Origin of the sequence: Nocardioides albus, assembly GCF_014648255.1 — a bacterium.
Taxonomy (GTDB): domain Bacteria; phylum Actinomycetota; class Actinomycetes; order Propionibacteriales; family Nocardioidaceae; genus Nocardioides; species Nocardioides albus.
The window spans coordinates 224,210-281,880 of the sequence record NZ_BMQT01000009.1; the positions used below are offsets into that span (position 1 = coordinate 224,210).

Genomic DNA, 57,671 nt, shown 5'->3' on the forward strand with positions numbered 1-57,671 from the left:
CAGCGAGCCCAGCCCGAGCGCGAGCGCCAGCGACTCCGAAACCCCACCAAGAGCCTGGTCGGCGTTGGTGTGGGCGGTCAGCAGGGCACAGCGCGCGGAGACCAGCGTCGAGAGCGTACGTCCCTTCGGGGTCGTCGCCGCGAACCCATGGACCCCTTTGAGGAACAGCGGGTGATGGACCACGACCAGGTCCGCTCCCCACGCGGCCGCCTCCTCGGCGACCGGGAGCGTCGGGTCGACGGCGAGCAGCACTTTCGAGACCGGCTGCGAGGGATCGCCCCAGACCAGCCCGACCGCATCCCAGTCGTCGGCGGTGGCGGGCGGGTACCAGTCGTCCAGCAGCGAGGTGACGGCGGACAGCGTTGGCGGGGTCGGCATGATGACAACCCTAGATCCTCCGTGACGGCCGGGCCCAGCGACGCCGCCGAGCACGGAATCGAGTTCGTAACCGTTCCTTTACAACCGATTCCGTACTTTTCTCCGGATCTTGTGGTGGAATGCAGCGCTAAGTGAACAATCGACTGGAGCAGCGATGACCACGACAGCTACCCCGGACCCACCCTCCGGCTCGGTGACCATCAGCGGCCTGACCAAGACCTATGGCCAGGCCACGGCGGTCGACGGCCTGGACCTGGAGATCCGGGCCGGCGAGTTCATCTCGCTGCTCGGCCCGTCGGGCTGCGGCAAGACGACGACGCTGCGGATGATCGCGGGTTTCGAGAAGCCCGACTCCGGCAGCATCCTGATCGGCGGGAAGGACGTGGTCCGGCTCGCGCCGTATCAGCGCGACGTGAACACGGTCTTCCAGGCGTATGCCCTGTTTCCGCACAAGTCCGTCGCGGAAAACGTCGCCTACGGCCTGCAGCAGCGCAAGACGCCCAGGGCCGAGATCCGCGAACGGGTCGTCGAGGCGCTGCGGATGGTGCGGATGCTCGACTTCGCCGATCGTTCCCCCACCCAGCTCTCCGGCGGTCAGCAGCAACGGGTCGCGCTCGCCCGCGCGCTCGTGAACCGCCCCGGCGTACTCCTTCTCGACGAGCCGCTCGGCGCCCTGGACCGGCAGCTGCGCGAGGAGATGCAGGTCGAGCTCAAGCTCCTCCAGTCCCGCCTCGGGATCACCTTCGTCTTCGTCACCCACGACCAGCACGAGGCGCTCGCGATGAGCGATCGGATCGCGATCATGCGCGCCGGCAGGATCGAGCAGCTCGCCGACGCCGACACCGTCTACAACCAGCCCGCCAGCGCGTACGTCGCCGGCTTCGTCGGCCAGCAGAACTTCCTGCACGGCGAGGTCAGCGCCGACGGCACCACCGTCGAGACCCCGATCGCGGTGGTCGAAGGCCCTGCGAAGCCCGACGGCAAGCCCGGCGAGCCCCACCAGGCCGCCATCCGCCCCGAGCTGATCTCGATCGAGCCCCGAGCCGAGTCCGGGACGGTGACGGGTGGCCTCAACTCAGTCTCCGGCGAGGTCCTGCAGGTCTCTCCGCTGGGCGAGGTGATCCAGTACCTCGTCAGGGTCACCGACGAGATCAGTCTGCTGATCCGCCGCCCAGCCCACGGCGCCACCCGGCTCTCCCCCGGCGACCCGGTCCTGTGCGGCTGGGCCGCCGAGGACGTACGCCTCTTCCCCCTCGATACCCCGATCGACCCGACCACCGCTAGGAGCCCACAGTGAGCAAGCCTGCAAGCAAGAACGGGAACGTACGCATCCTGGCCAGCCATGCCGGCGCGCGAGCGATCCGTCAGGAGCTCTCCCGGCGTCATTTCCTGAGCCTGGCGGCGATCGCTGGCGCCGGGGCGGCGCTCAGCGCCTGCGGCGCGGGCGGCGGGGGCGAGTCCAGCGCGGTCGAGCCCGGCGCCGGCGCTACCGGCGGGCCGATGGAGAAGTCGCTGTCGATCTACACCTGGGGCGACTACGACGCCCCCGAGGTGATCGACGCCTTCGGCAAGACCGGCCCGAAGGTGACCCTCGACTCCTACGGCTCCAACGAGGAGCTGATCTCCAAGCTGGTCGCAGCCAAGGGCACCAGCGGCTACGACATCGTCGTGCCGACCGGCGTCTACATCCCCCAGCTGATCGAGAACGAGATCATCGTCCCGTTCAACAAGGACCTGATCCCCAATCTCGCCAAGGTCGACCCGCAGTTCCTCGGTCAGGACTGGGACCCGGAGAACGAATACTCGGTGTGCAAGTGCTGGGGCACCACCGGGTTCGTCTACGACACCACCGTCATCAAGCGCGACCTGAAGACGTGGAACGACTTCATCGACGCGATGCAGAACGAGGCCTCGGGCAAGACCTCCCTGCTCGATGACCCGCAGGGCATCGCCGGCATCTACTTCTGGGCCAACGGCATCGACTGGAACACCGAGGACATGGCCGACTACGACGCCTTCGAGGCCGAGGCGGTCGAGAAGTGGGCGCCGCACATCGCCGGCTTCGACTCCTACCCGGCCACCGGCGCGATGCAGCAGAACACCTTCGCGCTGATGCAGAACTGGAACGGCGACTCCCGGCTCGGCATCCTCGAGCACAAGCAGCCCGACCGTTGGAAGTGGGTCCTGGCCGGCCCGACGACCGAGCTGTGGATGGACAACTGGTGCATCCCGACGGGAGCACCCCACCCCGAGGCGGCACACGCGTTCCTGGACTACGTGCTGGAGCCGGAGAACTCCTTCCTGGAGATGGACTACATCGGCTACAACACCGGCACGCTGGGTATCGAGGAGATGGCCAAGGAGCGCAAGGTCGAGCTGCCCGAGATGATCTTCTTCACCGAGGAGCAGCTCGCCACCATGAAGAACGGCGCCGTCAACAAGGCTCAGGACCGGCGTACGGAGGTCTACGACAAGCTGAAGGCCGCCGCCAGTGCCTAGGAACGGGTCCAGCAGGCTTCCCGGGTTCGTCCTCGCCGTTCCCGCGTGGCTGTGGCTGACGGCATTCTTCGTCGTGCCGTTCCTGCAGATCGCCTGGTTCAGCCTCGGCGAGAAGCCCGGGATGTTCGGCAGCCACAGCAACGCCGTGATGTCGCTGGACCGCTACGCCGAGGCGTTCAGCCCGACCTTCTTCACGATCTTCCGGGCGACGTTGTGGATGAGCGTGCTCGGCACGGTCGCGTGCCTGCTGATCGCTCTGCCCGCGGCGTACTTCATGGCCTTGAAGGTCCCCGCGCACCGGCGCGGGTTGCTGGTCGCGCTGGTGATGGTGCCCTACTGGACCTCGTTCCTGATCCGGACGATCGGCTGGAAGGTGATCCTGTCCTCGGAGGGCGCCCTGGCCGGGTTCCTGACCGACGTCGGTCTGGTCGCCGACCCGCACGACCTGCTCAACACCCGCGGCGCGGTGCTGCTGGGGCTGATCTACAACTATCTGCCGCTGATGATCCTGCCGTTGTACGTCGCCTTCGACCGCGTCGACAGCGCGCTCGGCGAGGCCTCCAAGGACCTCGGTGCGGGCCGGATACGCACGTTCTTCCAGGTCACGCTGCCGCTGGCACGGCCGGGAATGATCGCCGGCATCATCCTCGTCTTCATCCCGATGATGGGCGACTACGTCACCCCGGCGGTCCTCGGTGGCACGAAGGGCACGATGGTCGGCTCGCTGATCGCCAGCCAGTTCCTGACCGCCCAGAACTGGGCCCTGGGCTCGGCCATGGCGGTCGTCCTCATCCTGCTCACCATGCTCATCGTGATCCTCGCCATCTCGCTGATGTGGGCCGTGGGATGGCTCCTGCACAGGCGCAGCAGGCTGGTCATCGGAACCGTCCGCACCAAGGAGGTGACCGCATGAGCAGGCCCTCCGGCACCAACATCGCGCTCGGCGCGTGGACCACGCTGGTCTTCCTCTTCCTGTTCGCCCCGATCATCGTGATCGGCATCTACTCCTTCAACGGCGGTCGCCTGCTCACCGCCTGGGACGGCTTCAGCCTGGAGCCGTTCACGGCGATCATCGATCGGCCGACCGTACGCCACACCGTCGCCGTCTCGCTGCAGACCGCGGTGGTCGCCGCCCTCCTGGCGACCGTGCTCGGCACCTTGGCCGGGATGGCGATGGCCCGCTTCCCGGGCCACTGGACCGGACCGTTCACGCTGTTGTTGCTGCTGGTCTCGGTGACTCCGGAGATCGTCGACGGCATCGCACTGCTCCCCTGGTTCGTGACGCTCGGACAGGACTGGTCGCTGCTGCCGTTCAACAACGGCTACGTACGCCTCGTGATCGGTCACTCGCTCTTCGCGACCGCCGTGGTCACCTATATCGTCCGGGCCCGCCTGGTCGGACTGGACGCGTCCTTGGAAGAGGCTTCGGCAGACCTCTACGCGAAACCGGTCGCGACGTTCTTCAAGGTCACGATCCCGTTGGTCGGTCCGGCGGTGCTCGCCGGCGGGCTGCTGGCCTTCACGCTGAGCCTCGACAACACGGTGATCTCCTCGTTCATCAACGTCTCCGGCACGACCTCGTGGCCGGTCTACGTGCTCTCCTCGGTCCGCTCCGGTCTCAAGCCCGAGATCGCCGCCGTCTCCACCATCCTGCTCGTCTTCACGCTGCTCGTCCTGGGCCTGGTTGCATGGGTGCTCAAGCGGTCGGGTTCGTCTGTCACCGACACCATGGCCGTGAACTGATGAGCGGCCGGGCGAGGCCCGTGGACCTGCTGCTGCGCGGCGGCCGCGTGCTGCGTGCGGGTCGCTGGGAGCATGCTGCCCTTGCCGTCCAGGACGGGCGGATCACGGCCATCGGCGCAGATCTCGACGCTCTGGCCGGTCTGGACACCGTGGTCGAGGAGCTCGACGGCCGGTGGGTTCTGCCCGCCTTCCACGACTCCCACGTGCACCCGATCCAGGCCGGGCTGGAGATGAACCAGTGCGACCTGACCGGGCTGTCGACGCTCGAGGGCTACCTGGACGCCATCGGGACCTACGCGGCGGCTCACCCGGACCGGGCGTGGGTGAGCGGCGGCGGCTGGTCGATGGACTCCTTCCCCGGCGGAGTACCCACCGCTACGCCGCTCGACCAGATCCTCCCCGACCGGCCGGTCTTCCTGCCCAACCGCGACCACCACTCGGCCTGGGTGAACAGTCGGGCGCTCGAGCTCGCCGGCATCGACGCACGCACGCCTGATCCCGCCGACGGGCGGATCGAGCGTGACGCGTCCGGCCACCCCACGGGTGCGCTGCACGAGGGCGCGATGGCACTGGTCGGCTCGCTGGTCCCTGCCCCGACCCCGCGCGACCTGACCGAGGCGTTGCTGACCGCGCAACGCCACCTCCACTCCGTCGGCATCGTTGGCTGGCAGGATGCACTGGTCGGCGACGGTCTCGGCATGCCGGACTCGCTGCCGACCTACCTCGCCGCTCAGGACGCCGGCCTGCTCACCGCGAAGGTCGTCCTCGCCCAGTGGTGGGACCGCGACCGCGGCCTGGAGCAGCTTCCGGAGCTGATCGAACGCCGCGCCCTTGCGGCGCGCTCCGGGCTCGACGCCGCGAGCGTCAAGATCATGCAGGACGGCGTCTGCGAGACCCACACCGCGGCGATGCTCTCCCCCTACCTCGACGCCCACGGTCGGCTGACCGACAACCGCGGGCTCAGCTTCATCCCGGCCGATGCGCTGGCTGCGTACGTCGCGGCGTTGGGCGTCAACGGGTTCCAGGCACACATCCACGCCCTCGGGGATCGCGCGGTCCGGGACAGTCTGGACGCGATCGAGCACGCGCGGGCGGTCAACGGAGCCGGCGGGCGGCGACACCATCTGGCCCACGTACAGGTCGTCGACCCGTCCGACGTCCCCCGATTCGCCGACCTGGAGGTCACCGCCAACATCCAGCCGCTGTGGGCCTGCCTGGACGAGGCGGTGGAGGTGCTGACCCTGCCGTTCCTGGCGCCGGAGGCGCGCGAGCAGCAGTACGTGTTCGGGTCGCTGCTGCGTACGGGTGCCCGGATCGCGTGTGGGAGCGACTGGCCCGTCTCCGACCCTGCGCCGCTGCTCGGCATGCACGTCGCGATCAACCGGCGTGCCCCCGACCAGCCGTCCGACGCGCCCCCGCTGCTGCCCGGCGAGGCGCTCACGGTCCTCCAAGCACTGGCCGGCTACACCACCGGAACCGCGTACCTGAACCGTCTGGAGGGCTCGACGGGCCGGGTCGAGACCGGGTACGCCGCCGACCTGGTCGTGGTCGACAACGACATTCTCGACGGCGACACCGTCCTCGCCGGCACCCAGGTCACCCACACCTATGTCGATGGCCGCGAGGTCCACCGAAAGTCCTAAGCGACCGGCTCCGGCTCCGGCTCCGGGTGGGTGGGCACCCAACGCGTCGCGGTCAGGACCGCACCGAGGACGAGCAGCCCTGCGGTCAGCCAGAACGGGTAGGTGCGGTCGATCCCGGAGAGCCATCCCGAGATCCAGCCGAACGGGGCGGCGGCCAGCATGACCGACATCCGCTGCAGCGCCATCACCCGGGAACGTTCGGCCTCGTCGACGTGCAGAGCCACCAGGGACTCCGAGAGCATGAACAGCATCCCCGCTCCGAAGCTGTCGAGAAGCAGGCAGACCCCCAGAAGTGCGTACGTGGCGAGGTCGGCGTCACCGTGCGACGCCGGGATCAGGACCAGGAGGAGCTGGCCGGCGAGGTAGGTCCCGAAACCCCACAGCGTGGCCCTCTTGAGGTCCATCCCGCCGGTCAGCCGGGAGATGAGGGTGAAGAGGAAGAGCACTGACATCACCGAGCGCACCATCGGGAAGAACGGCAGCAACGGGTCCGGGACGTGCAGGTGCTGGCTGACCACGACCTGCCAGAACGTCGCGTTGATCAGCGTGACCGCGGCGAACAGCGCTGCGATCGCAAGCGCCAGGACGGAGCCGCGGGAGCGCACCAGCAGCGCCAGCGCCCCGCGATATCCGGCCAGGAGCCGCCAGAGGCTGTGCCCGTCGGTCTCCGCCATCCGGATCCGTCCCTGCCGGGTCTCGGATGACCACAGGTAGAGCCAGATGATCTTCACCGTCATCACCACTGCGGCGTTGACGAAGAGCACCCGGACCGCCGGTTCCAGCCCGAACCGGGCCACCAGGATCGCGGCGATGGGCGCGAAGAGAGCCGAACAGTCCGCGGCCACCCGCACCAGCGAGTAGATCCTGGTGATCTGGCCGCGTTCGGCATCCTCGACCATCAGGCAGTCCCAGGAGTTCTGGGTCACCTGCAGCGCGCCGTTGACCATCGACGCCGCGAGGAAGCCCCAGAAGCTCTGCGTGAACGCCCAGATCAGGCACGGGATCACCCAGGCGACCACGTCGAACAGAGCCGTCGTCGCACGTCGCCCGAGCCGGTCGGTGATGATCCCGCCGGCGAGGCCGAAGAAGACCTGGGAGACCATGCCCGCGCTCGCGATCAGACCGATCTGCTCGTCGTGCACGCCCATCGTCAGCATGAACACCGAGAGGTACGGCAGCACCAGCGCCATCGACAGACCCCACATCGGCTCGGTCCAGACGCACGCACGCGGGTTGCCGCGGAGATGGGTGAGGGTGTGCCAGAGGGGGTTGGGGGTGCGAACCACCGCGCAATTCAATCAGCCTGCGCCGTGGGAGACTCTCGAGCATGATCATCTTCGGGATCAAGTCGTACACCCGACTGCTCGCGACCCTCTCCCTCGTGTGCCCCAGCTGTCACCAGCAGGCGGCGCACCGGCTCTTCGAGATCGTCCGCAAGTTCACCCTCTTCTTCGTCCCGCTCATCCCGGTCGGTACGTCGCGGCGCATGGACTGCGTCAACTGTGGTTATGCGTCCAAGGTGTCCAAGGAGCAGGCCCAGCAGCTCATGTCCGGGCCGCGGCCCGCCGTCGGCTGACCACGCGACGGCATCGGTCATGCTGCGCAGATGTCAGCACAGGAGATGATGGAGCGGCTCTCTCAGACCATCGACGCGCATCGTTGGGATGAGCTCCCTGCGCTGCTCCATCCCGAGTTCTCGTGTCTCTACGTCCACACCGGCGAGACGTTCGACCGGGAATCCTGGGTGCAGGTCAACGCCGAGTATCCCGGCTTCCAGAACTTCCGGCTTCTGGACTGCATCGCCGACCACGAGCGGGCCGCGGGCCGGGCTCACGTCACCGGGACGACCGACGGCGAGCTCCAGCACTTCGAGGTGGCGACGTTCATCACCTTGCGCGACGAGCTCATCGTGGACATGACCGAGGTGTGGACGGACGTCGACCTCGCCCCGCCCGTGGGCACCAGGCCTCAGTAGCTCATCGCGACACACGCGGATCCTTCCCACGGTCGCCCCGAGAGACTCGCGCCCCGGTGGTCGAGCTCAACCACCGGTGGTCGAGCTTGTCGAGACCACCCCGTGCGCCACGGTCGGCTGAAAACATTGATCCCGTTCATGGTCGACCCGTCTCGAGACCTCGCTGCTGCGGTCGACCGAGCGACTTGGGTGCCTGACCGGGGGCCGTAGGGCGGGTGGGGCCGATACCGGGCCTGGGCTGGGAGATTTCAAACCAGGGTGCCTGGGAACTGTGCCATTTACCTGTCTTGCGGACTTCCAGCCTTGCCTTCGGGTTTCGTCGGGATACCTGTCCCTGACTGGGTTTTCCAGGCGTACGCGGCGGGGCCATCGGGCGTCGAAGGCGGGTCGGGGTCTCGGCGAGTGTGCAGTTTTGGGGATCGAATGGACACTTGTGGAGATCGAGATGTCATCGCCTGGCATCATCCGGACCACGGCAGCAATATGCGGTCTGATCTGCGGAAACAAGGCTTGATCGATCTGGTGTATAACATGCGTTCTTGGTAGAATACGGGCATGGAAACCGTCCTCGAACCCGAGACCTCACCCGGCCTGCTGGCCGCGGTCAGGGTCTCGCGTGCGGACGAGGACCAAGCAGCCCGCGAGACCCTGATCCTTGCGGCGGAGTACGCGGCCGCGAACGTCGTCACGACCATCGGCGAGGCAGCGGTCCTGGAGGTCGACTCGTATGGGGACCGGGCAGTCCCGTTGACCGGGCCTGGTGCGCCATTGGTCTCCGAGGCCGCGATGGTCGAGTTCGCCGCCGTGCTGGGCTATTCGACCTACACCGGCCGCAAATACCTCGCCGACGCCGTCGAGCTCGCCTGGCGACTGCCCCGGACCTGGGCCCGGATCCTGGACGGCACCCTGGCGGCGTGGCGGGCGCGCCGGGTCGCTGACGTCACCCGTCACCTCGACCCCGAGGTCGCCGCCTGGGTCGATGGCCAGGTCGCTGCGCATGCTCACAAGATCGGGGTCACTCAGCTGGAACGGACCGCGAAAGAAGCAGCGGCCCTGTTCGAGCCCGACCTGACCGCGGCGATCGCCGAAGAGGCCGTCGACTACCGCCGCTGCGACATCGACACCAACCCCAGCCTGTTCCTGCCCCCGGTCGGTGCCGAACAAGGCCAAGCCGCCGGCGCCACCGCCGAGATCACCGCCACCCTCGACACCGCGGATGCTCTCGACCTCGAGGCCGCGGTCGCTTCGATCGCCCACGGTCTGCTCGACTACGAGGCCACCGCCGACTTGTCCCTCGACGCCCGCCGCGCCGCCGCCCTGGGAGTCCTGGCCCGGGCCTACAACACCGGCACCCTCGGCGCCGAGCGTGCGGGCGACCTGCCGGGCAAGGGCCGGGTGATCGACCTCAAGATCCACACCGACACCCGAAACCTGGCCACCACCGGCCTGATCAGGATCGGCAACACCCGTGGCCTGGCCACCATCGAACAGCTCGACCGATGGGCCACCCTGCCCGGCGTCGTGATCAGACCGATGACGGTGATCGACCTCAACGAGGAGATCACCACGACCGCTTACATCCCGACCGAGCGGCTACGGACCCAGGTCCAGCTCATCGACCAGACCTGCGCCTTCCCCGGCTGCCACGTCAAAGCCGAGAACTGCGACCTCGACCACCGCATCCCGTACGACCAAGGCGGCAAGACCACCACCTCCAACCTGACCTGCCTGTGCCGACGACACCACCGCGCGAAAACTCATCTCGGCTGGACCTACCAACGCCTCGCACCCGGGCGTTACCGATGGCGATCCCCACACGGCTATGAGTTCCTCACCAGCCCCGAGGGCACAACCGACATCACAGACGTGACCGCCCCTGAAGCGGTGAACGACCTCGGCCACGACCACGCGGCCTGACGCCGCAAACACACTCGCGACCGGCGTACGCACTCATCTCTCAAACCCGGTCAGGGACAGATATCCCGACGCATACCGGAGACCAGGGCTGGAAGCCCGCAAGACAGGTAAATGGCACCCGGGCCGGACACCCTGGTTTGAAATCTCCCAACCCAGGCCCGGTATCGGCCCCACCCGCCCTACGGCCGCCGGTCAGGCACCCAAGTCGCTCGGTCGACCGCAGCAGCGAGGTCTCATACAGGTCGACCACGAACGGGATCAATCCTTTCGGCCGACCACGCAAATACGGGTGGTCTCGACAGGCTCGACCACCGGTGACAAGAAGGCCTCGATCTGAAACAGCCCGCCGTTCGTAACGTCTTCTCACATCGCGCCGGGCGGTCGGCGGCTGAGCGCGCTTCCGCTGTGGATGCCTTCACCGGTGGTAGCGGAGAGCGCCGTGTGCCAGACGAGGTCCTTGTGGAACCCGAAGCGTGCGACCAGGTCGATCCACGGCAGGAACTCGTCGACGCTCAACCGGATGTCGTGGTGTCCGGTTACGTCATCGATCACCTTCTTGACGACGTCCCACACACGACAGGTGTCGCATCGCAGCGGCGTGTGCCTCTCCTTGGCCCTGCGGCCGATGAGCCCTCTGCGCTCCATGTGCTCCACGTGCTTGCGACGCACTCCGTCGATGACCTCGGCGATCGGCGTCCCCCGCTCAGCCACTCGGCCGGCGAGCAGGACCTCTTCGGACAGGCTCGGGATGCCGACGACGAGACCTAGCAGCCCACCGATGGGCATGTACATGCTCGGGTCTCTCGCGATGTCCCGCGAGGCCGCGAAGATCTGATGGATGCGGATCGTCTGGAAGAGATTGATCAGGCGCTTCGCGGAGCGGGGGTTCGAGAAGTAGCGAGCGATGCTGTTCAGATAGCGCGCGACGTCCTCCGAGACGGTCAGTGCTTCTGCCGGCAGCTCCGGGGTTCTCCTGGGTTGCGGCAGACCCTGGAGCGATCCGCTCGCGGCTTTCGCCTCTGCCGGGGACTCGGACGGCGCCTGACCGGTCTTGGACAGGTCCTTCTCGTTTCGGAGCATCACATCGTCAGGCGTCAGCACGGTCGGCGAAGGCCTTGATCTGGGCTGCCTGGCTCGCGCGGCATCGGCCAGCTCGATGAGATAGTTCCCGCCTCGATCCTGGGGCAGCGCGAACGGGATCTGAAAGATCTTCGTCAGGAAGTCGAGCGGGTCTCCGACTCGGTGGATGATGCTCTGATTGACGTCGAGCGTCTCGTACGCCTCGGGTCGATGCTTCCGCAGCGAGGTCTCGAGCCAACGCGGGTCCACGGCGACGAGGACGACGAAGAGGCCGGTCGCTTGGAGAAGATGGACGGCTTGGAGCACGTCGACGACCTGGTGTGGCTCGCAGCGGTCGAGGTCGTCGACGAACATGAAGATCCGTTGGATGGGTGGTGACGGCCACGCGGAATCGCCCGCGTCCGACTCGTAGCCTCTCTTGGCCTCGCTGAGCGCCTCGCTCAGCGCCCGCAGCTGATCGTGCAGATCCCCCACGACGCCACGGTGCTTCGAGCGCTGTTCCTCCATCGTCGCGTCATGGAGCAGCTCGCTGATTCGCGTCATCGGGTCGAGCTCGGCCAGGGCGAGCTTCGCTCGTCTCAAGGCGTCCCCGTCCTTCGACCTGATCCAGTTCGCCGCCCAAGTCACCGACTCGTCGACGGATTTCGATACCTCGATGGCCCTCACGAATGCTGCCGGGATCGCGCCGACAGCGCCCGAGAGCGCCACCCCGACCGCCCACTCGGGCACCCCGCTCGCTACTCCCGGCACCGCCTTCGCCAGCTGCGGGGCGAAGAAGGACCAGAAGAGCGTCGCCACCCCCGCGAGCACACCAAGGGGTAGCAGCAGCCCGGCCAGTCGGGTGGTCCACCGTCCGAAGCCGGGGCGCAGGGGGTTGGCGCCGCGGATGCGGAGCCAGGCCCTCTTGAAGAAGTTCGTCTCCGCACTCACCTTCTCCTGCCACTCGACCGCGACCCGGGCCGACTCCACCCGCTCACGCCACGTCTTGGGATCGGCGATGTCCGGCAGCTCCTCACTGACCTCAGACTGCGCTCGGAGATCCCGAAAGATCTCGATCACCATGCCGACCAGCGCCGTTCTGTCGCTGTAGTCCCAGGCGTTGAACCCGACGTAGCGTACGTTCTGCACGAATGCGCCCGTCGGATCACGTTCCTCGGCCTCGACCAGCGCCCGGATCGTCTTCTCCAGGTGCTCGATGAAGGTCGTCTTCCCCGACCCCCACATCCCGAGCAGGGCGATGGCCAGGGGCGGCTCGGTCGAGCTCGCCGCCATGATGTGCGCCAACGTACGCAGGTCGGCATCCAGTCCGAGGTGATCGGCCTTGCTGGGCTGGTCGTTGTCGACCAGCCCGTATCTCGGCTTGGTCACCACCGCGGCCAGCCAGGACAGAGCCTCCTCCTCCGCCCACTCGCTGCCGCCCGAGGAGACGGGTACGACACGGATCGCGCCGTCACCGAAGACGGCGACCACCCCACGACACGGACTTCCGGTGTCCGGGTCCTCGGGCGACAGGCACAGCACCGGAGAGGTGTGGCGGGCGATCTCGGTGAATCGAACCTCCCCCTCCCCGCCGCCCTCGACATGGACGATCGAGCCGCCCACAGCAGCGACGAAGTCCGCGCTCCCCGGGATCGCGCGAATCGAGCGCACCCACTTCTCCGAACCCAGCCACACCGACCGCCAGGACCCGTTCGTCTCGTCGAAGAGATGGATCCATCCGATCCGGTCGCCGACCGCAACCAGGCCGTTGTCGCCGAACGCGACGGCACTGAGCGTCGCTGGAGCCGAGAGCGGCGGTGCTGACTCGATGGCCTTGCCCGTGGCGACCTCGACGAACGAGATCTTGCTGTCCCCGCAGGCGACGACCCGCTGGCCATCCTTCGACCAGGCGATCCCCAGCAGCCAGTTCTCGAACAGCTTCCGGGGTATCGGGTCCTCGCCTCCCGCCAGGTTCCAGACGGTGAGCTGGCCCATTCGGTCGCCGACGGCCAGCATCCTTCCGTCGGGGCTGAACGACAGGGTCTGTACGGCCGAGGACAGGCCGCGGAACCTGCGCTCCTCGCGCCCCGTCGCGACGTTCCAGAGGATGACCTTGCCATCGTCACCACCGGAGGCGAGCTGATCCCTCTTGGGAGCCGCGTCCAGACTTCGCAGGATCGTCTCGTGGGCCGGAATGCGCATCGTCCGGTGGTTCGGGCCGCTGACGACGTACGTGCCGTCCTCGGCTCCGGCCACGACGACGTTCCGCTGCGGGAAGACGGTCGCCGCCGTCGACCAGACGTGGTTCGGCTCGTGGAGGGTGCGCTCACGACCGCCGCGATGTCGCACGATCAGACGCCCACCGGGCACCACGACCAGCACCGAGCCATCCTGGCTGGCCGCGATCGAGTAGACGAACGGGTAGTAGGTGGCGACGACGCGTGGGGCTGCGCCCGAGTCCAGATCCCATTCACGCACCTTGCCGTCATCGGAACCGGCGTAGATGTGCGTATCGGTGACCGCGACGGTGCGTACCCATCCCGAGGGGTTCTCCAGAATGCGGGTCGTCCCGTCGCTCAGGTCCCAGATTCGGATGGCGCGGTCCTCGGAGGCAGAGACGACCTGCCCCCGCCCACGGACCAGAGCCACCTCGTGGACCTTCCAGTCGATGCAGCCGAGCGTACGAACGCTCTGGTCTCGATCACGAGCGTTGTCCCACACCCAGATCCGGCCGTCCTCGCCTCCGGCGACCAGCGGAACCCCGTTGGGCCCCACCGAAAGGCTCCTGAGGCGACTCGGGGAACCAGTGTCCAGGACCCATCGGGGCTGCTCCGCGACATGACCGATATCCCAGATACGCACCTTCCCGTCGTCGCAGGCGACCGCGAGCAGCCGGCCGTCGGGGCAGATCTCGATGTCGAGCCCCGTCGCGCCGCCCAGGTCCAGGCCGTCGTTGTTGCGCTCGGACCTGAGATTCCACAAGATCGCGCGCCTGTCGTTGCCCACCGAACCGAGCAGGGTGCCGTCGGGCGAGAACGTCAGGGCGTTCACCGCCGCGTGGTGACCCTGCAGCGGCGCCCGGCGGTGGCCGGTGCCGGTCCGGAACAGGTGGATGCTGCCGCTGGTGTCGCCCGAGGCCAGGAGCCTGCCGCCGGTGGTGAGCGCGATCGCCCGCTTTGCGCGCCAACCCTGGTCGGCCGGACGTGACGACTCGGGTCCCGATTTCCCGCGCATCCGCCAAGTTTCCCGGGCAACCACCTGACGGCGAGGTGCTTTCCGAGCAGGCTGGCTGATTTCTGCCAACGACGCCACAGACACCCCACAGGCGCTGCAGATGGTTCTCATGGACCGATCCGTCAGAGTCTCCTCATCGCAGCAGACAGCTACACCGAGGAGATGCCATGAGCCGCGTGCCCGAACCCGAGAACACTCCCCGAGGTCCCGCCTTCGAAGGTCGCCTACTGGCCCGTCCCGAGGAGGAGGTGGTCGACCAGGGCGCGGGATTCGACATCTCGACCCTCCTGAGCCGTCGCCGGATCCTCGGGCTCGTCGGAGCCGGGGTCGGCGCCGCCGCGCTGGCCGCTTGCGGGGCCGGCTCGTCGAGCTCGTCCGGCTCTTCGGCCGGCTCCGCCGCCACGACGCCCTCGACGACCGACGGCGAGATCCCGCAGGAGACCAACGGTCCCTACCCGGCCGACGGGACCAACGGGACCAACGTGCTGACCGAGTCCGGGATCGTACGCAGCGACATCACCTCCAGCCTCGACGGCGGCACCACGGTCGACGGTGTGCCGCTCGAGTTCACCTTCACCGTGACCGACATGGCCAACGACAACGTCCCCTTCGAGGGTGTCGCGGTCTATCTGTGGCAGTGCGACGCGCTGGGCCGGTATTCGATGTACTCCGAGGGGGTCGAGGACGAGACGTACCTTCGCGGGGTCCAGGTCGCCGACGCGGCGGGGCAGGTGAGGTTCAAGACCATCGTCCCCGGCTGCTACGACGGCCGCTGGACGCACATGCACTTCGAGGTCTACCCCGACGCGGCCTCTGCCACGACCGGGGAGAACGCGATCGCGACCTCGCAGGTCGCCTTCCCGGAGAAGATGCTCGCCAAGGTCTACCAGGACGCCGCCTACGAGGGCTCGACCGAGAACCTGAACCGCGTCAGCCTCGAGACCGACAACGTCTTCAGCGACGGGTACGACCTGGAGATGGGCACCTTCACCGGCAGTCCGAGCGCCGGTTACCGAGGCTCGCTCGCCGTCGCCGTCGACACCACCACTGAAGCCACCATGGGCGGGGCGCCGGGTGGGGGCGGCCCGGGCGGCACTCCGCCCGAGCCCCCGACTCGGTGACCGACGTCAGTTGACCTTGCGCTCGCGGTCGCCCCAGTAGGGCTCGCGGAGCTTGAACTTCTGCAGCTTGCCGGTGGCGGTGCGGGCCAGGGAGTCGCGGAACTCGACGACGGTCGGCGCCTTGTAGCCGGCGGCTCGCTCCTTGCACCAGGCGATCAGCTCCTCCTGGGTCGCCGAGGCGCCCTCGGCGAGGACGACGAGGGCGAGGATGGTCTCGCCCCACTTGTCGCTGGGGATCCCGATGACGGCCACCTCGGCGACCGAGGGGTGGAGGAAGAGCACGTCCTCCACCTCCGCGGAACTCACGTTCTCGCCGCCCGTGATGATCACGTCCTTGATGCGGTCGGAGATGGTGAGGTAGCCGTCCTCGCCGATCGAACCGCCGTCACCGGTGTGGAACCAGCCGTCGGCCAGCGCCTTCTCGGTCTCCTCGGGCTTCTCCCAGTAGCCCTCCAGGACCACGTTGGACCGGGCCAGCACCTCGTTGGAGGCCGAGATGTCGAGGCTCACGCCGATCGCGGGCGCCCCGGCCCGGGTCAGCCTCGTCGCGCGCTCCATCGGGTCGAGGTCGTCCCACTCGGCGCGGGTGCGGTTGATGGTCAGCAGCGGGGAGGTCTCGGTGAGGCCGTAGATCTGGATGAACTCCCAGCCGAGCTCCTCCTGGACGCGTACGACCGTCTTCGTCGGCGGCGGCGCACCGGCCATGATGATCCGCACCTTGTCCCGGCCGGGGATCTCGCCCTCCGTCCGGGTCCACTCCGGGATCGCGTCGAGCACGGCAGCAGCGACCGCGGGGGCCGCGCACATGTAGGTGACCCCGTGGTCGCGTACGCGGCGCAGGATCTCCATCCCGTCCACCTTGCGCAGCACCACGTGCTTGATGCCGAGACCGGTCGCCGCGAACGGCATCCCCCAGCCGTTGGCGTGGAACATCGGCAGCGTGTGCAGGTAGACGTCGCGGTCGCTGCAGCCGGCGTGCAGCGCGAAGGTCAGCGCGTTGGTCCAGATGTTGCGGTGAGTGATCTGCACGCCCTTCGGCCGGGCAGTGGTGCCGGAGGTGTAGTTGATCGCCGCGGTCGCGTTCTCGTCCGGCTCCCACGGCACCGGCTCGACGCCCTCGTCTGCATAGAGGGCGGCGTCGTCACCCAGCACGAAGCGATGCTTGGCGGTCACGTCCTTCAGCGCCTCGTCGATCTCGGGGTCGACCCAGAGCACCGAGGCACCCGACTGCTCCACGATGTAGGCGACCTCGTCGGGCCGAAGCCGGAAGTTGACCGGCACCAGGATCCGGCCGTAGCCGGAGACCCCGTAGAAGGCGGTCAGCAGCCGCGCGGAGTTGTGGGACACGATCGCGACGCGCTCCCCCACCCCGATGCCGAGCTCGTCCAGCTTCGCCGCCATCCGCTTCGCGAGCGCCTTCATCTCGGCGTACGTCACCTCCCCGAGGGAGGTAGCCGGCTGGTCGGGCTCGTCGACGATCCCCACCCGCTCGCCGTAGACGGCTGCGGCACGGTCGATGAAGTCGTTGACGCTGAACGGAACGAACACGGGCTACCTCCGGTTGCATGTCGTGACCCTGATCACTGTATCGATGAGAGCTCGCATCGATGAGAGCTCTCTCATGGATCCCCGCTACGGCCCCGCGGTCAGGCACTATCGAAGTGTCATGTCCCGTACCTTGAAGCTCCTTCTCCCCGTCGCCGTCGTCATGATCGTGGGCGTCTACCTCGCCGGGTCGTTCGCCGGTGCCTCGGAGAACGACCCGCCGCCCCGTGAGCCGGTCGTGCTGCCGTCGGACGCGACCTCCCCCAGCACCGGCACGCCGAGCACCGGCACGCCGAGCCCGTCTACGCGCGTCCCCGTCATCTCCCCGGCACCCGTCGACGATGATGATGACGACGATGACGACCGCGATGACGACCGGCATGACGACGACTGACCCTGAGCCACCCGATATCAGCACACCCCCGCGGCGCCGGGGGCTGTCGGTGCGCGCCCGGATCACCGCATCGGTCGCGCTCCTGGTGACGCTCGCCCTGGCCGGCGCGGGGCTCATCGTCTATGTCGTCGAGCTCCGTCGCGTCGAGGCGTCGATGCAGCGCGAGGTCGAGCAGGAGCTCGACGAGTTCGCCCGGCTGCGCCAGGAAGGCGTCGACCCCGAGACGGGCGCGCCGTTCAACGTCGAGGGTCTGCTGCTGACCTTCCTGCGGCGCAACGTGCCTGACGACGACGAGCTCCTGGTGGCGTGGGTCGACGGTAAACCGCGCGCCCAGTTCCCGAAGGATCCGCTGGTCGACTCGCCACGGTTCCACAACGCGGTCGAAGACCTCGCCATCAACGGCGGCACGACCTACCTCGACACGGCCCAGGGCGAGGTACGCATCACCAGCCAGCCGGTGCGGCAGGACAGCGCGAAGGGCACCACCGAAGGAGCGCTCCTGGTCGTCTCCTACCTCGACGAGGACCGTGCCGAGCTGCGCAGCACGATGCGGACCTACACGATCGTGGCCGGTCTGCTCGCTCTGCTCGTCACGCTGGTCGCCGCCTGGCAGTCCGGGCGGCTGCTGGCCCCGCTGACCAGGCTGAGACATGCCACCGGGTCGGTCAGCGCGACCGACCTCTCCGAGCGTCTACCCGAGTCGGGGAATGATGACATCTCTGCTCTGACCAGGAACTTCAACGACATGCTTGCCCGGCTCGAGCAGGCGTTCACCGACCAGCGCCAGTTCCTCGACGATGCCGGCCACGAGCTGCGTACGCCGCTGACGATCATCGGCGGCCACCTCGAGCTCCTCGACGAGTCCGACCCGGCCGAGGTCGAGCAGACTCGGCGGCTGGCTCTGGACGAGGTCGACCGGATGAGCCGCCTGGTCGGCGACCTGATCCTGCTGGCCAAGCACGACCGGCCCGACTTCCTCACCATGGAGGAGGTCGACGTCGACACCCTCACCGAGGACATTCTGGCCAAGGCGAGTGCGCTCGCCGACCGCGACTGGCATCTCGACGCGGCCACCCCCGGCACCTGGCGCCTGGACCCGCAACGGATCACCCAGGCGATGCTGCAGCTGTGCGACAACGCCGCCGGCCACACCGCCCCCGGTGACCGGATCGCGGTCGGCTCGGCGACCGTCGACGGCACCTTGACGCTGTGGGTGCGCGACACCGGGCCCGGCGTGCCGCCCGAGGACAGGGAGCGGATCTTCGACCGGTTCGCACGTGGCGCCGAGACCGGCTCGGGCGACCGGCCGGGGCTCGGCCTCGGTCTGGCGATCGTCTCCGCGATCGCCCGCGCCCACGGCGGAGGCGTCGCCGTCGAGGAGGCGTCCCCACCTGGCGCCCGTTTCACGATCACCCTGCCCGCACGCACCGAAGGAGAGGCATGGCCCGCATCCTGATCGTCGAGGACGAGGACCGCATCGCGGCCTTCCTGGCCAAGGGCCTGAGCGCCGACGGCCACCAGGTCAGCACCGTCGCCGACGGGCTGGAGGGACTCGAGGAGGCGCTCAGTGGCGCCTTCGACCTGATGGTCCTCGACATCGGTCTCCCGACGATCGACGGCTTCGAGGTGCTCGACCAGCTGCGCGCCCAGGGATCACGGATGCCAGTGGTTGTCCTCACCGCCCGCGACTCGGTGCACGACACCGTCTCCGCGCTCGAGGGTGGCGCCGACGACTACCTGGCCAAGCCCTTCCGCTTCGCCGAGCTGCGGGCCCGGATCAACGTACGCCTGCGGCAGCAGGACAACACCGACGCCGAAGTGGGCGAGCTCCGCTCCGGGTCGGTGGCGCTGGACCTGCGTACGCGGCGGCTGCGGGTCGACGGGCGCGAGAACGACCTCTCGGCGCGCGAGTTCGCACTGGCGGAGGTGCTGCTGCGCCACCCTGGGCAGGTGCTCTCCCGCGCGCAGCTGCTCGACCTGGCCTGGGGCATGGACTTCGACCCGGGCTCCAACGTCGTCGACGTCTACGTCGGCTACCTGCGCAAGAAGCTGGGATCGGCCCGGGTCGAGACCGTACGCGGCATGGGCTACCGCTTCCAGCCCTGACCCGGACCCGGACCCGGACCCGGGGGATTCAGTCCAGAGGATCAGCCGAGTCGCAAGCCGCCCAGCGAGGCTCGCGGGAGCCGCTCCAGCGCGGGCGAGACCGTCTCGGCGATCTCGGCCGGAGCGGGCCGGTCACCGGCGGACGGGGCGAGGCATGCCTCGATGACCTTGACGATCTCGGGCGGCGTACGTCTGGGGAGGTCGCCGGGCCGGGAGACGAGCTGCGGGTAGCGCTCGGTGCGGTCCGCGGCAGAAGGGTCACCATGGGGGAACGGCCTTTCGCCGGTGACGGCGTGGAAGAGGGTCGCGCCCAGCGCCCACACGTCGCTGGCCGAACCGACCTCGCCGCGCTCGCCGGGCTGGCACTGCTCGGGCGCCATGTAGGCGTCGGTGCCGATCTCGTGGCGCAGCGCGGCCGCAGCGGCGACGGGCCGAGCGACGGAGAGGTCGATCAGCCGGGCCGGTGAGCCCATGATCAGGTTGCTCGGCTTGACGTCGAGGTGCACCCAGCCGGAGCGGCGCAGGTAGTGCAGCGCCGAGGCGAGGTCGAGCGCGAGCGGCAGGTACTGCTGCTCGGAGAGGCGCCCGTGGCGGCGGATCAGCGTCGAGAGCCTGGGACCCTCGACATGCTCCATCACCACGTACGGGCGCTCGGCGTCGACGTCCTCACGCAGGCCGCGGACGAGGACCGGGTGCTTGAGCTTCGTCAGGGCGTCGATCTCGCGCCGCAGCGCGTTGCGGCTGGTCTCGTTGCCGACCAGCCCCGGTCGCAGCACCTTGGCCACGACCGGACCGTAGGTGATCTCGTCGAAGGCGAGGAAGGCCTCGTACGACGAGCCGCCCCCGAGCAGCCGCGTCGCGGTCAGCTCGGGGGTGATCGCGTCACCCTGGACCAGGCCCCAGGTGTCGGTCATCGGCGGGCTCAGTCCTGGGTCTTGTCGTTGGTCTTGTCGTTCTTGGTGTCGCCGTCCTTGGTGTTGTCGCGGGTGTTGTCGCGGGTGTTGTCGCGGGTGTTGTCCTTGGTCGCCCGGGTCACGCCGGTCCCGTTGGTGGCGTCGTCGTCGGCACCGTCACGGGTGATGTCGTCCGCGTCGTCGAGGTCGTTGTCGTCATCGTCGTCGACGGCGGTGACCTGCGTGCTCGCCTTCTCCTCACGCTTGGCGAAGTCGTCGTCAGCCGCGGCGCTCTGGAAGGTGATCGCACCGGCGGCGACCACGCCGACCAGGCCGGTGGCGAGCAGCATCGGGAGCTTCTTCATGGTTCGTCCTCTCGGTTGTGCCCCGGGTGTTCCCGGCGCCATATGAGAACCATCTCCACCGGCGGTGAGGTGACCGTGAGACGACCATGAGAGCTCTCTCATCCGCGAGCCGGTTCTGGTCCTGCGGCCGGTGGTGGTAGGAACGTCCCGTGCAAAGCAGCGAGAGGCGCGAGATCGCGCTCAAGGTCGGCGTGCTGGTGCTGGTCGGGGTGCTGATCTCGGTCGCCGGCTACGGCTACTCGCGCTCACGCTTCCGCGAGCACGCCACCGAGCAGGCCGAGACCGCCGCCAGCCGGTTCGCCCGCACCACGAGCTGGACCACGGTCGAGGCGAAGCCGGAGCTGGTGACGCAGTGGGCACAAGCCTGTCCCTCGGTCCAGACCCCGCCCACCGAGAAGACGGCTGACGCACGTGGCCACCTGGAGAAGGTACGCATCACCTCGACCGACCTCACCGAGTCCGGCGCCGTCGTGGAGCTGACGCCCGACGGCGGCCAGTCGGTCTTCACCCTCGTCGTCACCCGCTCCGGGAAGGGCAAGGACGAGGAGTGGCAGGTGACCGAGGTGACCTGCGCAGGCGGCTGAGATAGCCCGTGTGACGCGCGCCTGTGGTGGGTACCACAAAGGTATGGACACCGCTGGACTCACCAACCTGTTGACCCGCCCCGGGCCGTACGCGACTGTCCTGGCCGACGTCAGCCAGGACTCGGAGAACGCGGCCCACGCCAAGGAGCTGCGCGTACGCGCCGCCTGCGAGGAGCTCTCCGCGCAGGGTGCGCCACCGGACGTCGTGGCCCAGGTCTCCGACAGACTGGAGGCCAACGTACGCCTGCCCGCGCCCGTGGCGCGCGTCGTCGTCGCGACCCCTGAGGGGATCGCCTACGACCAGGTCGCCGTCGCCGAGGTGCCGTCCCAGGTCGCGACCTGGGACGCGCTCCCCGATCTCGGCACCTGGATCGCAGCCCGGGACGCCTCGATGTCGTTCGTGCTGGTCCTGGTCGACCACACCGGCGGCGAGATCTCGCTGTGGGACTCGGGACTGCCTCGGCCGACGAGCACGACCACCGTCGAGGGCGACGAGCTCGAGCACGTGCACAAGATCCAGGACAACGTCGGATGGGCAGCCTTCCGCATGCAGCAGACCACGGACAACGTCTGGCGCCACAACGCCGACAAGGTCGCCGACGAGGTGACCAGGCTGGTCCGCGACCACGGCCACGACCTCGTGCTCGTCAGCGGCGACCCGAGCTCGGTGAGCAGGCTGCGCGACGACCTCGCCGACCTACCCGTCGAGGTCGTCGAGCTGTCGAGCGGGCAGCGCGCCGCCGACGGCGGCGAGCACGCCCGTGACGACGCGATCCGCAGCGCGCTGATGGACCGCGTCGTACGCCGCCGCACGGCGCTCGTCCGGCGCCTCGAGGAGGCCTGGGGCAGAGGGGACCGCGCGGCCACCGGCGTACGTGACGTCGCGGACGCCTTCGTCACCGGCCGCGTCGAGACCCTGCTGATCGACCCCGACGCCCTGGCCGGCCACACGCTCGACCCGGCGGATCACCCGGGCCTCACCTTCGGCGAGGCTCCCGTCTCAGGTCCGGTCGAGGCCGGCGAGGCGCTCATCGCCGCAGCGGTCCTCACCGACGCCGAGGTGTGCGTCCTGCCCGCCGGCGTGCTCGGCGACGCACCGGTGGCCGCCCTGCTGCGCTGGGCCTGAGCCGGCTCGACCTCAGCGGCTCGAGCTCAGCGGCGCCAGGCTCTGATCTTGTCCGGCTCGGGGTCGGGAGACTCGGTGGCCGCCCAGACCTTGCGCCACTCGGCGATCTCCTCGCCGGCCGGGTCGGGGGTGCGGTCCTCGGCCGCCCGGCGCATCGAGGCGTACCAGTCGGTGGCGTCCTCGTCGAGCAGGCGCGAGACCGCCGACCGGATCCGGGGCGCGAACTCGCGCACCGACTCGCCGTCGGTCGGGCGGAGCGGGTCCCCGAAACGTACGGTCAGCTGGCGTCGGCCGCCGGCCTTGTCCTTACCGGGCCAGCTCACCCCACGCGGCATCGCCGCGTAGGTGCCTCGATGGGCGATCGGGACGACAGGGACGCCGTACTCGATGGCCAGGTAGGCGGCACCGGACCGGAACCGGCCGACGGTGCCGTCCTTGGAACGGGTGCCCTCCGGGAAGACGACCAGCGACCAGCCGTCGGCGAGCACCTCACCGGGCGCGTTCGCGAGCGCGCCCCCGCGGCGGTCGATCGGCAGCGTGTTGAAGACCAGCGAGGAGCCCACCGCCCGCCACCAGGTGTCGAAGAAGTAGTCGGCCGCGGCCGCCACCGCCGTACGCCGCCGCCACTCGTCCGGGAGGCTCAGCAGGATCAGCGGGGTGTCCAGGTGGGAGGCGTGGTTGGCCACGAAGATCACCGGCCCGTCGAGCCGCTCGAGCACGTCGAGCCCCTCGACCTGGGTCTTCACCTGCGACCGGAAGACCGCCTCGAGCCCCGCCTGGGCCACCTCCCGGACCGCCCGCGCGGCCGGCTTGCGCGACCACTCGTTGTCGAAGACCGTCGTCGTCGCCGGCGGCACGAACGGCTCCGCCGACCGCGGCACCTGCGCCCGGTGTCCCCACCGCCAGCCCCGCTTCATGAGGCGTACGTCGCGGGCGGTGTCCTTCCAGAAACTGCTCATGCCGACCACCCCGCCCCCGCTGGTCGAGCCGCCCCCGCTGGTTGAGCCGCCGGAGCCGCTAGGCGGAGGCGTGTCGAAACCAACACGGTCCCCTCCGCGCTCGATTCGACTGTGTTGGTCTCGACACGCTCGCTGGCGCTCGCGGCTCGACCAGCGGTGATGGCGCTCATCGGACGTCCGCCAGCAGGTGCGGAGGGTTGCGGAGATAGGTGATCGACGGGGACGGCCCGACGGTCGAGCTCGCCATCTCCAGCGCATCGCGCAGGGTCGACGCCGACCGGAAGCCCATCCGCGCGGCAGCCTTGGGGTTGCCGCCGACCCAGATCACGTCGCCGAGGTGGTCGAGAGCGTGCGCGATCCAGTACCACATGTAGAACGGGTGGACGCCGTGGTAGGCGTTCGAGGTGCGGTAGAGGTGGACGTACCAGGGATCGGTCGCGAACTGCTCCTCGAACTTCGGCCCGATCAGCGCGGGGTCGGTGGTGTCGGCCAGCACCTCCTCGTAGAAGTCCACGTAGGAGGGGTGGGTGAGGGTGTTGAAGCCCTCGTCGAGCGGGTGGTAGAGGATCGCGACGCCACCCTCGCGCACGACCGGCTGCCGAAGGTAGGAGTTGAAGTAGTAGCCCAGCCCCATGCAGGCGGCCAGGATCGGGTTCATGGTCGAGTTGACGTTGTAGGGGCCGAGGTAGGGCACACCCATCACCATCACGTCGGACTGGCCCTCGACCTTGACCCGCTGCTGCTGGTGGACGCGCTGCACCGTCAGCTCGTGCACCGGCTCGACGGCACCGGCGGTGATCCCGGTCAGCCCGTAGTTGGACCGCAGGTCGTGGAACATCTTGTGACGCATCTTCTGCGGTGCGACCGCCAGCCCGCGGCGCAGGCCGAGCACGGTCGCCTGGTCGCGCAGCGACCACTCCCACTCGCGCTTGAGCAGCGTGTCGTACGGCTTCCCGAAGACCTCGTTGTCGAGCGTCGTCTCGATCTGGAAGACCTTGACGTGCTCCCCGATCAGCCGCCCCATCCGCCAGGCGGAGGAGTGCATCTCGGAGTGCTTGTGGTCCATGAACGAGCGCGAGTGCACCATCGTCTTGGCGTTGTGGTGGTGCTTGATCGACTTGTAGGACGCCAGCCCGATGCCGACCGACTTGTGGCCGCCGTCCATCGCGACGAGGTTGACGTTGACGTAGATCAGCAGGTCGGAGGTGGCCGCCCGCTTGTTGATCTCGACGTCCTCGCCCTTCTCGGTCTGCCCCATGTGCTCGAGGTTGGACCGGTCCTCGGCGTCGTGGTTGTAGAGCTTTCCGGAGGGTGCGAAGCTGCGGAAGACGCGCTCGCCGACGATGTGCCTCATCTCGGCGTCGGTCATCCGGCGGTGCAGGGCCAGCGCCGCGATGATCTCGACGTCGTCGACGCCCTTCTCCGCCGCGATCGTGAGCACCTGCTCGATGATCCTGCCCCTGATGTCGGGGGCCTTCATGGTCGGCAGCGGCAGGGAGAGGTCGTCGAAGGCGATCGTGAGCCGCATTCCCGGGAACATCAGCTCGCGCAGCGGCTCGGAGTCGACCGGGTTCTCCAGCGACTCCCGGATCGCCTCCTCGACGTCGGGCACCGTCGGCAGCGACTCCGGCGGGTAGATCACCCGGGTGCCCTGCGGGAACTCCTCGAGCCGGAACCCGAGCCCCTCGTGGACGAGCAGTGGCGGCGTACGGTCGTCGACCTCGAGCACGAAACCTGGCCGAGTCATCGATGAGTCTCCTTTGGACGACGGATCATTTGGTCTGGCGGGGGTCGAAGGCCACCTTGACGGTGCCGAGACGACCGGCTGAGTGGGCATGGTCCAGGGCCTCGCGCCAGCGGTGGAGCGGGTAGGGCGCGACGGTCTTGGCAAGGCGGCACATGGCGTCGTGGCCGACCAGGTCGAGCGCGGTCGCGAAGTCGCCGGTCCCGCGGGAGGACGCGTACGTCCCGACGACCTCCAGCTCTCGGAACCAGGCCGCTGACAGATCGGCCGAGGCGGGCATCCCGGAGAGCACCACACGGCCACCGGCGCGAGTGGCGTGCAGACAGGTCTGCAGCGACTCCTTGGTGCCGACGGCGTCGACGGTCACGTCGACCCCACCGAGCAGGTAGGGCGCCGCCATCATCTCCGGCTCGATCATGAAAGCGCTGGTCGCACGCCTGATCCGGCGCAGCGTCTCGCTCGGTGCGACCACTTCGGTGGCGCCGAACTCCAGCGCCAGCTCGCGCTGGTGGGCGTGCTTGGCGACGACCAGGATCTCGCCGGCGTCGGTGAGCTCGCGCAGCGCGAGCGTGGCCAGCAGCCCGACCGCCCCGGCGCCCGAGACCAGCACCCGATCACCCGGCCTGACCGCGGCCCTTCGCGCCGTGTGGACCGCACAGGCGACCGGCTCGGCGAGCAGCGCCTGCTCGTCGGAGTAGCCCTCCGGCACGACGTGGAGCTGAGAGCGGTGCACCGAGAGCTGCTGCGACCAGCCGCCGCCGGTGTCGTGGCAGAACCCGGTCTGCAGCCCCGAGGAGATGTCCCCGACGGTGATCCGGGAGCACCGGTTGGTCTCTCCTCGCGCACAAGCCTCACAGGCGTCGAGGCCACGCGCGGCACAGGTCAACACCGGGTCGACGACCACGCGGGTCCCCGCCTCGAGATCCCCGCAGGGATCGAGCAGCTCGCCCACGATCTCGTGGCCGGGGACGAACGGCAGGCTCACCAGGGGCTGGAAGTAGAGGCTCGTCCTCCCCGACAGCATCCCCAGGTCGGACCCGCAGATGCCGGAGAGGGAGACCCGCAGCCGAGCCCATCCCTCGTGCTCGACCTTCGGCGCGTCGAGCGTCACCATCCGCAACGGCGCCGCGGCGCCGGTCAGCAGCAGCGGCAAGCGTCCGCCGGCGACCTTCCCCAGCGCCGTCTTGGCGACGCTGCGGTACATCTCGAGCGCGAGCATCAGTGCCTCCCCGCCGGGTCGAGCGTACGGGTCGCATGCGCAGGCGACTCCCAGTCGACGATCGTCCAGTGCGACCTCTTGGCGTGCCGGAAGAGGGGTACGTCGGGACGGACCGCGACCGGGCGCCCGACCGCCGCGAGCAGCGGGAGGTCGGAGTGTGAGTCGGCGTAGGCGAAGCAGTCGGCGGGCGAGATGCCCTCGCGGCGGGTCCACTCCCGGACGAACGCACCCCGCGACTCACCGACCAGCGGCGAGGCGGACAGGTGGCCGGTGCAGACCCCGCGGTCGTCGATGGCCAGGTCGGCCGCCTCGATGTGGTCGAACAGCGGCATCAACGGCCTGGTCAGCGGTCGGATCGCACCGGTGACCAGCACCGTCACGTGCCCTGCAGCGCGGTGCTCCCGGATCCGTCGGACCGCGTCCGGGGCCAGGCGCCCGAGGATGTGCGTGGTCAGGTGCTCGTCGACGAGCTCGTCCAGGTCGGAGAGCCGCGCGCCAGCGTACTCCCGATAGACCGTACGCAGCAGCGTGCTCCGCTCCGCGCGGTCCGCCCACACGTACTTGGGCACCTTGCCCGCCACCCGCGCGATCTCCGCCGCCTTGGCCGTGCCGGAGAGCTCACCGAGCCGCAGCCACAGATAGGTCTCGATCACGTTGGAGGACATCAGCGTGCCGTCGAGGTCGAAGAAGGCGGCGACCCGGCCGCCGTCGGCAGCGGAGCCTGTGCCTTCGGTGGTCGAGCTTGCCGAGACCTGCGGCAGGGCACCGGCGACCGGTCGCTTCCGCAGCTTGCGCAGCTCGTCGAGATCACGGACCGGCTTGGTCACCGAGGGCACGTGGATGTCGTGGAGATAGGCGTGCCAGTCGATGACCGCGGTGTCGAAGGCGAACGTCTCCTGGTCGGCCGGCGACAGCGACCGGTAGAGCGAGAGCGTGTTGGTGTCGACGAAGCGCAGGTCGGCCTGGGCGTATTCCTTGTAGAGGTCCAGGTAGCGCCGCAGGAACTGCAGGCGCCGCCCCTGCCGGTCCAGGTCGCGGGCCCAGCCCCGGGTCCGGTCGCTGCGCGGCGCCAGCCCGAGGAGGGTGTCGGCGATCTTGTGCACCTTCTCCCCGGTGGCCATCAGCCGCTCGACCGAGGCCCCGCCCTGGAAGGTCCACTCCGGCAGCCTCGCCGCACCCCGGTCACCTGCTGCGAACGGCTCCTTCTCGAAATAGGCGCGCACGCTCTCGTAGAGCATCCCGAAGGTGAGCGGGTTGCGGTCGCCGGAGGCGAGATGGAAGTAGGCCGGCTTCCCCGGCTCCGGTGGGTGTGCCAGACAGGCCACGATCGAGGCGACGACATGGTCGACCGGCACGATGTCGGCGGTCGTGTCGGCGGCTGCGGGGAAGAGCGGAAGCTCGCCGCGTCCGTAGGCCAGGATCAGCGGCTCGGCCATCTTGAAACCCTCGATCCAGCCCGGATACGGGCGGGCGAGAGACGACTCGATGATCGCCGGACGGTAGATCGTCGCCCGCCGCCCGGTCGCGGCATAGCCCTCGACGACCCGCTCCCCCAGCGCCTTGGTGAAGGTGTAGCAGTCGGTCCAGCCCAGCGAGCGCGCCCGCTCGGTGCCGAGGCGTACGAGCTCCTTCTTGACCCACTGCTTGCGCGCCTCCTCGGCGGCAGCGGCGGCCGTCATCATGCCCGCGCGACCGTGCTCGCGCTCGGCCTGCTTGCGCAGCTTGGAGATCACCTCGACGCTGCGCGAGCGTTCCTCGACCGCTGCACGCTGCGCCAGCCCCCAGGCGAGCTCGGCCTCGACGTCGACGGAGTGGTCGACAGGGCCCTCGGGGATGTGTCCGCGGCGTCGACCGGAGACGTACGCCGTGGAGACGTGCAGATAGTGGACGTCGCGACCGGTCTCCTCGATCCGCCTGAGCAGCTCACGCACACCGACGACGTTGGTGATGAACCCCTCGTCGACCGGCGGGTCGAAAGAGACGTCGCCCGCGGAATGCACCACGGCGTCCAGGTCACCGGGCAGCGCGGGTGGATCGGAGAGATCGCCCTCGACGACGTTCACCTCCGCGTCCGCGACCGTCTCGAAGATCGGCTTGGCCAGCATCTTCGCGATCCGCTCGGCTCCCGAGATCGACCCCTTGGGTCGGACGAGGACGCTGAGGCGTACGTCCGGCACCTCGGTCAGCAGCAGATGCAGCAGCGCCTCGCCGACGAACCCGGTCACCCCGGTGAGCAGCACATGCTGTCCCGCAAGCCTCTCCCGGATGGAGGCCCGGGTGTCGTCCTGGTTGGTTCCCTGCTCTAGGTCCGAGGTCACGGATGTGATTGTGCCCGCTCGAGGCAACCCCCGGGACTCCTTTTCCGGGCTCGACCTGAGAAACTGCATGGAACACCGAACCCGAGGAGACACACGTGTCGAGGAAGCTGCTCAGCGCCGCGGCCGTCCTCTTCGCGACCGCTCTCGCGGGCTGCGGCTCCGGGGACCCCACCACCAGCAGCCCCGGGCCGAGCCCCGCGACCTCCTCACCCGTCGAGGCCGGTGGCCCTTGCCTCTTCGAGCCTGCCCAGGTCGCCAGCGCCATCCCCGGAGTCTGGGACAACACCGCTGACGACGACGTCTGCACCTACACCAGCGACCGGGGCGCGATCTTCGTGACCACCCTCGTCGACACCGCCGTCGAAGCGGGCCTCGACGCGAGCCGGAAGGCCTGCATCGCCTCTCCCTCGCCTGTCGAGATCGGCGACCGCGCGTTCGTCTGCATCGAGAATCACGACGATGGCGACCTCGTCGTCGGCAATGTCGCCATCGGCAGCCGGCTCTGGTCCCTAGTCATCGTTCCTGACGAAGGCGTCCATGATGCGGAGCTGAGCGCCATGGGTCGCCTGGTCGAGATGGTCGCCGACTCCTAGCCCCAGCCCGCCGAGACGTCACTTTCTGAGCGCGAGAGGTCAGTTTCTGGGGTCGAAGCGTCGGTTTCTGGCGTCATCAGAAACCGACGCCTCGTCGTCAAGAACTGACCCCTCGGCGTCAGAAAGTGACGGCTCGGCGTGTCACGGAAGGTCGAGGAAGGCGTACTGGGCGACCTTGTGCGGAAGCTGAACGACAGGGCCGCGTTTGAAACCGTAGTCGTCGAGCCTGGCGAGGGAGGCCTCGTTGGAGGCGTCGGGCTCGACGACGGCGCGGCGGGCGCCGGACTTGGAGATGACCTCCTCGATGAAGAACTCGAGGACCTCCTCCGTCCGGCCCTTGCGGGTCGGGGTGTCGGCCAGGAAGAGGTGGACGCCGATGTCGCCGGGGCGGCGATCGTAGAAGGTGCCGAGCTCGTCGACCTCGGGATCCCAGGTCTGGAAGAGCGCGACCGGATCTCCGTCGAGCTCGACGATGTACGCAGCCAGATGGGGCTGCTCCTGCAGCCACGTGTAGATCTCCTCGATCTCCCCGCGCGGCTTCTCGACCATGCCCCAGAACTGGGCCCGATCGTCGTGCAGCCAGTCGCACAGCAGATCGATGTCGGCCGACGGCTTCAGGTCACGAATGGTTAGGGGCATGTCTTCTCCTCGGTGAGCAGGGACCAGTCGGTGACGACGCGGACCGCGCCTCCGCGGGCCCAGGTGTCGTGCTGATCGGTGTGGTGGGGGTCGTCCGGGTCACCACTGACACCCAGCGGTACGACCCAGCGGCTGTTGTCGCGGTCGGCCAGGTCCCAGGCGTAGCGCGCCACCGAACCCCGGACGGTCACGGAAGTGCCTGGGATCCAGGCGTTGCAGCGGACGGTGTCGGTGTCACCGGGCAGCGGGGTGGCGGGGGCGGTCCGGGTGTGCGGGAGGTCGAACTGCTCCAGCGCGTGCAGCGGCCAGAAGCGGTGTTGATCCGGCCAGGTCGTCGGCTCAGGGTCGGCGTCACGTACGGCCTTCGCCGCGTCGGCGACGAGCGCTCGCGGGTCCAGACCGAAGGGCTTCTCCGCGGCCAGGATGATGTGCAGGGCGCTGGCCACCCGCGCGGACAGGCTGAACCACGGCTCATAGAGAGGGCCGTGCTCCGACGGCTCCCGCAGCGGCGCGAGGACTGGTGCGGCGCAGATCCGGTCGACGACCTCGGCTCGCAGCGCGGCGTACCAGGCCGCACCGGGTGAGCCGTCCATCGCGCCGTCCCACTCGGCCAGGCCCCGGGGGTGCAGGTCGACCGGGACCAGCGCGAGCAGCGGCGCGCCCGCGGTCTGGGTGGTGTCGGCGAGCACCGCCACCGCGTGATCCGCGTCGAGAGGACCGGCTTCGTCGAGGAGCTGCGCAATCCGGTGCGCGCGGAACGGCGGCGCGAATCCGGCCGCGAGCACGTCGAACTCCGGCATGCATCGGTCGTTGGCGGTCACGACAGAGCCGTCCGTAGACGCCGTGCGCCGGGGCAGCGGGTCGACCCAGCCGGTCCACTCCCCCGCCTCGTCGCGCCGCGGCACCCGGCCGCCGGCGGTGTGGACGACGTCGCCCGCCACGTCGGCGATCACCCAGTTGTTGACCGGCTCGACCCAGCGCTCCACGGCGGCCTCGACATCCGCGACGGATCGGGCCCGCAGCAGCGGCAGCAGCGCCCCGAAGCCGAGGTCGCCGAGCTCGTGGCCGGGTGAGCGCAAGACCTCTCCCCAGCCTTCGTCGGAACCGCCGAGGACCACCGGCCCGCGGTCGGTCTCCAGCACCTCGACCTCGACCGGCTCCTGGCCGCGTACGAGCACCGTCTCCACGCTGCGTCGCACCACCTCGCTGCCCGAGCGCAGGTCGACGCGGTAGAGATCCTGGTAGTCGGCCATCGCGTTGGTGATCCCCCACGCGACCTGACCGGCGTGCGCGAAGTGCTGCACGCCAGGTATGCCGGGGAAGGTCATCCCGACCACGTCGAAGGCGTCGTCGGGGTCGGTGCACGCCAGGCGCACCTGGAGATAGACGTTGGGCGCCTCGAAGACCCGGTGCGGATCACCGGCCACGATCGGCGCGCCGGCTCGGGTGCGGCCGCCGCCGACGGCGTACGCGTTGGAACCGCCGGACAGTCCCCCGGTCAACCCTTCGGTGCGGAACAGCTCGGCGTCGGCTCCGAGCACCCGCGCCGCCCGGGCGCTGAAGAGCTTCGAGGGGAACGACCCGAAGAGGATCTGCTGCACCCAGAACACTGCCAGCGGCGTCCACGGCTGCCAGGTCCCCGGCGCCGGCCCGAGTCCATCTGGCCCGTCGAGCTCCGGACACGAAGCCCCCTCCAGCCCGGAGCGGACCCCCGAGACGTACGCAGTCAGGAACTCTTGGGTCTCCTGATCGAGCCGCTCGAACGACTCCCGTGCGACCGCTTCCAGCCGGGCACGGCGCGCGAAGGTGTCCCACCCGACCCCGGCCGGGCCGAGCAGCTCGGCGGCGCGGCCCTCGCCGCGCAGCCGCTCGATCTCCAGCTGCCACGCGCGGTCTCGCGCGGTGGCCCAGCCCTGCAGCCGGGCGACCTCGGTCAGCGAGGCACCGCGTACATGCGGAATTCCCCACTGATCTCGCCAGATGCTCATGCGTCCGCCCTGGATGCTGACCGAGTTACCTCGGTGAGTGCACACTTCCTTCGCCGAACTCCACGAAGGAAGTGACCGCTGACCGAGTTACCTCGGTGAACATCCGCCCCGCTCATGCGATCGGGTTGGCCAGCGTGCCGGCGAACATGAGCGACTCGGCCTGGTCGGTGATGTCGACCATCTGCAGGGTGTTGCGCAGCTGGAGCCGGTTGAGGCACGAGTGACGGAAGCGCGGGCGGAGGAAGTCGTAGCGCGCGACCGCATCAGCCAGCTCGGGGTGGTCCGCGGCGTGGTCGACGATGCAGGCTCGCGTCTCGGCCCAGAACTCGGTCTCCGGCAGCACCCCCTCATCATCGAGGATCGCGGCGACGTAGCGCAGCACTCCGTCGAAGATGTCGGTGTGGACGGCCAGCGCCTTCACATCGTCCGGGAAGGAGCCGCGGATCCGGGAGACCTCCTCCGGCAGCGGCAGATCGCCCATCACCGCCACCTCCTCGCCGATGTCCTTCATGAACATCCGCACCGGGACGTGGTCGCGCAGCACCATCACCAGGTTCTCGCCGTGCGGCATGAACGCCAGGTCGTACGCCAGCAGGCAGTGCACCAGTGGCCGCAGGTAGGCGTCGAGGTAGCTGCGCACCCACTCCCGGGCGGGCAGCCCGGAGGCGCGGACCAGCTCGGCCGCGTACGAGGCGCCGGCGGCGTCGCGGTGGAGCAGCGCCGCCATCGTCGCGCACCGCTCACCCTCGGAGAGGCGTGGCACCGGCGACTCCCGCCACAGCGCGGCGATCATCTTCCGGTAGGGCGACGGGTTCGGCAGGGCGTGGAAGATGTCGCCGGTCCAGCCGATCGAGGCCAGCTCGCGCAGCACTCCGAAGCCCCGCTCCTTCAGCTCCGCGTCGCCCTCGACCAGGTCGGCGACCCAGTCGTTGATGACCGGGGTGGCCGCCATGTAGGCCGGCGAGAGCCCCCGCATGAAGCCCATGTTCTGGATCGACAGCGCGGTCTTGACGTAGTGCCGCTCGGGACGACTGGTGTTGAAGTACGTCCGGATCGACTGCTGCGGGCGGTGGACGTCCTCACCCTCGCCGACCAGCACGATCCGGCGCGCGGCGACGTCGGTGGCGAAGGTGACCGCCAGCTTGTGGCGCCACTGCCACGGGTGGACCGGCAAGTAGCGGAACCCGTCCGGATCGAGCCCCAGCCCGCGCAGCTTCGCCGCGAACCGGGCCAGCGTCGCCTCGCCGAGCTCGGACTCGTAGAGCGCTCGCTCGTCCTCGCCACGACCCAGAGCCAGGTGGGACTGGTCCCGCGAGACGGCGACCCACACCAGGCTCAGGTCGTTGCTCGTCTCCGGCGCCCAGCGCGCGTGGTCGTCGATGTCGAAGCCGATCCGGCCGTTGTTGGCGACGAAGGCCGGGTGGCCCTCGCTCATCGCGCCCTCGACGCTCTGGTGATCGGCGTCGACCAGGTCGGCGGCCGTCAGCGTCTGGTGCTCGAGCTTCCAGCAGGCTGAGGCGATGGTGGCCGCCAGCTCCTCCAGGTAGGTCGGCAGCAGCTTGCCCGGGATCCCGAGATCGGGCGCGAACTCGGCGACGAACGCCTGCGCGTCGACCTCGGCCTCCACCCCTTCAGCCCGCCGTACGATCGAGGCCGGGTCCACGACCCAGTGCTCGAGCTGGAAGCGGCGGGCGGCGAAGGTGTAGGTCGAGGACGGCCCCTGCAGCTCCCAGCCCGTGTCGGTCGCCACAGGGGCGATCATCCGCTCGTGGCTAAACTCTGCGATCGCCTTGGCGACCAGGTGGCGGTGCGCGACGCGCAGGTTCTCCGGGCGCAGGTGGGCGGCTGCGTACATCTCCCGGGTGCAGACGGAGAGCATCGCGGTCTTCTCGCCGATGCTGATCTCGCGCAGCTCGACGAACCCCGCCTCGGTGTTCTTGCGGCGGATCGGCTCGTTGCGTACGTCCGGCTCGACCACCACGCGACGCACGCCGGGGTCCGCGAAGCAGTGCCGCATGACGGCCCGGAAGACCCGCGTCGTGTAGCCGGAGACCGGCTCGCCGGAGGTGGGCGCGACCAGCACGTGCATGCCCAGGTCGCCCTGCTCCAGGTCGGGCACGTGCGTGATCCCCGCGAGCTCGCTGTGCGCGGGATCGTAGGTCTCGACCAGGAATGCCGGCACGCCGTCGACCCGGCCGAGCCAGGCGTCGTGGTGCGGGTGGCCGGCGATGCGCGCGTACTCCGCGGCGACGTCCTCCAGCGTGGCGTCCAGCATCATCCAGTACGCCGAGCGCGGGTGGGTCACCCAGGAGTGGACGGTGGCGAGGTGGGCCTCGATCTGGAGCGGCTCGATCGTGATCCTCATCGGTTCTCCATATCTACGGTGGTCGAGCTTGTCGAGACCCCGGGCTGAATCTTGAAGCGGTCCGGGACGCCGAACTCCTGGAAGGCGACCCGCTTCTCGACCGGGTACGGCTCCCGGCCGAGGATGGCGGCGAGGATCACCGAGCTGCGGTAGGCGCCCATGCCGAGGTCGGGGGCGACGAAACCATGGGTGTGCTCCTCGCCGTTCTGCACCCAGATCTCGCGGTCGGCGGTGTCGACCGAGAAGGTCGAGCTGGCGGCGTAGCGCCCCTGCTCGTCCAGGCGGAGCCGGTCGCGGACAGGCTCTAGGAAGGCCGGGATACCGGCGCGGTAGCCGGTGGCGAGGACGAGCGCCTCGGTCGCCATCTCGTAGTCCTCCTCCTGCTCCACGTGGTGCAGCGCGAGGTGGTAGCCGCTCTCGGTGCGGGTCACGCCGCGTACCTCGGTGTTGGTCAGCAGCGTGGTCTCCGCCGTCTCGGTGACAGAGCGGGTGTAGAGCGCCTCGTGGATCGCGTCGATCGTGTCGCCCGAGATGCCCTTGTAGAGGCTCTGCTGCGCCTTCAGCAGCCGGTCGCGCTTCTCGCTGGGAAGCGCCTGGAAGTAGGCGGAGTACTCCGGGGAGGTCAGCTCGAGGGTGAGCTTGGTGTACTCCATCGAGAAGAACCGCGGGCTGCGGGTCAGCCAGGCCAGCTGGTAGTCGTGGTCGGGCTGAGCGGTCAGCAGGTCGAGGTAGACCTCGGCGGCCGACTGCCCGCTGCCGACGACGGTGATGCTGCGCCGGCTGACGAGCTCGTCCTTGCGGGCCAGGTACTCAGCACTGTGCAGCGCCGGCCCCTCCGCGGCGACGGCCTCGGCCGCGCACTCGGGCACCCGCGGGCTCGTCCCGGTCCCGAGCACCAGCCGCTTTGTCCGATGGGTCTGCGTTCGATCGCCTTGGCCGGAGGCGGTGGTGACGACGTACGTCTCGCCGTCGTGCTCCACCGAGGTCACCTGCTGTCCGAACCGGACAGAGTCCAGCCGCTCGGCGACCCACTGGCAGTACTGGTTGTACTCACGGCGGTGGGGAAGGAAGTTCTCGCGGATGTAGAACGGGTAGATCCGGCCGGTCTGCTTGAGGAAGTTGAGGAAGCTGAACCGCGAGGTCGGGTCGGCCATCGTCACCAGGTCGGCCATGAACGGCACCTGCAGGGTGGCGTCGTCGAGCAGCATGCCCGGGTGCCAGTCGAACCGGTCGCGGGCCTCGAGGAAGAGACAGTCGAGCTCGTCGATCGGGTCGGCGAGTGCGGCCAGCCCGAGGTTGAACGGGCCGAGCCCGATCCCGATCAGGTCGTGGACGCGAGCTGAGTCGGTAAACACAGTCGTGGGCGTGGTCATCGGGCGACCTCCGGAACGGCGCGGCCCAGCGTACGGACCTGCTCGATGATGTCGAGCACGTCCGAGACGGTGGCCTTGGGGTTGAGCAGGGTCAGCTTGAGGAACTGCCGGCCGTCGACCTTGGTGGCCGCGACGACGCTGCGTCCGCCGCTCCACATCTCGGCTCGGATGCGGCGGTTGAGGTCGCCGAGGGCGTCTTCGTCCAGGTGCGGGTCGACGTAGCGGAAGACGACCGTGGAGAGCTGGGAGGGCGTGATGACCTCGATGTCGGGCTGCACGCTGAGGATGTCGTAGACCTCGCGCGCCAGGTCGATCACGGTCTCCAGGTAGGCGCCGATCTGGTCGGCGCCCATCGTGCGCAGCGTCAGCCACAGCTTGAGCGCGTCGAAGCGACGGGTGGTCTGCAGGGACTTGTCGACCTGGTTGGGGTTCTCCGACTCCCGCGGGTTGAGGTAGTCGGCGTACCAGGAGGCGTGCTGCATGGTCGCCAGGTCGCGGACCAGTAGCGCGCTGGAGGAGACCGGCTGGAACCAGGTCTTGTGGTAGTCGATCGTGATCGAGTTCGACCGCTCGATGCCGTCGAGCAGGTGGCGATACCTCGGCGAGGCGAGCAGTCCACCGCCGTACGCCGCGTCGACGTGGAACCAGACGTTGAAGTCCTGGCAGGCGTCGGCGATCGCGTGGAGCGGGTCGATGACACCGAAATCGGTGGTGCCCGCGGTGGCTACGACGGCCGCGGGGACGAGACCGTCGACGACGCAGTCGTCGAGTGCGGCCCGGAGAGCGACGACGTCCATCCGGCGGTCGGCGTCGGTCGGGATCGCGATCGCGGCCGCATCGCCCATGCCGAGCAGACGCGCCGACTTGGCGATGGAGAAGTGGCTGTCCGCGGAGGTGAGGAAGCGCAGCCGGTCCAGAGGTACGCCGCGGCGCTCCGCCTCGCCGCGGGCGAGCAGCAGCGCCTGCAGGTTCGACTGGCTGCCACCGCTGGTGAAGATGCCGTCGCGGGTCGCCTCCGGGTAGCCGGCGCGGGCCGCGGTCCAGTCGATGAGACGACGTTCCATGAAGGTGCCGCCGACGGACTGGTCGAAGGTGTCCATCGAGGTGTTGACCGCCGCGATCAGCAGCTCTCCGACGAGAGCGGGGATGACGACGGGGCAGTTCAGGTGGGCGGCGTAGGACGGGTCGTGGAACCAGACCGCGTCCTCGAGCCACAGCCGGCTGACCTCGGACAACGCAGCGGCGCCGTCCAGGAGCGGGGCGTCGAGGTCCACCTCGTCGACCGGCTTGGCGGCCAGCTCCGGCGAGATCCCGGTGGTGGGTCCGGCGAGCGTGGCGAGCTGGTCGACGAGCAGTCTGATCGCTTCAGTGATGCCGCTGCTGTACTCACGAGCATTGTCGGGGTGGAACAGATGCTCCACGTGCGGTGCGCTCACTGGTCTCCTTCATCCGAGGGTGATTAGGTTAGGCAAGCCTAAGTGAGGCTACCCTAAACGCATCTCCGCCAGATGGGCGGGTCGAAGAGAGGACGATCACACCCGTGCCCCACTCCCCCAGCCAGGCCCGCCGAGTGCTCGCAGGCTTCGCCCTCGCCTCTCTCGGCAACGGCCTCACCCTGCCGTTCCTCTACGTCTACATGGCCCAGGTGCAGGACCTCGGGTCATCGACCGCGGGCTGGATGTTCGCCTGGATGGGTCTGATCGGCCTGGCCGCCGCCCCTGGCGTCGGCGCCCTCCTCGACCGCTTCGGGCCGCGTCCGGTGCTGGTCGGGGCCTTGGCCGTGGAGGCCGTATCCATAGGCTCGCTCGGCTTCGTCGACGGCACCGTGCCGACGATGGCGGTGCTGGCCGGCGTGGTGGTGGGTGCCTCTCCCCTCTGGCCCGGCACGACGACCCTGCTGGCAGCGATGGTCCCCGTCGACGGCCGCGAGCGGGCGTACGGCTTCGCCTTCCTCGGCCTGAACGTCGGCATCGGCGTCGGTGGCCTGGTCAGCGCATTCCTCGTCGATGTCGACCGCGCCGAGACCTTCCAGGTGCTCTACCTGTGTGACGCGCTCGCCTATCTGGCCTACGCGGCGGTGCTGGTGTTCCTTGTCCGCTCCCCTGCCTCGACCGAAGACGGCGCGGACCAAGAAGGCACTGGCGGGACCTGGGGCGAGGTGCTGCGCGACCGGCGAGCGGTGGCGCTGGTCGGCTGCGGCGTGCTCGCGGTGACCTTCGGCTACGGACAGCTCGAGGCAGGTGCGACCGCCTATGCCGTGGACGTGGCCGGAGTGCCGGCGACGGCACTGGGCTGGGCCTTCGCAGCGAACGCCGCCGTCATCGTCTGCGGGCAGGTGATCCTGCTGCGACTCACCTCCGGATGGCGGCGTACGTCCGCGCTCGCCTGCGCCGTCCTGACCTGGTCGCTGTCCTGGACCGTGCTGGCCGCCGCGGACCTGATGCCGACCGCCGGCGCGATCGCCGCAGTGGTGATCGGCCTCGCGATCTTCGGGCTCGGGGAGACGCTGTGGGCGCCGATCGTGACCGGTCTGGCGAACACCATCGCCCCCGACCACCTCCGGGGCCGCTACAACGCTTCCCTCGGCCTCACCCTGACCCTCGGCCAGATCCTCGGTCCTGCGCTGGCCGGGACCCTCATCGGCAGCGGACTCGGGCATCTGTGGGCTCTCGTCGTGATCGGCGGAACCCTCACGGCCGGTCTCGTACTGACCAGGCTTCGTTTCCTGCTCACCGAGGCGGAGGACGGCGCCGCCCCGCAGGCCGAGACCCTCCGGGAACCGGTCGACGTGGCCGCCGAGTAGGCGACCACGTCGATCAGGAGGCTCAGGATCAGCTGGAGAACGGAACCGCCTTCGCGGCGTCGGTGTGCCAGTTGGTGCCGATCGGCTGGTCGACCTCCGCTGGGCTCGGCAGCTTCAGGGACACGGGGTCCATGTCGCCCTCGTGCGCGGAGACGATGATCTCCTCGAACTGCACGCCACCCTCCTGCGGTCCGCTGTGTGGGTTCACCCCGGCGTACGCCTTGGTCGAGCCGGTCATCGTGATCGGCTCGCCCTCCGCCTGCTCGCTGGGCTTCACGTCGCCGGAGAGGCCCGAGCCGAAGCCGGCCTCGATCGTCCTGCCCTCCAGGGTGCAGGTCACGCCGGGCTCGGCGCTCGCCGTGATCAGGTAGTACCCACCCGCCTGGGACTCCTCGGAGACCGTGAAGGACAGGTCGCCGGTGGCGCACACCCCGCCGGACTCCTCGGAATCCTGGTCGGGCTCGGTGGTCGGCTCGGTCGTCGCCTCAGTGGCCGGCTCCGTCGATGGGCGCGGGCTGCTCTGCTCACCCCCGTCGTCGGCGGTCTCGGAGGAGCACGCCGATGCAGCGAGCGCGGTGGTGGCGGTGGCGAGGACGAGCGGCGCGATACGGTGCCGGAAACTGGTGGGCATCTGCTCTCTTGTCATGGTCTGGCGAGCGGAGGCTCGCTGGATGTCCGGGGCCCTGAATCTATACAGCCCGGGCGCTTTCCTTTACGTAGCCGAGCTGGTCGGCGTCGACGTCGGGTCAGATCAGACCGGTCTCCTGCGCGACGTGGATGGCCCGGGACCGGCTGTCGACGTCGAGCTTGGCGAAGATGTGCGCGAGGTGGCTCTTCACGGTGGCCTCGGTGACGAAGAGCGTGCGCGCGATCTCCTTGTTGGTCGCGCCCCTGGCGAGGTGCCGCAGCACCTCGATCTCGCGATCGGTGAGCTTCGGCAGCGGGCTGCGCATGCCCTTGAGCACCCGGGCGGCCAGGTCCGGAGCGAGGACCATGTCGCCGGCGGCGGCGCGGTGGATGCCCTGGACGATGACCTCAGGGTCGACGTCCTTGAGGAGGTAGCCGGCGGCACCCGCCTCGATCGCACCGAGCACCTCGGCGTCGCGGTCGAAGGTGGTCAGGATCAGCACGGCCGGCGCCGGTTCGAGGGCGCGCAGCGCGATCGTGGTCCGGATGCCGTCGATCCCGCTCCCGAGGCGCAGGTCGCACAGCACGACGTCGGGGTGAAGGTGACCGGCGAAGGTGATCGCCTCTTCGCCGGTGGCGGCCTCACCGACGACCGTCAGCGCGTCGCCTGCCTCGATCACGGCACGCAGGCCGCTGCGTACGACCGGGTGGTCGTCGACGAGGAGCACGGTGGTCGTCATGACTTCTCCCCATGGATCGGCAGGTGGGCCGAGACCGCAGTGCCTTCCCCGAGCGTGCTCTCGACGTCGAGGCCACCACCGAGCTCCCGCAGGCGCGCCCGCATGAAGCGTAGGCCGTAGCTGGAGGATCCGGCCCCGGCCTCCCGCTCCCAGGCGGCGACGTCGAAGCCGGCACCGTCGTCGCTGATGTCCAGGCGCACGGAGTCATGGTCGTCGGTCAGCGTGACGACGGCCCGGGTCGCACCGGCGTGGAGACGTACGTTGGCGAGCGCTGACTGCGCGGTGCGGAGCAGCGCGACCTCGACCTCGGTCCGCAGCAGCGGGAGCGTGTCGTCGACATGGAGCTCGACGTGCAGCCCGGCCTCCTCGTGGGTGCGGTCGAGCATCCGCCGAAGCGCCGAGGTGAGGGCGGCGTCCTCGAGCTCGGCCGGCGCCAGGGCCTCGACGATCCGGCGTACGTCCGCGAGACTGTCGCCCGCCAGCGCCTCGACCTGCGCGAACGTGCGCGACGACTCCGGGTCCGTGGTGCGGTTGCGTCCGGCGTGAGTGAGGAGCCGGATCGAGGAGAGCGCCTGGGCGATGGTGTCGTGGATGTCCCGGGAGATCCGGGTGCGCTCGGCGACCGCGCCGGAGTGCCGCTGTGCGAGCGCGAGCTCGTCCTGGAGCTCGGCCATCTCCTGCTGCGCGCTCCGCAGGGAGGTCACCAGCCGCTCACGCTCGGCGGCGTCCCGGAGGAGCTGCAGGTAGCCGCGGGAGATGCCGAAGGCAAAGACGCCGCCGATGACCGGCCCGAACACGTCGGCATAGCTGGTCGTGCCACGGCCCAGGACCGGGGCGACGATCACGACCGCGAGGACGAGCGCCGAGAAGAGCAGGCCCCATCGCAGCGGCAGCAGGTGACCGGCGAGCAGCCACAGCAGGAAGGCGAGCCAGACGAACTCGGCCGAGACCGCCACCGCGGCTGTCCAGATGGCCGCGAACCCGACCAGCCACCACACCGGGAGACGGCGCCAGCGTGTCCGACGCGGCAGGATCGTTCCGGCGGTGTGCCACAGCAGGATCGCGAGCCCGGAGACGACCGCAGCGGGAACCGCGACGCCGTCGCCGACGGCACGAGCGACGCCGATCGCCGTCAGCACGACCGCGATGACGTGCTGCCCGATCTCCATCGCCCGCACCGTCAGACCGGCCGGAGCCGAGTCCGAGGATCCGGGCCGCCACAGCGGCGCGTGTACGACACTCATGGGTTCAACTCGCCCTCCTGCAGGCGTCCCGGCCACCAGATACGGTCGCCGACCAGGCTGAAGATCGCCGGCACGATCACCGTACGCACCACCAGAGTGTCCACGACGACGCCCACACCGACGATGAGGCCCAGCTGTCCGAGGGTGACCAACGGGAGCACCCCGAGCGCGGCGAACACGGCGGCCAGCACGATCCCGGCGCTGGTGATCACGTTGCCGGTGTGGGCGACCGCCTCGACCATGCCCGCCCGGGTGCCCAGCCTCGTCGCGTCCGCGCGCGCCCGGTGGACGAGGAAGATCGTGTAGTCGATCCCCAGCGCGACCAGGAACAGGAAGGCCAGGATCGGCACCTGCAGGTCGAGCTCCTGCCGGTCGAAGACGATCCGGCTCAGCCAGGCACCGGCCCCGATCGCGGCGACCGCGCTGGCGAGGTTCACCAGGAGCAGCAGCGCCGGAGCGACCAGCGAACGCAGCAGCACGAGGAGCACCAGGAAGCTCACCGCGAGCACCAGCGGTGCGACCAGCAGCAGGTCGCGCTCGCCTCCGTCTCGCGCGTCCAGCTCGGTGGCGACCGCACCGCCGACCTTCGCCTCCGCGCCCGCGATCGGATGGACGGCGTCGCGGAGCTCGGTGATCTGGTCGAGGCTCTGCTCGGTCCCGGGCGAGTAGGCGCTGGTCACCGCGATCTTCGTGATGGAGCCGTCGTCCGTCGTCCCGGCCGGACGGGCACGCACCACGCCCTCGATCTCTCCCACGGCCGCGACCACCTGGTCGGCCGCCGAGGTGTCGGCGATGACGTACACCGGCTGGGCCTCCCCCGGCGGGAAGTGGGCCGACATCTTCTCCAGACCGGCAGCCGACTCGGACTGCACCCGGAACCTCTCGACCTGGTCGAGCCCGACCGAGGTGCCGAACAGCCCCGTGGCCATCACCGCGAGCAGCGCGAGCCCACCGATCAGGCTGATCGCCGGACGCTTCGCCACCCGGGATGCGACCGCACGCCACGTACGTCCCTGGCTCCGGGCCTCGCCAGGACGAGGGATGAACGGCCAGAACAGCCTGCGACCGCACACCGCCAGGAATGGCGGCAGCACGAACAGCACCGCGGCGACAGCGATCAGGAGACCGATCGCAGCCGGGATCCCCAGCCCACGGGTCATCGGGATCGTGGCGAAGACGAGGGCCAGCAGGGCGAGCACCACTGTCACGTTCGAGGCGACCACCGCCGGCACCGTCTTCCGCCAGGCCCGGCTCAATGCCGCTCGGTCGTCGTCGGTCTCCCCCAGCTCCTCGCGGTATCGGGAGATCAGCAGGAGGGCGTAGTTCGTGCCCGCGCCGAACACGAGCACGCTGATGATGCCCGCGTCGAAGTCGAGGTTCCACAGCACCCCGGCGCCAGCGGTGACCCGCGCGGCCAGCCCGTCGGCGAGCGCGACCACGATCAGCGGGACCAGCCACAGCACCGGCGAGCGGTAGGTGATGACGAGCAGGACCGCGACGATCAGGATCGTCACCAGCAACAGGGTGACATCAGCGCCCTCGAACGAGGCGGCCATGTCGGCACCGAAGGCGGGACCACCCGTCACCTGCAGGGTGAGCCTGTCCGGAGCCGACGCCGCGATGTCGGTACGCAGCGCCTTGATCGCCGCCGCCGTCTCGGCGTCGTCGGCGCCGACCGTGATCGGGGCAGCCAGGACCGCCGCTCTCCCGTCCTCGCTGACCATCGGCGCGGTGGCACCGGTCTCGCCGATCACCGGGACGAGCTCTCCAAGGCCTTCGAGATCGGCCTCGGAGAGCTCGCCACCGTCGTCTCGCGAAGCCACGACGAGCGCCGACTGGCGGTCCGCGTCGGGGAACTCCTCGAGGAGCCGGCTCACCTGCGTCGACTCCGAGTCCACCGGCGCCTGCCCGGACTGGTTCTGCGGCTCGACCCCGCTGAGAAGCCCGAAGAGCGAGCCCATCACCATCACCGCGAGCCCGAGCGCCAGCCACGCTCCGCGACGCGAGGTCAACCTGTCTGCGAGATGTGGGCGGGCGGTCGAGCGCGCATGAACCAGTGAATCTGCCATGCCTGCAACTCCACCAGTCGCGGCGTCTCAGATCATCGCGAGCAAGACTGAATCAGGCCTCAACCAAATGGATGATGCCGCTGGTCACTCCTGCGGCCCGATCACGACGCGGCTGACGACCGGGAGGTGGTCGGAGGCGACCGGATCGGCCATGACGACCTCGGCGGTGACCGGGCGCACGCGATCGGTGACGTAGAGGTTGTCGATGCGGCCGTGCGGCTCCTCGGCAGGGTAGGTGAAGCCGTCCCCGCGGCCGGCGACCTCCCACGCGTCGTCGAACGCCGCGGTCAGCGTGGCGATCTCGGGAGCGTCGGGGTAGGCGTTGAAGTCGCCGACCACGATCGCCGGGTCCGCCTCGTCGACCAGGTCGACGATCTCGGTGGTCTGGTGCTGCCGGATGTCCTGGGAGCTGTGCTCCAGGTGGGTCGAGTAGAAGTCGAGTCGCTGGCCGCGTACATCGATCGTCGCGCGGAGCAGCCCTCGCTGCTCCTTGCCGTCGGCGTTGTAGAGATGGGTGTTCTCGCTCGAGACGATCGGGTAGCGGGAGAGCACGGCGGTGCCGTACTGGCTGCGCTCGGTCTGCCCGGCCGGCGGCGGGGCGTCGAGGTTCGCGCCGTACGCCGAGTGCCAGCCCAGCAGACGCGCCAGCGCCGCCGGCTGGTCGACCCAGCCGCTGCGTGCGGAGTAGTGCCGGTCGACCTCCTGGAGCCCGACCACGTCGGCCCCGCTGTTCTCGATGACGTCCGCGATCCGCTGGAGGTCGAGCACGGCGTCGGTGCCTTGGGCGTGGTGGACGTTGAACGTCATGACGTCGACGACCCGTGCGCCGTCGGCGCCGTCGGCGGCGTCAGCATCGTCGGCGGCGGCCGGCGCGGGCACCGCCAACGACACCGAACCCAGGAGTAGAAGCGGAAGCAGAAGCGCTGACAACAGACGATGTGGCATGGGGTGACTCACTCTCCGTCAGAGACCGAAGCCCGAACGCTACGGCCGCCACCGGTCACCCCGACGGCACCGAGACGAACGACGCCGGAACATCGGGCCACCCGGGTGCGGCCCGTGCCGTCATGATGGCACCGCCCGATCCACGGCGCTCGGCTTTACGGCCAGCACAGGGCAGGTGGCGTCGAGCAGAATCCGCTGAGCGGTGCTGCCGAAGACCAGCTTGCCGACCGGCGTCCGGGCACGGAGACCCACGACGATCAGGCGCGAGTCGAGCCGCTGGGCCACCTGGATGACGGTGTCGCTGGGGTCACCGAGGTCTCCGTGCTCGATCACGACCCGGCCGGCGAGATCCGGCCATCGAGCTGCGATCTCGTCGATCTCGGGAACCTGCTCGTCCCGTACTGCTGCGACGAGAACCACCGTCTCCTCCTCCCGGGACTCAGCGACCGCGGCCGTGACAGCTGCGTGTCCGGGCGGGGTGTCTGCATAGGCGACGACGATGGTCATCGGTGTTCCTTTCGGTGAAGCGAACATGGGCAGAAGGCCTGGTCACTGCAGCAGACCCAGGGGCAGGTCGACCGGCAACAGCGAGGGCAGCGCCACCAGGACCGCGCTGAGCACGAGGGTGTAGATGATCGCCGTGCGTGGGCGGACGCGGGCTGCGTAAAGGAGGAACAAGGGCGTGAAGACCAGGGTCGCCGCGACATAACCGCCGGCCATGACGAGGACCAGGAACGCCGCCATCGCTGCGAAGGTCCGCACCGCGATCATCAGGTCCTGGCGGCGAGCCAGGGACCGGGCATCGATTCTCGGCTCCACGCGAGTGGCGAGCATGGTCGCCCCGGACGAACCAGTCGGCTCGTCGACGACTCCGCTGTGGTCTCGCCGGGACCCCCGCGGCCGCACCCGGAGCTCCTGCCAGGTCAGGACAGCCGCCACGGCCAGGCCGCCCAGCGCCACGAGGCGAGGCATCAGTCGCGCCTCCGCGGAGAACGACCCGCTCACCCAGAACGCTCCTGCGAAGACCAGGACCGCGATGACCGCGACCCCGAGGGACCAGGGCGTACGCGCCAGCGAACCCTCCAGCTCGTCGCCGTCCTTGTCATCGTTCTCGTGCTCGTCCCGGTGACCGTCGTCAACCGCACCGGTGGCCTTCCGAAGCCGCTTGACCACGGCCCACAGCACCGGCACGACCAGCAGCGCAGCGAAGATCAGCACACCGGGTCGCGCGACCCAGGAGGCACCGTCGTACAGGCTGGCGGTCAGGTAGTAGTAGCGCTCCATCGGGATGGCCAGGACGAAGCCGATCAGGAACGGAGCCCGCGGCATCCCGGTGGCCTTGAGGAAGAAGCCGACCACACCGAGCGCGACCATCACCCACAGGTCTCCGATCTGGCCACCTTCTTGGAATGCGCCCAAGAGCATGATCACGAGAAGGCCCGGCCCGAGCACGGCGAACGGCACCTTGGTGAGCTTGGCGAGAGACCCTGTCGCCAGGAAGCAGAGGAAGGCGCCGGCGACGGAGGCGATCGCGAAGGCCCAGACGATGAGGTACATCAGGTCGAGGTGTTCGGTGACGATCGCGGGGCCCGGCTGGATGCCGTACGTCAGCAGCATCCCGAGCAGCATCGCCGACGGGACGCCGCCGGGGATGCCGAAGAGGAAGGTCGGGATCAGGTCGCCGGCCTCGACGGAGTTGTTGGCACTCTCCGGACCGACGATGCCGCGAGGGTCACCCTTGCCGAACTTCCGCTTGTCCTTGGCGGTGGCGACCGCCTGCCCGTAGGCGAGCCAGGTGCCGGCGGTGGCGCCGACCCCGGGGAGCACGCCGGCCCAGATGCCGATCAGCGCACCGCGGATGACGTGTGTCCAGTGGGTCAGCCACTCGCGGATGCCGGCTCCCCAGCCGCCGATGAGCTCCACCGGCTTCTCGGTGACTCGTCGCTGGCCGACCCGGCTGGCGATCTCGGCGAGCCCGAAGACACCCAGCGCGACGGCGACCAGCGAGATGCCGTCGCTGAGGAACAGCGACCCGAAGGAGAACCGCTCCTCGGCCGTGGTGGGCGAGGTGCCGACGAGTCCGAGCAGGATCCCGAGCAGGCCGGCGGTCAGGCCCTTGACGACGTTGCCGCGCGAGAGGACGGCGGCGAGCGAGACCCCGAGGATGGTCAGCATGAAGAGCTCCGGGCTGCCGAAAGACAGCACCAGGGGCCGGGCCAGCGGGATGGCGAGCGTGAGTCCTACCGCTCCGATCAGGCCGCCGGCCATCGAGGAGAGGAAGGCGAGGGACAAGGCGCGTTTGGCCTGTCCTTGTCGCGCCATGGAGTAGCCGTCGAGCATCGTCACGCTGGCGGAGGCGGAGCCGGGTGCGCCCAGCAGGACGGCGGCGACCGTGTCAGAGGTGTGCACCACGGCGAGTGCTCCGATGAGCATCGCGAGTGCGGGCTCGGGTTCCATGCCGAACGTGACCGGGAGGAGGATCGCCACCGCGCCCGTGCCACCGAGACCCGGGATCAGGCCGATGACCAGGCCGGCGACCACGCCGACGGCGAGCATCATGAGAAGCGAGGGATCGGCCAGAGAGGCCAAAGCCGAGAAGGCTGCGTCAGTCATGTGTCTGCCCTCAGTCGATCGTGATGTCGTAGTCGGTCTCGAGCAGCTCGAGGACGTCTTGACGGACGCTCTCGTCCACCTGGTACGCCTCGCCGATCCGCTCGGGGAGGTCGGCTGAGGCGTCGAGCGGGTAGCCGCCGAGCACCTCGGCGGCGGACTTCTGGAACGCGGGATCGGCACCCATCTCGTCGGCCGTGGAGCGCAGCAGCTCGACCGCCTCGTCCGGTGTGTCCTCAGGCACCCAGAGCGCCTTCTGGTAGGTGTAGGTCAGCGCCAGGATGGCGCGGTAGGTCTCCAGCGCCTCGGGGTCCGGCTGCTTGCCATGGAGCTTCTCGTACGCCTCGACGACGGTCGGCAGGTCCGGGAAGTTGGGATCGCGCACGATCTCGCCGTCCTCGTTCACCTGCCCCAGCGAGAAGAGCGGCACCGCGGTGCCGTCCTCGACGAGCGGCTCGACCGCGGGCTCGTACGACGAGGTCGTCTGGTAGTCGATGTCGACCTCGCCGCGCTGGAGCGCGAGGTTGACCGGGCCGCGGCCCTCGAAGCCGAAGGTCGAGTCGATGTCGGCCGAGAGGAGGTCGAAGGCCAGCATCGTGGTGAGGTCGAGACTGGTCGCCGCGATGCCGCCGAAGATGAGCGGCTCGTCCCGGTCGACGAGGTCTTCGACCCCGCGTACGCCGGCACCGGTCCGGGCGTAGACGACTGCCCCGGTGCCGTTGGCCAGGACGGGTCGCAGCTTGTTGAAGTCGTATCTCACCGCCGGCATGTCGAGGAGGTAGGGCACCACCGTCGATGCCGTGCTGACCAGCACCTCGGTTCCATCGGTCTTCGCCGAGGTCATGAAGTGGTTGGTTCCGACGATGCCCTCACCGCCGTCGTCGTTGACCGGAGCCAGGCCGGGTGATCCCGGGACCGCCTCGGTCAGCTCGGCTCCGACGAACCGCGCCCAGGTGTCCGTGCCGCCGCCCTCGGCCAGCGGGATCATCATCTCGACGGTCTCACCCGAGTAGTCGCCATCGGCCGTGGAGGCGGCCGGGTTCAAGAAGTCCCCGCCCAGGACGGAGACGCCCACCGCCAGCGCGGTGAAGCCTGCCAGTACGGCGCCGGCGAGTCGCGGGGTCGGCGCGGCACGTTCCGGCGGATCCTGCGTGGCGCCGGCCTCCGCATCGGCGGTCGTGGCCACGTCCTCTTCTTCGACGTGCTGGGTCATGAGTTCCTCCAGGTGAAGCGAGCCTCACACGGGCATCCCGTGTCAAGAGGTCAGATGGTCAAGCCGATGCGGACGGCAGCAGCGGCGGTTCCGGCAGCACGACGGATCCGTGGGCGAGTCGGCGGTAGGTGCGTACGACGCCGACGACGGGGACGCCGTTGTGCTCCTCGGCGAAGGTGCTGACGCTGCCCGCGGGCGTGCCGAGCCGCAGGCCGGTGGCGGACCGCCGTTCGGGGACGAGGTCGTGGACCACTGTTCCGGGCGCATCGGCGGCCAGCGTGAGCGCCACCGAGCCGGTCACCGGGACTGCCGGATGGAAGCGCCCCATCGACAGCATGCGGACACTCAGATCGGCCCATTCCTCGCTCGCTGGATCGGAGGCGGCGACCAGAGCGAGCTTCGGAACGGCCCGAGCGACGGCCTCCGGGGTCGGCGCGAGCCCCATCAGGACACCCGCCTCCCGGCGTACGGCATCGAGACGGGCGAGAAGCCCGGGCACCGCGTCGAGCTCGGCGATGTCCTCGTCACCGCGCACACCGAAGTCGGCGGCGCGGGCGGCGACGACCGGGGCGCCGGCGTCGACCAGTGTGACGACCACGCCCCCGACGGACTCGGACAGGGCGTCACGCTGGTGCCCTGTGGGGAAGAGCCGTCCGGTGCTGCGGCCAGCCGGGTCGACGAAGCCCATCCGCACCGGAGCGCCCAGGAAGGGAACCCCGGGGATGGTCTCGGATGCGTCCTCGTCGAGCACGCCTCCGGGGGTCGGAACGCGCTGGAGGATGAGCTGGTCGGTGTTGGTGTTGAGCACCCGGACGGCAGTCTCCGGCGCCCCGGTGCGTACCCATCCCTCGCGGATCGCGAACGACGCGACCACCGCGGAGCAGTTTCCGCAGTTGCTCCCCCAGTCGACCTTGGCCTCCTCGATGCCGATCTGGGCGAAGGTGTACTCCACATCCACCCCGGATGCCGCCGAGGGCGCGAGGATGACCGCCTTGCTCGTGGTCGACGTACCGCCGCCGACGCCATCGACCTGGCGGTGGTCAGGGCTGCCGTAGATCCGCAGCAGCACCTCGTCGACGGACAGGTCCGGGACCTGCAGGTCGTCGCGACGGAAGACCCAGCACTTGCTGGTGCCACCCCGCATCCATGTCGCGGCGATCTCGCGCATATTGCCTCCTGAGCCGAGCCGTCCGGGCTTTCCGGACCTACACAGACTGGAGCCGCGTGACTTGTAGCACAATCACGAGATGGAACATGATCATGTAGCAAAACTGCATGCATCGGAGGCGCTCGGGAACCGCCTGCGCGCGCGGCCGCGTGTCGCCGCCGCTGAAGCAGTACTGCACGCCCCTACATAGCCATGTAGAAGATCTTCATGGAGACTGGAGCCGTGCTCGACATCAAACGGCTGCAGATCCTGTTGGCGATCGTGGAGGAAGGATCCGTGACCAGCGCCGCCACCGCGCTGGGCTACACGCCATCGGCGATCTCCCAGCAGCTCCTGAGGCTCGAGCGCGAAGCCGGCCAGCCGCTCCTCGACCGTCATGCCCGGGGCATGACACCGACAGATGCGGGCCTCGTGCTCGCCACGCACGCCCGTAAGGTCCTGCGCCAGCTGGCCGCCGCCGAGTCGGATCTCGCGGACATCGCCGGAGTTCGCCGCGGCAGCGTCACGCTGGGAGCTTTTCCCACAGTGGGCAGCTCGTTCCTGCCGCTCGCGGTCCGCCGCTATCGCGAGCTCTACCCCAACATCGCGATGACCATCCACAGCGGACGGGAGGACGACTTGGTACGCATGCTGGAAGAGGGCAAGGTCTCGATGTCGCTCCTGTGGGACTACTCGTGGGATCGGATCGACAACGACGAGATCGTCCTGGCAGAGCTCTTCAGCGACCCCACGGTGCTGCTCGTCGGCTCAACGCACCGGCTGGCCCGCCGTCGCAGGGTACGGATGGCCGACCTCGCCGACGAGGCGTGGATCATCCGCGCTGGTGGCCACCCCGTCGTCGAGGTCCTGCAGCGCAGTGCCGTCGCCGCCGGGTTCACGCCGACCATCGCGTTCCAGGCGAACGACTATCAGGAAGCCCAGGCCATGGTGAGCGTCGGGCTCGGCATCGCTCTCGCCCCGAGGACCGCCACGGTCAACCAGCATCCCGACGTGCGCGTGGTCTCCTTGGGCGACACCGCTCCCCCGAGGCGCGTCCTCGTCGCCCACCGCACCGGTCGGGTCCGTAGCGCCGCTGAGCTCGCCCTGCACGATGTACTCATCGAGACGTCTGCGACCTACGCGTGACCCAGGCCGGGCAGGACCGGCACCGCGAGGCGCCGGCGATCCGGACTAGCCGCCCATCAGATCCACGAGGGAATGGCCGCGGTCGGTTCTCGACACGAAGACCTTTCGAGCCACGCGCTCTCGGGTGACCAGACCGGCAGCCTCGAGGTGGTCGCGATGGAACGTGATGAGGCTGGGCGCGAGATCGAGCAGAGCTGCCAGGTCACTCATCGCCGTCGGCCGCGTGAGGGCGCGAAGCAGGTCGGCTCGGACATCACCGACCAGCTCGGCGAGGAGGTCTGGCCGGACACGGCCGTCATGGTCGATCCGGTCGTTGAACCCCGGGAGCGGGTAGGTGATCCGGTGCACACGCAGGCCGTCGTCATCGTCGAACATGATTCCCGCGGTTCGAGGCCCCGCGAGGCTGGGCACCATCTCGACGCGATCGGCCAGCCCGAAGACGGGGAGATCGCGCGGCTGGGGTGCTGCCGAGGTCCACGGGATGTAGAGCGTGCGACCCTGGATCCTGCTACCGAGCACGCGGCCGAGAAGGAGCGCCATCCTCGCCTCGACGGTCGTGGCCGTCGAGATGGAGCGCTCTTCACGAGCAAGCAGGGACGACGCCTCGGGCCACAGCCGCTTGGTGAGTGAAGACGCCTTGCCGAGCACCTCCCAGCTCCGACGCAGATGGACGGTGGGACGCTGCTCGAGGTCGGCCAGCAACGGCGGCAGGTCGGTGCCGATGACGGCCTTGAGCAGTGCTGGAACGAGCTCGCCGGTGTCCTCGCGGAGGATCTCCAAACACTCCTCGATCGTGTGCTGCCGCGGCCCCGCCGGCTCCGCGAAGGTCGCAGGCGTGAAGCGGCGCCATGGTTCCAGCACGCGGACCGAGCTGCGAGGGATCTGGTCGAGGATCTCCCGCTTCCATTCGCCATTCATGCCTGTCGGGTTGAACCCGACGGCGTCGAGGAGCTGCATCGAGACGCTCGTGAACGGGTGCCGGGCCATGGTCAGTCGAATCGACTCGAGCCCAGCAAGATCGATGGACAGCACGCCACCATTATCAGTGGATACGACCAGCCGATCCTGGGCGCTGACGATGTGAGATACGTCTTCTCGACGACAAACCGGCACAAACCGCCTCGACGGTCGATGCGGCGTCGCGGTCCCCGGTTCCCCCCGGATGCCACGGGACCGCGACGCCGTCCCCCCAACATCGATCTCCGTCATGGGCCATGGCTGAGCCACGTACCCCACTGGAGCCGACACCGGAAGACTCCCCGGTCGAGACCGTGGGTCCAAACACTTCAACCATTCTCGAAACGTGCCGCCCGAGGACGGATCACGAGCTGGTCGAACGCCGCGAGACGGCGGTGCTCATACCGTCGGCAGATCAGACTCTTCTTGCGGCTTACCGACCAGCAGACCACGCAACCGAGCCGTACGGATCGCGTCCGCTCGGTTCGAGACGCCCAGCTTGCGATAGAGCGTTCGCAGCTGAGTCTTCACCGTGTTGGGCGAGACATGGAGCTCGACCGCCACCCGGCGCACGCTCTCGCCGTTCGCCAGACGTTCGAGGACGACCAGCTCCCGATCGCTCAGATCCACCGGCGCATCGAGGGCATACAGGGTCTCCCACACGGTCTCGAGATGCGCCAGATGAGCGATCGACGCGGCGTCAAGCGTCAGCCCTGCCGCCCGGTCGAGCACGTATCTCAAGCCTTCGGAACCGACCCGAACGTACGGCCAGACGATGCGATTGCGCGCACCGGTAACGATCGCCACCTCGATGCACCGGTCGGAGGTCTCCTGGTCGCCAAGACCCGCATGGGCAAGCGCAAGGATCAGATGTGCGAGCACAGCGAACCGGCCGCGTTCACCGGCCACCGGCTCGAGTGTGGCCGGTAGCTGCGCGATCACGTCCTCGAACCGACCGAGCCCGAGCAGCACCCGCGCGCGAGACAACGCGTCATTGATCGGATCCTCGCGTGGCGGCGCGGCATCGAGAAGCGCGAGTGCACCATGAGGGTCGCCCTCATCGAGGAGCAGCTCAGCACGAGCGAGGATGATCAGGTATTGCTCTGCCACGCTGAGCGGGTGACCACGGAGTGCGATCTCGGCGAGGTCGATCTCCTGAAGGGCGACTTTCGGTCTCTGCAGGGCTTGGTGGGCGATGACACGTGCCTCCATCTCGATCAGGGCCACCGCTACCGGATCATCGATCACCAGTGACGACTCGGACAACAGCTGACGGAGTGCGTCCACGTCGAGGGAATGAAGTGCACGTACGAACTGGAGTGTCCGTGAGATCGCCGACCCCCGTTCTGGCAAAACATTCCGGGTGGCGCCGATGTGGCGCCACCAGAGGCCCGGATCATCGACGGTCCACTGAATCAGCTCTTCGCAGTCGGCGGCGAGGGCAGCGAGCCGCGGCGCACCTCCGACCGTGGCAGCCGCGACGGCCTCCGCGAACATCGCCAGCGCTTCTTCGGGTCGGTCGGCGGCGGCGACAGAGAGACCGGCGTGGATGTGGAGCAAGGCATTGGCCGGGTCGCTCGCCGGTGGGTTGGCGAGGCAATGCCGGAGTCTGGCCTCGGCCTCCTCATGCCGGCCGGCCGAACGGTCCTCGACGGCACGCAGGACAGCGATCATGGTGCGGGACTCGTCCGCACGAGACTCACTCGAGACGGATAGCTGGGGGCTGGCCGAGTCCGCCGTCTTGTCAAGGCGGCTTTCGGCGCGGTCGAGGAATCGCTGCGCCAACTGCCGGTCCCGTGGTGCGACCGGTGTCGCGCGGTCCCGCTGGGCCGTGTCGATCAACGCCCGCGCCCGAACGATCCAGAGCTCGGCAGACACCTCTTCGTCGCGGACCTGGGCGAACAGGTCGCGGATCATCCCCGCGGGGACGTCGTCCAGACGGAGCCATTCCTCACCCAACAGCTCGAACAGGGCTGTCCGGAAGCGGTCTCCGTCAGCGACTGCGATCGCGTCAGCGAGCAACCCCCGGTCGCGCATCGCCCCCATCGCGGCTCGAACCAGCTCCATCTGGCGATCGCTGGTGAGGTCCGCTGAGAAGCGTCTGCGCATGGCAGCCCGGATCGCGGGTGGGAAACCAACGGTGTCCGGCCTTGCGCCGACGATCAGGAGCTCGGCATCCTGCATCGCCCGAACCGAGTAGGGACTGTACGAGTCGCGACCGCTCATGACGTCCAACGCAGACGTGGCGAGCTCGCCCGCGTGGCCCGTCAGCAGGAGGGTCTCCCACATGCTCCAGTGGGCGCCGCCGGCAGAGGCTGCGGCTGACATGTCGGATGCTGCCCGGTCGCAACCTTCCGCGAGAGCCGACGGATCGTACCTGCCGCGCTCTGCGAGCACCTGGATCACGGTGTCGATGAACGCGGGATAGCCGGCGGTCGCGTCCAATATGCCGGTGGCTTCGCGATCGGAGAGCTCCACGCCGTGCTGGGCTGCCCACTCCTGCACCTCCGCACGAGTGAAACGGAGCGTTCGGCCCGCCACCACAGCATCCGGACGAACGCCGGCCACGCGCAGACCCGCCGGCCATCCGATCCCGGTCATGACCACCAACCGGGCGCGCGGCCACGCTCGCCGACTCTCCACCGCGACATCCACGGCGACATCGTCGTAGTCGACCACGATGACGTCGGGAGCGATCGAGTCCCTCGTCGACCGACTCACCTGCGTCGTACTGTCGACCCACACCGCATGAAGCCCCGACTTGTCGAGCCATTGCCGGATCACCGTCGTCCGTCCGCTACCGCGCGGGCCGTAGACCAGCCCGACACCGCCGGGGTCAAGACTGAGCAGTGGCTCGAGCAGGCGCGGACGCGCCAACGTTCCGTCGGATTTGATCGTGCCGTCATACATCAGTGCGCAAAGCCCCCACCTGCGTCGTCGCGCCCCGGAGGGCCGCGCGCCCATCGTACGGCCCTTCGATTCGTTTCCCGCACAACCGCAACCGCCGTTCCCGCGACGCAGACCGTCACCGGCCGGCGACCCGAAGAGCTGGTCAGCCTGCGAATGCCGCGCGGCCCTGCACGGCAGACGTGCCGAGGTCGCTCTTGGGGAGCGTCGTCCCGGCAGTGACCGCCTCTGACCAGGCTTCGGTGCTGGCGACCGCGGCGAAGTTCGAGTGCAGGAGCACGAGCAGGGTCTGGTGCAGCTGGTCGGCAGAGACCTTGCCGGCCTCGTTGGCCAGATGGATGGCGCCCGTCGCGTCGGAGAGGATCTCAGCGGTCAGTCCGAGCTCCTCGGCACCGACCGCCGTGGCGATGTCGCAGTTGTTGGTCATGAAGCCGACGATCGTGATGGTGTCGACGCCTTGCTCAGCCAGCCAGGCGGCGACGTCGGTGCCTGCGAAGACGCTGCTCTTGTCCTTGGTCACGCGCTTCCAGGAGGGCTTCAGGCGCGCCTCGATCTCCGGGTGCAGGGCCCAGCTGGGGCTGTCGACAGCAAAGACGGGAGCGCCTTCGGGCAGCTCGTGCTGTACGACGACCACCGGCAGCTCCTGGCTCTCGGCCACATCGAGCGCGGTGAGGATGTTGGCGAGCGACTGCTCGCGGGACGGGGACTGGATCTGGAGGATCCCGTCGAAGTACTCCTGCTGGACGTCGACGACGATCAGGGCGCGGCGGGGCGTGGTCACAGAGGGTCTCCTCGGTTCGATGGTGTTCTCGTTCCTCTCCACTCTGGCTCGCCGGCAGGCGGTATCGTGAGTGGCGCAGATGACGACTTTCGATGAGATCGGGCCAGAATGCGCATCGTCGTGTACGCCTTCGACGGCATCACCATGTTCCACCTCGCCGCTCCCCTGCTCGTCTTCGGCGAGGTCGGCCGCCTGGGGCTCGCCGATGGCTGGGACCCGGTCGTGTGGACCGAGGACGGGCGCGGCGTACGAACCGCGGAGGGGCTCAGGGTCGATGACGTCGCCGGCCCCGAGGTCGTCGAGGAGGCAGACCTCGTGGTCCTGCCGTCCTGGCCGGGACAGCTCCCGCCGACCGACGCGACCCTGGCCGGCCGGATCCATACCGCGTGGGCACGAGGCAGTCGCATCGCAGGCCTGTGTCTCGGCGCGTTCCCGGTCGTGGACAGCGGGATCCTCGACGGCCGGGACGTCGTCACCCACTGGGGCGCGGTCGACGAGCTCGCTCGCCGTCGGCCGGGCGTGACCGTCACGCCGGCAGCGCTCTACCGCGACCACGGCGACGTCCTCACCTCAGCGGGCACGGCGTCGGCGATCGATGCCTGCCTGTCGATCGTGCGCTCCCACCTCGGCTCGGCCGCGGCCGCCACCGTCGCACGACACCTCGTCGTCGCGCCCCACCGCGACGGCGACCAGGCCCAGTACGTCGACCGCCCCATCCCCGACGCCGGCGGCGTCGGAGACCTCGGACCGACCATCGACTGGGCCCAGGCCCACCTCGACGCGCGGCTCACCATCGACGACCTGGCAGCCCACGCCGGCATGAGCCGCCGCAACTTCACCCGACGGTTCACCGAGGTCACCGGAACCACCCCCGCACGCTGGGTCCTCACCCGCCGCCTCGACGAAGCCCGCCGCCTGCTCGAGACGACGACCTGGTCGATCAGCCGCATCGCCGGCGCATGTGGCTTCAGCAGCGTCGTGACCTTCCGGCAGAACTTCACCACAGCCTTCTCGACGACGCCGACGTCCTATCGTCGGAGGTTCGCCCCCGGTAACCCATAGACCGAGACGGAACCGTTGGTGGACGCAGAGGGACTCGAACCCCCGACATCCTCCTTGTAAGGGAGGCGCTCTACCAACTGAGCTATGCGTCCGAAGCGCCCCAAGAGTACGCGATCTTGGGCGGGCCAGAGAAACCGGGCCGTAAATGGAAGTTGAGCCGCTGACGTCTCGGGTCATCAGCGGCTCAACAGTTATAGGTTAGATCCCACCCAGGGCATCAGAAAAGCGATGTAACCACCCTGTTAACACAAGTTGGATGACCCGTAAACTACTGGGTCACACGACAGCGTGGAGCTGCCGCAGGTGCTCGTCGAGGTCGCGGCCGTCGGCGTTGGCGTTGTGCACGGCCCAGCGCAGCACGCCCGACTTGTCGACGATGTAGGAGGACCGGAGCGGAGCGCCGGTGCGGTCGTTGAAGACGTCGTAGGCCTTGGAGACCTCGCCGTGCGGCCAGAAGTCGGAGAGCACCGGAAAGTTGAGCCGGTCGGTGTCTGCGAACTGCCTGATGGCGTACATCGGGTCGCACGAGATCGCCAGGACCTCGGTGTCGAAGGTGACGAACTCGTCGAGGCGGTCGCGCAGGCCGCTCATCTCGCCGGTGCACACGCCGGAGAAGGCGAACGGGAAGAAGAAGATCGCCACCGACTTCTTGCCGTGGAAGTCCGACAGTGTGACGTCGGCGCCGAACTGGTCACGCAGGGTGAAGTCCGGGGCTGCCCCGCCGGCCTGAAGTCCGCTCACTGCCCTGCCACCCTCTCGCCGTTCGGTCCTGCCGCCTCGTCGTCCCAGGTTGCCAGCTCGCGCCGGAGCACCTTGCCGGTCGCGTTGCGCGGAAGAGCATCGATCACGACGATCTCGCGCGGAACCTTGAAGCGAGCCAGATTCTCCTTGACCCAGTCCTTCAGAGTCACATCGACGTCGCCCCCAGCCTCGGCTTCAGCGCCAGGAACCAGCACCACGAACCCACGCAGCCGCTTTCCGAAGTCGGCGTCGTCGACCCCGACACAGGCGGCGTCGGTGACGAGCGGGTGTCGCATCAGGCAGTCCTCGACCTCCTGTGGGAAGACGTTCTCGCCGCCGGAGACGATCATGTCGTCGTCGCGACCCTCGACATAGAGACGCCCGTCGGGTCCGAAGCGGCCGACGTCGCCGGTCGCCATCAGCCCGTCGACGACCTCCTTGCCGCCGCCGCTGGTGTAGCCCTCGAAGAGGAGTCCGTTGCCGACGAAGATCCGGCCGGCATCACCGTCGGGAACCGGTACGCCGTCGCCGTCGAGGATCCGCATCTGGGTCCCCCACGGCACCTTGCCGGCCGAGGTCGGCGCCTCGCGCAGGTCGACGGGGTCCGCGATCGAGGCATAGGAGACCTCGGTCGAGCCGTAGACGTTGTAGAGGCTGTCCCCGAACCGGTCCATCCACTCCAGGGCGAGGTCGCCGGGCAGCGCCGAGCCGGAGGACGCGACTGCCTTCAGCCTGGAGGCGATCCCCTCCAGGTCGTACGCAGCCAGCGTCTCCTCCGGCAGCGACAGGATCCGCTGCATCATGACCGGGATGACCACGAACGAGTCGGCCCGGGTCTCGGCGAGCGTCGCGAGGGCGTCCTCCGGGTCGAACCGGCGGCGCAGGATCATGGTGGTGCC

47 protein-coding genes and 1 tRNA gene (2 of these 48 running past the window's edge) are annotated in these 57,671 nt (G+C 69.1%); 18 read left to right on the plus strand and 30 right to left on the minus strand.

Annotated elements, in window-relative coordinates; translation table 11 throughout:
• On the minus strand, nt 1-378 hold the start of the coding sequence (locus IEY84_RS19810; RefSeq protein WP_183546145.1) for a Nif3-like dinuclear metal center hexameric protein. It extends 420 nt beyond the left edge of the window; 378 of the gene's 798 nt are visible here — the first part of the coding sequence; it begins with the start codon at nt 376-378; its stop codon lies off the left edge, out of view.
• A 154-nt stretch (nt 379-532) separates the two neighbouring features.
• Between IEY84_RS19810 and IEY84_RS19815 the strand changes: the two genes are divergently transcribed.
• The 5 genes from IEY84_RS19815 to IEY84_RS19835 are packed head-to-tail and all read left to right on the plus strand — an operon-like array spanning nt 533 to nt 6,263.
• The gene (locus tag IEY84_RS19815) at nt 533-1,675 is read left to right on the plus strand and encodes an ABC transporter ATP-binding protein (RefSeq protein ID WP_183546147.1); all 1,143 of its coding nucleotides are present in this window, start codon (nt 533-535) and stop codon (nt 1,673-1,675) included.
• Nucleotides 1,672-2,877, plus strand: coding sequence for a polyamine ABC transporter substrate-binding protein (locus IEY84_RS19820; protein WP_183546149.1), 1,206 nt, complete (start codon nt 1,672-1,674; stop codon nt 2,875-2,877). The genes IEY84_RS19815 and IEY84_RS19820 overlap by 4 nt, the downstream gene beginning before the upstream one ends.
• Entirely contained in the window at nt 2,870-3,790 is a 921-nt protein-coding gene (locus IEY84_RS19825; RefSeq protein WP_183546151.1) for an ABC transporter permease, read from the plus strand. Before IEY84_RS19820 ends, IEY84_RS19825 begins: the two co-directional genes overlap by 8 nt.
• Nucleotides 3,787-4,620: an ABC transporter permease gene (locus IEY84_RS19830; protein WP_183546153.1), complete on the plus strand. Its 834-nt coding sequence runs from the start codon at nt 3,787-3,789 to the stop codon at nt 4,618-4,620. Before IEY84_RS19825 ends, IEY84_RS19830 begins: the two co-directional genes overlap by 4 nt.
• A 20-nt stretch (nt 4,621-4,640) precedes the next feature.
• A complete protein-coding gene (locus tag IEY84_RS19835; RefSeq protein ID WP_229788855.1) occupies nt 4,641-6,263 on the plus strand; it encodes an amidohydrolase in 1,623 nt (540 codons plus the stop codon).
• On the opposite strand, the gene IEY84_RS19840 is transcribed toward IEY84_RS19835, so the two are convergent.
• Nucleotides 6,260-7,549: an MFS transporter gene (locus IEY84_RS19840; RefSeq protein ID WP_183546157.1), complete on the minus strand. Its 1,290-nt coding sequence runs from the start codon at nt 7,547-7,549 to the stop codon at nt 6,260-6,262. The two genes, IEY84_RS19835 and IEY84_RS19840, sit on opposite strands and share 4 nt — an antisense overlap.
• A gap of 41 nt (nt 7,550-7,590) precedes the next feature.
• Here IEY84_RS19840 and IEY84_RS19845 point away from each other — a divergent pair, with 41 nt between their 5' ends.
• The 3 genes from IEY84_RS19845 (at nt 7,591) to IEY84_RS19855 (ending at nt 10,155) form a co-directional block, all read left to right on the plus strand.
• Nucleotides 7,591-7,839, plus strand: a complete 249-nt coding sequence (locus IEY84_RS19845; RefSeq protein ID WP_183546159.1) for a zinc ribbon domain-containing protein — start codon at nt 7,591-7,593, stop codon at nt 7,837-7,839.
• 30 nt (nt 7,840-7,869) lie between these two features.
• A complete protein-coding gene (locus IEY84_RS19850; protein WP_183546161.1) occupies nt 7,870-8,238 on the plus strand; it encodes a nuclear transport factor 2 family protein in 369 nt (122 codons plus the stop codon).
• Between the two features lie 555 nt (nt 8,239-8,793).
• Entirely contained in the window at nt 8,794-10,155 is a 1,362-nt protein-coding gene (locus IEY84_RS19855) for an HNH endonuclease signature motif containing protein (protein ID WP_183546163.1), read from the plus strand.
• A 363-nt stretch (nt 10,156-10,518) separates the two neighbouring features.
• Here IEY84_RS19855 and IEY84_RS19860 read toward each other — a convergent pair whose 3' ends face one another.
• Complete coding sequence (locus IEY84_RS19860; protein WP_183546165.1) at nt 10,519-14,448, minus strand: P-loop NTPase fold protein; 3,930 nt, start codon at nt 14,446-14,448, stop codon at nt 10,519-10,521.
• 167 nt (nt 14,449-14,615) lie between these two features.
• On the opposite strand from IEY84_RS19860, the gene IEY84_RS19865 reads away from it, so the two are divergent.
• Nucleotides 14,616-15,569 carry an intradiol ring-cleavage dioxygenase gene (locus IEY84_RS19865; RefSeq protein WP_183546167.1) on the plus strand — a complete coding sequence of 318 codons (954 nt, stop codon included), beginning with the start codon at nt 14,616-14,618 and terminating at the stop codon, nt 15,567-15,569.
• Nucleotides 15,570-15,575: 6 nt separating this feature from the next.
• On the opposite strand, the gene IEY84_RS19870 is transcribed toward IEY84_RS19865, so the two are convergent.
• Nucleotides 15,576-17,117, minus strand: coding sequence for a class I adenylate-forming enzyme family protein (locus tag IEY84_RS19870; protein ID WP_183546169.1), 1,542 nt, complete (start codon nt 17,115-17,117; stop codon nt 15,576-15,578).
• A 118-nt stretch (nt 17,118-17,235) separates the two neighbouring features.
• On the opposite strand from IEY84_RS19870, the gene IEY84_RS19875 reads away from it, so the two are divergent.
• Genes IEY84_RS19875 through IEY84_RS19885 form a run of 3 tightly spaced genes read left to right on the plus strand, consistent with a single transcriptional unit; the run spans nt 17,236 to nt 19,614 of the window.
• Complete coding sequence (locus tag IEY84_RS19875; RefSeq protein ID WP_183546171.1) at nt 17,236-17,508, plus strand: small secreted hydrophilic protein; 273 nt, start codon at nt 17,236-17,238, stop codon at nt 17,506-17,508.
• A complete protein-coding gene (locus IEY84_RS19880) occupies nt 17,471-18,964 on the plus strand; it encodes a sensor histidine kinase (protein WP_229788857.1) in 1,494 nt (497 codons plus the stop codon). The genes IEY84_RS19875 and IEY84_RS19880 overlap by 38 nt, the downstream gene beginning before the upstream one ends.
• Nucleotides 18,949-19,614: a response regulator transcription factor gene (locus tag IEY84_RS19885; protein WP_183546173.1), complete on the plus strand. Its 666-nt coding sequence runs from the start codon at nt 18,949-18,951 to the stop codon at nt 19,612-19,614. The genes IEY84_RS19880 and IEY84_RS19885 overlap by 16 nt, the downstream gene beginning before the upstream one ends.
• A 41-nt stretch (nt 19,615-19,655) precedes the next feature.
• Here the strand turns inward: IEY84_RS19885 and IEY84_RS19890 are convergent, their stop codons facing one another.
• Both IEY84_RS19890 and IEY84_RS19895 read right to left on the minus strand, forming a co-directional pair.
• Nucleotides 19,656-20,528, minus strand: coding sequence for a serine/threonine-protein kinase (locus tag IEY84_RS19890; protein ID WP_183546175.1), 873 nt, complete (start codon nt 20,526-20,528; stop codon nt 19,656-19,658).
• 8 nt (nt 20,529-20,536) lie between these two features.
• Nucleotides 20,537-20,872: a hypothetical protein gene (locus IEY84_RS19895; protein ID WP_183546177.1), complete on the minus strand. Its 336-nt coding sequence runs from the start codon at nt 20,870-20,872 to the stop codon at nt 20,537-20,539.
• Nucleotides 20,873-21,021: 149 nt separating this feature from the next.
• Between IEY84_RS19895 and IEY84_RS19900 the strand changes: the two genes are divergently transcribed.
• Together IEY84_RS19900 and IEY84_RS19905 are read left to right on the plus strand one after the other, a co-directional pair.
• The gene (locus IEY84_RS19900; protein ID WP_183546179.1) at nt 21,022-21,456 is read left to right on the plus strand and encodes a hypothetical protein; all 435 of its coding nucleotides are present in this window, start codon (nt 21,022-21,024) and stop codon (nt 21,454-21,456) included.
• A gap of 43 nt (nt 21,457-21,499) precedes the next feature.
• Nucleotides 21,500-22,582, plus strand: a complete 1,083-nt coding sequence (locus IEY84_RS19905) for a baeRF2 domain-containing protein (protein ID WP_183546181.1) — start codon at nt 21,500-21,502, stop codon at nt 22,580-22,582.
• A gap of 26 nt (nt 22,583-22,608) precedes the next feature.
• On the opposite strand, the gene IEY84_RS19910 is transcribed toward IEY84_RS19905, so the two are convergent.
• The 4 genes from IEY84_RS19910 to IEY84_RS19925 all read right to left on the minus strand — a co-directional run bounded on the left by IEY84_RS19910 (nt 22,609) and on the right by IEY84_RS19925 (nt 28,822).
• On the minus strand, nt 22,609-23,541 hold the full coding sequence (locus IEY84_RS19910) for a lysophospholipid acyltransferase family protein (protein ID WP_183546183.1): 933 nt from the start codon (nt 23,539-23,541) through the stop codon (nt 22,609-22,611).
• Between the two features lie 166 nt (nt 23,542-23,707).
• Nucleotides 23,708-25,288 (minus strand): NPN-dependent hydroxyacid isomerase, LarAH14/15/16 family, encoded by a 1,581-nt coding sequence (gene larAH / locus IEY84_RS19915; protein ID WP_183546184.1) that lies wholly within the window; start codon nt 25,286-25,288, stop codon nt 23,708-23,710.
• 25 nt (nt 25,289-25,313) lie between these two features.
• Nucleotides 25,314-26,504: a zinc-dependent alcohol dehydrogenase gene (locus IEY84_RS19920; protein ID WP_183546186.1), complete on the minus strand. Its 1,191-nt coding sequence runs from the start codon at nt 26,502-26,504 to the stop codon at nt 25,314-25,316.
• Nucleotides 26,504-28,822, minus strand: a complete 2,319-nt coding sequence (locus tag IEY84_RS19925; RefSeq protein ID WP_229788858.1) for an HAD-IB family hydrolase — start codon at nt 28,820-28,822, stop codon at nt 26,504-26,506. The genes IEY84_RS19920 and IEY84_RS19925 overlap by 1 nt, the downstream gene beginning before the upstream one ends.
• Nucleotides 28,823-28,917: 95 nt before the next feature.
• Between IEY84_RS19925 and IEY84_RS19930 the strand changes: the two genes are divergently transcribed.
• Complete coding sequence (locus IEY84_RS19930) at nt 28,918-29,415, plus strand: hypothetical protein (protein ID WP_183546188.1); 498 nt, start codon at nt 28,918-28,920, stop codon at nt 29,413-29,415.
• A 141-nt stretch (nt 29,416-29,556) separates the two neighbouring features.
• On the opposite strand, the gene IEY84_RS19935 is transcribed toward IEY84_RS19930, so the two are convergent.
• The 5 genes from IEY84_RS19935 to IEY84_RS19955 all read right to left on the minus strand — a co-directional run bounded on the left by IEY84_RS19935 (nt 29,557) and on the right by IEY84_RS19955 (nt 37,216).
• On the minus strand, nt 29,557-30,054 hold the full coding sequence (locus tag IEY84_RS19935; protein WP_183546190.1) for a GNAT family N-acetyltransferase: 498 nt from the start codon (nt 30,052-30,054) through the stop codon (nt 29,557-29,559).
• Entirely contained in the window at nt 30,045-32,042 is a 1,998-nt protein-coding gene (locus tag IEY84_RS19940) for a penicillin acylase family protein (RefSeq protein ID WP_183546192.1), read from the minus strand. The genes IEY84_RS19935 and IEY84_RS19940 overlap by 10 nt, the downstream gene beginning before the upstream one ends.
• Before the next feature lie 112 nt (nt 32,043-32,154).
• Nucleotides 32,155-34,407: a GNAT family N-acetyltransferase gene (locus tag IEY84_RS19945; protein ID WP_183546194.1), complete on the minus strand. Its 2,253-nt coding sequence runs from the start codon at nt 34,405-34,407 to the stop codon at nt 32,155-32,157.
• Nucleotides 34,404-35,780, minus strand: coding sequence for a lysine N(6)-hydroxylase/L-ornithine N(5)-oxygenase family protein (locus tag IEY84_RS19950; protein ID WP_183546196.1), 1,377 nt, complete (start codon nt 35,778-35,780; stop codon nt 34,404-34,406). The genes IEY84_RS19945 and IEY84_RS19950 overlap by 4 nt, the downstream gene beginning before the upstream one ends.
• A complete protein-coding gene (locus tag IEY84_RS19955; protein WP_229788860.1) occupies nt 35,777-37,216 on the minus strand; it encodes a pyridoxal phosphate-dependent decarboxylase family protein in 1,440 nt (479 codons plus the stop codon). The genes IEY84_RS19950 and IEY84_RS19955 overlap by 4 nt, the downstream gene beginning before the upstream one ends.
• A 104-nt stretch (nt 37,217-37,320) precedes the next feature.
• Here IEY84_RS19955 and IEY84_RS19960 point away from each other — a divergent pair, with 104 nt between their 5' ends.
• Nucleotides 37,321-38,583 carry an MFS transporter gene (locus IEY84_RS19960; RefSeq protein WP_183546198.1) on the plus strand — a complete coding sequence of 421 codons (1,263 nt, stop codon included), beginning with the start codon at nt 37,321-37,323 and terminating at the stop codon, nt 38,581-38,583.
• Nucleotides 38,584-38,611: 28 nt separating this feature from the next.
• Here the strand turns inward: IEY84_RS19960 and IEY84_RS19965 are convergent, their stop codons facing one another.
• The 9 genes from IEY84_RS19965 to IEY84_RS20005 form a co-directional block, all read right to left on the minus strand.
• A complete protein-coding gene (locus tag IEY84_RS19965) occupies nt 38,612-39,214 on the minus strand; it encodes a DUF4232 domain-containing protein (RefSeq protein WP_183546200.1) in 603 nt (200 codons plus the stop codon).
• A 115-nt stretch (nt 39,215-39,329) separates the two neighbouring features.
• Nucleotides 39,330-39,950, minus strand: a complete 621-nt coding sequence (locus IEY84_RS19970; protein WP_183546202.1) for a response regulator — start codon at nt 39,948-39,950, stop codon at nt 39,330-39,332.
• The gene (locus IEY84_RS19975) at nt 39,947-41,194 is read right to left on the minus strand and encodes a sensor histidine kinase (protein ID WP_183546204.1); all 1,248 of its coding nucleotides are present in this window, start codon (nt 41,192-41,194) and stop codon (nt 39,947-39,949) included. Before IEY84_RS19975 ends, IEY84_RS19970 begins: the two co-directional genes overlap by 4 nt.
• A complete protein-coding gene (locus tag IEY84_RS19980; protein ID WP_183546206.1) occupies nt 41,191-43,263 on the minus strand; it encodes an MMPL family transporter in 2,073 nt (690 codons plus the stop codon). The genes IEY84_RS19975 and IEY84_RS19980 overlap by 4 nt, the downstream gene beginning before the upstream one ends.
• An 84-nt stretch (nt 43,264-43,347) precedes the next feature.
• Nucleotides 43,348-44,193 carry an endonuclease/exonuclease/phosphatase family protein gene (locus tag IEY84_RS19985; protein ID WP_229788863.1) on the minus strand — a complete coding sequence of 282 codons (846 nt, stop codon included), beginning with the start codon at nt 44,191-44,193 and terminating at the stop codon, nt 43,348-43,350.
• Nucleotides 44,194-44,328: 135 nt separating this feature from the next.
• The gene (locus tag IEY84_RS19990; RefSeq protein ID WP_183546210.1) at nt 44,329-44,715 is read right to left on the minus strand and encodes a universal stress protein; all 387 of its coding nucleotides are present in this window, start codon (nt 44,713-44,715) and stop codon (nt 44,329-44,331) included.
• 42 nt (nt 44,716-44,757) lie between these two features.
• The gene (locus tag IEY84_RS19995) at nt 44,758-46,821 is read right to left on the minus strand and encodes a tripartite tricarboxylate transporter permease (RefSeq protein ID WP_183546212.1); all 2,064 of its coding nucleotides are present in this window, start codon (nt 46,819-46,821) and stop codon (nt 44,758-44,760) included.
• A gap of 10 nt (nt 46,822-46,831) precedes the next feature.
• Complete coding sequence (locus IEY84_RS20000; RefSeq protein ID WP_183546214.1) at nt 46,832-48,031, minus strand: Bug family tripartite tricarboxylate transporter substrate binding protein; 1,200 nt, start codon at nt 48,029-48,031, stop codon at nt 46,832-46,834.
• Between the two features lie 58 nt (nt 48,032-48,089).
• Complete coding sequence (locus IEY84_RS20005) at nt 48,090-49,199, minus strand: PrpF domain-containing protein (RefSeq protein WP_183546216.1); 1,110 nt, start codon at nt 49,197-49,199, stop codon at nt 48,090-48,092.
• A gap of 207 nt (nt 49,200-49,406) precedes the next feature.
• On the opposite strand from IEY84_RS20005, the gene IEY84_RS20010 reads away from it, so the two are divergent.
• Nucleotides 49,407-50,324 (plus strand): LysR family transcriptional regulator, encoded by a 918-nt coding sequence (locus IEY84_RS20010; protein ID WP_183546218.1) that lies wholly within the window; start codon nt 49,407-49,409, stop codon nt 50,322-50,324.
• 45 nt (nt 50,325-50,369) lie between these two features.
• Here the strand turns inward: IEY84_RS20010 and IEY84_RS20015 are convergent, their stop codons facing one another.
• From IEY84_RS20015 to IEY84_RS20025, 3 genes are all read right to left on the minus strand, one after another.
• Nucleotides 50,370-51,356, minus strand: a complete 987-nt coding sequence (locus IEY84_RS20015; protein ID WP_183546220.1) for an ArsR/SmtB family transcription factor — start codon at nt 51,354-51,356, stop codon at nt 50,370-50,372.
• A gap of 324 nt (nt 51,357-51,680) precedes the next feature.
• The gene (locus tag IEY84_RS20020) at nt 51,681-54,245 is read right to left on the minus strand and encodes a helix-turn-helix transcriptional regulator (RefSeq protein ID WP_183546222.1); all 2,565 of its coding nucleotides are present in this window, start codon (nt 54,243-54,245) and stop codon (nt 51,681-51,683) included.
• An 88-nt stretch (nt 54,246-54,333) separates the two neighbouring features.
• On the minus strand, nt 54,334-54,969 hold the full coding sequence (locus IEY84_RS20025; protein WP_183546223.1) for an isochorismatase family protein: 636 nt from the start codon (nt 54,967-54,969) through the stop codon (nt 54,334-54,336).
• A 108-nt stretch (nt 54,970-55,077) separates the two neighbouring features.
• On the opposite strand from IEY84_RS20025, the gene IEY84_RS20030 reads away from it, so the two are divergent.
• On the plus strand, nt 55,078-56,031 hold the full coding sequence (locus IEY84_RS20030; protein WP_183546226.1) for a GlxA family transcriptional regulator: 954 nt from the start codon (nt 55,078-55,080) through the stop codon (nt 56,029-56,031).
• A 16-nt stretch (nt 56,032-56,047) separates the two neighbouring features.
• On the opposite strand, the gene IEY84_RS20035 is transcribed toward IEY84_RS20030, so the two are convergent.
• From IEY84_RS20035 to IEY84_RS20045, 3 genes are all read right to left on the minus strand, one after another.
• Nucleotides 56,048-56,123, minus strand: a tRNA-Val gene (locus IEY84_RS20035).
• A 184-nt stretch (nt 56,124-56,307) separates the two neighbouring features.
• On the minus strand, nt 56,308-56,772 hold the full coding sequence (locus tag IEY84_RS20040) for a peroxiredoxin (RefSeq protein ID WP_183546228.1): 465 nt from the start codon (nt 56,770-56,772) through the stop codon (nt 56,308-56,310).
• On the minus strand, nt 56,769-57,671 hold the 3' portion of the coding sequence (locus IEY84_RS20045) for an AMP-binding protein (protein ID WP_183546230.1). The gene runs 795 nt beyond the window's last position; the window shows 903 of its 1,698 coding nt (coding positions 796-1,698); its start codon lies beyond the right edge, outside the window; the stop codon is at nt 56,769-56,771. The genes IEY84_RS20040 and IEY84_RS20045 overlap by 4 nt, the downstream gene beginning before the upstream one ends.

Coding starts and splice junctions, on each gene's coding strand:
- IEY84_RS19950 (WP_183546196.1), bottom strand. CDS start 35,780: ATGACCACGCCCACGACTGTGTTTACCGACTCAGCTCGCGTCCACGAC.
- IEY84_RS19845 (WP_183546159.1), top strand. CDS start 7,591: ATGATCATCTTCGGGATCAAGTCGTACACCCGACTGCTCGCGACCCTC.
- IEY84_RS20020 (WP_183546222.1), bottom strand. CDS start 54,245: ATGGGCGCGCGGCCCTCCGGGGCGCGACGACGCAGGTGGGGGCTTTGC.
- IEY84_RS19895 (WP_183546177.1), bottom strand. CDS start 20,872: ATGAAGAAGCTCCCGATGCTGCTCGCCACCGGCCTGGTCGGCGTGGTC.
- IEY84_RS19935 (WP_183546190.1), bottom strand. CDS start 30,054: ATGCCCCTAACCATTCGTGACCTGAAGCCGTCGGCCGACATCGATCTG.
- IEY84_RS20000 (WP_183546214.1), bottom strand. CDS start 48,031: ATGACCCAGCACGTCGAAGAAGAGGACGTGGCCACGACCGCCGATGCG.
- IEY84_RS19855 (WP_183546163.1), top strand. CDS start 8,794: ATGGAAACCGTCCTCGAACCCGAGACCTCACCCGGCCTGCTGGCCGCG.
- IEY84_RS19970 (WP_183546202.1), bottom strand. CDS start 39,950: ATGACGACCACCGTGCTCCTCGTCGACGACCACCCGGTCGTACGCAGC.
- IEY84_RS19830 (WP_183546153.1), top strand. CDS start 3,787: ATGAGCAGGCCCTCCGGCACCAACATCGCGCTCGGCGCGTGGACCACG.
- IEY84_RS19860 (WP_183546165.1), bottom strand. CDS start 14,448: ATGCGCGGGAAATCGGGACCCGAGTCGTCACGTCCGGCCGACCAGGGT.
- IEY84_RS19875 (WP_183546171.1), top strand. CDS start 17,236: ATGTCCCGTACCTTGAAGCTCCTTCTCCCCGTCGCCGTCGTCATGATC.
- larAH (WP_183546184.1), bottom strand. CDS start 25,288: ATGACTCGGCCAGGTTTCGTGCTCGAGGTCGACGACCGTACGCCGCCA.
- IEY84_RS19980 (WP_183546206.1), bottom strand. CDS start 43,263: ATGGCAGATTCACTGGTTCATGCGCGCTCGACCGCCCGCCCACATCTC.
- IEY84_RS19910 (WP_183546183.1), bottom strand. CDS start 23,541: ATGAGCAGTTTCTGGAAGGACACCGCCCGCGACGTACGCCTCATGAAG.
- IEY84_RS19975 (WP_183546204.1), bottom strand. CDS start 41,194: ATGAGTGTCGTACACGCGCCGCTGTGGCGGCCCGGATCCTCGGACTCG.
- IEY84_RS20005 (WP_183546216.1), bottom strand. CDS start 49,199: ATGCGCGAGATCGCCGCGACATGGATGCGGGGTGGCACCAGCAAGTGC.
- IEY84_RS19815 (WP_183546147.1), top strand. CDS start 533: ATGACCACGACAGCTACCCCGGACCCACCCTCCGGCTCGGTGACCATC.
- IEY84_RS19990 (WP_183546210.1), bottom strand. CDS start 44,715: ATGACCATCGTCGTCGCCTATGCAGACACCCCGCCCGGACACGCAGCT.
- IEY84_RS19945 (WP_183546194.1), bottom strand. CDS start 34,407: ATGAGGATCACGATCGAGCCGCTCCAGATCGAGGCCCACCTCGCCACC.
- IEY84_RS19965 (WP_183546200.1), bottom strand. CDS start 39,214: ATGCCCACCAGTTTCCGGCACCGTATCGCGCCGCTCGTCCTCGCCACC.
- IEY84_RS19995 (WP_183546212.1), bottom strand. CDS start 46,821: ATGACTGACGCAGCCTTCTCGGCTTTGGCCTCTCTGGCCGATCCCTCG.
- IEY84_RS20030 (WP_183546226.1), top strand. CDS start 55,078: ATGCGCATCGTCGTGTACGCCTTCGACGGCATCACCATGTTCCACCTC.
- IEY84_RS20010 (WP_183546218.1), top strand. CDS start 49,407: ATGGAGACTGGAGCCGTGCTCGACATCAAACGGCTGCAGATCCTGTTG.
- IEY84_RS19865 (WP_183546167.1), top strand. CDS start 14,616: ATGAGCCGCGTGCCCGAACCCGAGAACACTCCCCGAGGTCCCGCCTTC.
- IEY84_RS19850 (WP_183546161.1), top strand. CDS start 7,870: ATGTCAGCACAGGAGATGATGGAGCGGCTCTCTCAGACCATCGACGCG.
- IEY84_RS19880 (WP_229788857.1), top strand. CDS start 17,471: ATGACGACCGCGATGACGACCGGCATGACGACGACTGACCCTGAGCCA.
- IEY84_RS19940 (WP_183546192.1), bottom strand. CDS start 32,042: ATGAGCATCTGGCGAGATCAGTGGGGAATTCCGCATGTACGCGGTGCC.
- IEY84_RS19885 (WP_183546173.1), top strand. CDS start 18,949: ATGGCCCGCATCCTGATCGTCGAGGACGAGGACCGCATCGCGGCCTTC.
- IEY84_RS19890 (WP_183546175.1), bottom strand. CDS start 20,528: ATGACCGACACCTGGGGCCTGGTCCAGGGTGACGCGATCACCCCCGAG.
- IEY84_RS19920 (WP_183546186.1), bottom strand. CDS start 26,504: ATGCTCGCGCTCGAGATGTACCGCAGCGTCGCCAAGACGGCGCTGGGG.
- IEY84_RS19905 (WP_183546181.1), top strand. CDS start 21,500: ATGGACACCGCTGGACTCACCAACCTGTTGACCCGCCCCGGGCCGTAC.